This is a genomic window from Variovorax atrisoli, assembly GCF_014195185.1.
Taxonomy (GTDB): Bacteria; Pseudomonadota; Gammaproteobacteria; order Burkholderiales; family Burkholderiaceae_C; genus Variovorax; species Variovorax atrisoli.
The window spans coordinates 329,130-385,316 of record NZ_JACIBG010000002.1 but is presented as its reverse complement, the minus strand read 5'-3'; the positions used below and the strand labels follow the sequence as shown (position 1 = coordinate 385,316).

Sequence of the window (56,187 nt, the reverse complement as noted above, 5' to 3'; positions counted from 1 at the left end):
CTGTCCAGCGAGATCACGCCCCGGGAGGTCTACGAAGGCCGCCGCGACATGCTCAAGCTGATGGCCGGCGGTGCAGCGGGAGCCGCGCTGGCGGCATTCGCCTCGCGCGAAGCCCTGGCGCAGGTCGAGCGCCCCAACAAGCTCGCACCGCTGCCGGGCGCGAAATCGACGGTGCCCGGTGCCATCTCGATGGAGAAGGTCACCGACTACAAGGACGCCTCCACCTACAACAACTTCTACGAGTTCGGCACCGACAAGGCGGACCCCGCCAAGAACGCCGGCACGCTGAAGACGCGGCCCTGGACAGTGGAGGTGGAAGGGCTGGTCAAGAAACCGGGCAAGTACGGCATCGAGGACCTGCTCAAGCTCAGCGCCCAGGAGGAGCGCATCTATCGGCTGCGCTGCGTCGAGGGCTGGTCGATGGTTATCCCTTGGGTGGGTTACTCGCTCTCCGAGCTCATCAAGAAGGTCGAGCCGCAGGGCAACGCCAAGTTCGTCGAGTTCGTGACCCTGGCCGACCCCAAGACCATGCCCTTCGTGGGCTCGCGCGTGCTCGACTGGCCCTACACCGAGGGCCTGCGCATGGACGAGGCGATGCATCCGCTCACCCTGCTGGCCTTCGGCATGTACGGCGAGGTGCTGCCCAACCAGAACGGCGCGCCGGTGCGGCTGGTGGTGCCGTGGAAGTACGGCTTCAAGTCGGCCAAGTCGATCGTGAAGATCCGCTTCGTCGAGAAGGAGCCCAGCACCGCCTGGAACAAGGCCGCGGCCAACGAATACGGCTTCTATTCGAACGTGAACCCGAACGTCGACCATCCGCGCTGGAGCCAGGCCACCGAACGCCGCATCGGCGACGGCGGCGGGCTGTTCGCCAAGCGGCGCAAGACGGAGATGTTCAACGGCTACGAAGCGCAGGTCGGCCAGCTCTATGCGGGCATGGACCTCAAGAAGAACTACTGAGATGGGGCTCGCCCCCGGGCTGCGCGCACTTGGTGTCGCGCGCGCCTTCCCTCTGCCGGGGGCAACACCTGCGGGCCGGCGGAGCCGGGTCCGCGGTGTTCTCGACGGTGCGACGTCTCTTCTTTCATGGAGTGTCTTGTGAACAAGCTGCTCATGCATCCGGCGACCAAGCCGATCGTCTTCCTGCTGTGCCTGCTGCCTTTCGCGCGGCTGGCCTATGGCGCGTTCACGGACGGGCTGGGCGCCAACCCTGCGGAGTTCCTGATCCGCGCCACCGGCGACTGGACGCTGCGCTTCATCTGCATCGTGCTGGCGGTGACGCCGCTGCGCGTGATGAGCAAGTGGAACGCGCTCGCGCGCTACCGTCGCATGCTGGGCCTGTTCGCGTACTTCTACGTGGTCCTGCACCTGCTGTGCTACGCCTGGTTCGACATGGGCTTCGAGTGGGCCGACATCGCGAAGGACATCGCCAAGCGGCCGTTCATCCTGGTGGGCTTCTCGGCCTTCGTGCTGCTGACGCCGCTGGCGGCCACGTCGTTCAACCGCGCGATCAAGGCGATGGGTGCGAAGCGCTGGCAGATGCTGCACAAGCTGGTCTACCTGATCGCAGGGCTCGGCCTGCTGCACTTCTTCTGGATGCGCGCGGGCAAGAACAACTTCGCGGAAGTGTTCGTCTACGCCGCGATCATCGCGGTGCTGCTCGCGTGGCGCGTATGGAACTACTTCGCGAACAAGCGCGGGAAGGCGAAGCCGGCGTCTGCGGGTGCGGTGCGCACCGGCTGACGCCGGGAAAGGGCGATCAGCCGTCGATCTCGCTGCGCAGCTGGTCTTCCATCGTCTCGCGGCGGCGGATCAGCCTTGCGCTCGCGCCGCTCACCAGCACCTCGGCGGCACGGCCGCGCGTGTTGTAGTTGCTGGACATGCTCATGCAGTACGCGCCCGCCGACAGCACGGCCAGCAGGTCGCCCGACAGCACGTTGAGCGCGCGGTCGCGGCCGAGCCAGTCGCCGCTCTCGCAGACCGGGCCGACCACGTCGTAGGTCGTTGCGTTGCCCGCGCGCGTGCGCACCGGCACGATGCGCTGGAAGGCCTGGTACATCGCGGGGCGCGGCAGGTCGTTCATGGCTGCATCGACGATGCAGAAGTTCTTGTCCTCGCCCGGCTTGGTGTAGAGCACTTCGGTGACGCACACGCCGGCGTTGCCGACCAGCGAGCGGCCGGGTTCAATCACCAGCTTGCGCCCGCCGAAGCCGCGTGCGTCGAGCTTGGCCAGCAGTTGCTGCCAAAGCGCATCGGCCTTGGGCGGCACCTCGCCGTTGTAGTCGATGCCCAGGCCGCCGCCGAAGTCCAGGTGATGAATCGGCACGCCGGCCGCCTCGATGGCTTCCACCAGGTCGAGCACGCGGTCGCACGCGTCGAGATAGGGCGAGGCCTCGGTGATCTGCGAGCCGATGTGGCAGTCGATGCCCACCACCTCCAGCCCCGGCAGCCGCGCGGCGTGCTTGTAGGCCTCGACGGCGCGGTCGTGCGCGATGCCGAACTTGTTGCCCTTGAGGCCGGTGGAAATGTAGGGGTGCGTCTTCGGATCGACGTTCGGATTGATCCGGATGCTGATCGGCGCGCGCTTGCCTTCGGCAACAGCCACTTCGTTGAGCACGTCGAGCTCCGCTTCGCTCTCGACGTTGAAGCAGGCGATGCCGGCCGCAAGGGCTTGGCGCATCTCGGCGCGGGTCTTGCCGACGCCCGAGAAGATGATCTTCTTCGGATCGGCACCCACGGCCAGCACGCGCGACAGCTCGCCGCCGGAGACGATGTCGAAGCCGCAGCCTGCTTCGGCGAACACGCGCAGCACGCCGAGCGAGGAGTTGGCCTTCATCGCATAGCAGATGAGGGCGTCGCGGCCCTCGAAGCCGCGCTGGTAGGCCGCCAGGGCATCCAGCATCCATTGCCTGGAGTAGACGAAGAGGGGGGTGCCGTGTTCGCGGGCCAGCGCGTCGAGCGCCACGCCTTCGACGTGCAGCGTGCCGTCGCGCTCGGCGATGTGCGGCTGGCCGGGCAGGGAAGTGGTCGTGCCGGCGTTCACTTGCGTTGCTCCGTACCGGTGCTGCTGCCGTTCGTGGTCGGAGCGGCCGGTGCGCTGGCGGCGGCCGCAGGCGCGGGCGCTGCCTGGCTGGAAGACGACGATGATGACGATGAGGAGCGCAGGCTGTCCGGCGTCAATATCTCCGGCAAGGTGGCTCGCCCGGCGGCTGCCGGATCGGTCGGCAGATACAGCGCACCGCGCTGTCCGCAGGCGGCGACGAGCCCGGCGGTGCCTACGGCGAGGCAGACCATGAGCGCGGCGCGGGCGCGGGTGCTCACTAGAATTTGGCGAACGTTCAACATGGCGAAATTGTAATGACCGACACCGAGTACATGGATCGCGCCGAGGCTGCTCTTGCAGCCATCGAGCTGGGCTGCGACCGCATCAACGAAGCGACCGACGCAGACATCGACAACCAGAGGGTGGGCGGGATGATCACGATGACCTTTCGCAACGGCAGCCAGCTGATCGTGAACCTGCAGAAGCCCTTGCAGGAGATCTGGCTAGCCGCGCGTTCGGGCGGCTATCACTACCGCCATGACGGCAAGGCCTGGGTGGACACCAAGACCGGCGAGGAATTCTTCGGCAACCTGTCGCGCGAGGCGACGCTTCAGGCCGGCCAGCCGCTGGACTTCGCGGCTGGCTGAACCTTCCGCCGGCGGCGGCGCTCAGTTGCGGAACAGGTCGAGGATGCGGTTGCGTTCCTCGGGCTGCGCGGGGGCGCCGATCGGACCGCCTGCCGGGGCCTCGACCGGCGCTGCCGGTGCGGACTCCACGCCCAGGCTCGCAACGCCGCGTCCCGGCGCGTAGTCGTCGTAGTACCACTCGCCGCCGACGCTCACGATGCCCGGGGGCGGGTTGGCGGACAGCTCGGTCACCGGCACGCCCTTGATGGCCGTCTCCATGTAGGTGATCCAGATCGGCAGGCTCAGGCCGCCGCCGGTCTCCCGATCGCCCAGGTTGCGCGGCGTGTCGTAGCCGATCCACGAGATGGCCGTCATGGTGGGCTGGAAGCCGGCGAACCAGGCGTCGAGCGAGTCGTTGGTGGTGCCGGTCTTGCCGTAGAGGTCGGGGCGCTTGAGCATGGCCTGCGCCTTGGCCGCAGTGCCGCCGCGGGCCACCGAATTCAGCAGCGTGTCCATGATGAAGGCGTTGCGCTGCGGGATGACGCGCAGCGAATCGTTCAGCAGCGGCGGCTGCTTGTCGACCAGCACCTTGTCCTTGTGGTCGGTGATGCGCGTGACCAGGTACGGATTCACGCGATAGCCGCCGTTGGCGAACACCGAATAACCCACCGCCATCTGCATCGGCGTGACCGAGCCCGCGCCCAGTGCCATCGGCAGGTAGGCAGGGTGCTTTTCCTTGTCGAAGCCGAAGTTGGTGATCCACTCCTGCGCGTAGCGCGTGCCGATGGACTGCAGGATGCGGATCGAGACCAGGTTCTTCGACTTCATCAGCGCGGTGCGCATCGTCATCGGGCCGTCGTAGCCGCCGCCGTAGTTCTTCGGCTCCCAGGGCTGGCCGCCGGTGGTGCCGGCGTCGAAGAAGAGCGGGCCGTCGTTGATGACCGTGGCCGGGGTGAAGCCCTTTTCGAGCGCCGCGGAATAGATGAAGGGCTTGAAGCTCGAACCCGGCTGGCGCCAGGCCTGCGTCACGTGGTTGAACTTGTTCTTTCCGAAATCGAAGCCGCCGACCAGCGCCTTGATGGCGCCGTCGCGCGGGTCCATGGCGACGAAGGCGCCCTCGACCTCGGGCAGCTGCGTGATCTCCCAGGTGTTCTTGGGCGTCTTCACCACGCGGATGACCGCGCCGCGGCGAATCTTGATGTTCGGCGGCGCCTTGTCGGAGAGGCCCGACTGGGCGGGCTTGAGGCCCTCGCCGGTGATCTGCACCGGGTCGCCGTTGCCGCGCACCGCGTCGATCTGCTTCGGCGTGGCCTTGAGCACCACCGCCGCCATCACGTCGCCGTTGTCGGGGTGGTCGCTGAGCGCGTCGTCGACCGCTTCGTCGAGGTCCTTCGGGTCGTTCGGCAGGTCGACGAACTTCTCGGGGCCGCGATAGATCTGGCGGCGCTCGTAATCCATGATGCCCTTGCGCAGCGCCTTGTAGGCGGCGGCCTGGTCGGCTGCGACGAGCGACGTGTACACCTTGAGGCCGCGTGTGTAGGTGCTGTCGCCGTACTGCGCGTACATCAGCTGGCGCACGGTCTCGGCCACGTACTCGGCGTGCAGGCGGTTCGGGTCGGCGGCGTCGCGCAGGTGCAGCTCTTCCTTCTTGGCTTCGGCCGCCTGCTCGGCGGTGATGAAGCCGGCTTCCTGCATGCGGTCGATCACATAGAACTGGCGGCCCCGCGCGCGCTGCGGGTTGTTGACCGGGTTGTTCGCGCCTGGCGCCTTGGGCAGGCCGGCCAGCATGGCGGCCTGGGCGATCGTGAGTTCCTGCAGGGGCTTGCCGAAATAGGCTTCGGAGGCGGCAGCGAAACCGTAGGCGCGGTTGCCGAGGTAGATCTGGTTCAGGTAGATCTCGAAGATCTGGTCCTTGGTGAGCAGGTGCTCCAGCTTGAAGGTGAGCAGCACCTCGTAGATCTTGCGTGTGAGCGTCTTCTCGGAACTCAGGTAGACGTTGCGCGCCACCTGCATCGTGATGGTCGATGCGCCCTGGCTCTTCACGCGGTTCATGTTGGCCAGGCCCGCGCGGATCATGCCCTTGTAGTCGACGCCGCCATGGTCGTAGAAGCGCGCGTCCTCGGCTGCGAGCACGGCGTCCTTCACGACCTTCGGGATGGCCGAGATGGGCGTGAGGTTGCGGCGCTCCTCGCCGAACTCGCCGATCAGGATGCCTTCGGCAGAGAAAACGCGCAGCGGCAGCTTCGGCCGGTAGTCGGAGAGCTCGCTGATGTCAGGCAGGTTGGGATACGCGACCGCAAGGGCCACGGCCACCACGCACAGCACCGCGAGCACACCGGCCAGCGCAATGCCGAAGCCCCAGAGGAAAAGGCGCAGCAGCCATTTCAGCCAGGTCGGGCGGGGGGAGGGGGAATTCTTGGCTGGCCCTTTGGGGCTGGAAGTTTCTTGCATGAGGGGCCGCACAGAGTCACCCGACATTATAAAAAGCCGCCCCTTCCTCACGATCCGATCTTTGCGGGGCTTGCATTGCCCTAATTCAAAAGTTACAAAATGCGGTTTTGCCGTCAGCTTTTGACAACGCTTGAGGAATTTGCCCTGCAGCGTCGCTTGGTTGCTGCTACGCCTGCTGCTAGCATGCAACCGAATTCAATTTTTTCTATTCGTTACAAATACAGGGGAAGAGGAACCTGCCTTGGCTGCTCTTGGATCATTGTTTCGTCGTCAGAACGCTCCCCTGCTGGGGCTGGACGTGAGTTCGTCCAGCGTCAAGCTGGTCGAGCTCGGCCGTGAGGCCAGCGGCAAGCTGGTCCTGGAGCGCTGCGCCATCGAACCCCTGGAACGTGGCTGGATCACCGACGGCAACGTCGAGAAGTTCGACGAGGTGGCCGAAGCCGTCCGCCGCGTCATCCGCAAGAGCGGCACCCGCACCCGCAACGTGGCGCTCGCATTGCCGCCATCGGCCGTGATCACCAAGAAGATCATTCTTCCCGGCGGCATGAGCGAGCAGGAGCTCGAGATCCAGGTCGAGTCCGAAGCCAACCAGTACATCCCGTTCTCGCTCGACGAAGTCAGCCTCGACTTCTGCGTGACCGGCCCGAGCGCCACCTCCGCAGGCGACGTGGAAGTTCTGATCGCCGCGTCGCGCAAGGAAAAGGTCCAGGACCGCGAAGGCCTGGCCGAAGCCGCGGGCCTGAAGGCGATGATCCTCGACGTCGAATCGTATGCCTCGCGCCTGGCCACCGCCCGCCTGATCGAGCAGCTGCCCGGCAAGGGCGTCGATTCGATCGTTGCGCTCTTCGAAGTGGGCGCCTTCACCACCAGCATGCAGGTGCTGCGCAACCAGGAAGTGCTGTACGACCGCGACCAGGCGTTCGGCGGTGCTCAGCTCACCCAGCTGATCGTGCGCCAGTACGGCTTCTCCGCCGAGGAAGCCGAGGCCAAGAAGCGCAGCGGCGACCTGCCCGACGACTACGGTTCGGGCGTGCTCAGGCCCTTCGTCGAGAGCATCGCGCAGGAAATCGCGCGTGCGCTCCAGTTCTTCTTCACCAGCACACCGCACAATCGCGTCGACTACGTCCTGCTGGCCGGCGGATCGGCTTCGCTGCCGGGGCTGACGAACGCCGTCACGCGGCAGACCTCGTTCGCCTGCTCGCTGCTCAATCCCTTCGAAGGGATGGAAATCAGCTCGAACGTCCGGGAGAAGAAGGTCCGCCGCGAGGCTCCGTCCTATCTGACCTCGTGCGGGCTGGCCATGCGGAGGTTCCTGCAGTGATCCTCATCAATCTGCTCCCGCATCGCGAAGCTGCGCGCAAGCGCAGGCGCGAGGCGTTCTATGGCACCCTGGGTGCCGCGGCGATCCTGGGCGTGTTGATCGCCGGGCTGGGCTACCTCTGGTTCGAGGCGCAGATATCGGCGCAGCAGTCGAAGAACAGCTTCCTGCAGGCCGAGATCAAGAAGCTCGAGGTCGAGATCAAGGAAATCTCCACGCTGCAGGAAGAAATCGCCGCGCTGCGCGCGCGCCAGCAGGCCGTCGAAGACCTGCAGGGCGACCGCAACTTGCCCGTGCACCTGCTCAACGAGCTCGTGCGGCAGCTGCCCGATGGCGTCTACCTGACCAACATGAAGCAGGACAACCAGACGGTCACGCTGCAGGGCATGGCCCAGTCGAACGAGCGCGTGTCGGAGTTGCTGCGCAATCTCGGCAACAACAGCCCGTGGCTGGTGAAGCCCGAGCTGGTCGAGATCACCTCGGCCAATGTGAGCCTGAATCCGCGCGACCAGCGCCGCGTGGCGAACTTCACGATGCGCATCGGCCTGAAGCGGCCCACCGACGCGCAGAAAGCCGCTGCCGACAAGGCATTGGCCGCAACGGCGCAGTCCAAGGGGTAACCGATCATGGCAAGCAAGCGCCCCTTCCAGAAAATCGACGTCGCCGCAGCGCTCCAGCGCTTCGGCGACCAGTTCCGCGGACTCAATCCGAACGATCCCTCGGCGTGGCCCCCGGTGCCGCGCTATGCGCTGTGCCTCGCAGTCACGGCGCTGGTGCTGGTCGCTCTGTGGTTCGTCTGGCTGACCAATTCGAACGACGAGCTCGAAAGCGAGCGGGCCAAGGAAGTCACGCTCAAGGCCGACTACCAGAAGAAGGTGGCCCAGGCCGCCAACCTCGATCTGCTCAAGAAGCAGCGCGAGCAGGTCCAGCAGTACGTGACCCTGCTCGAGAAGCAGCTGCCCAGCAAGGCCGAAATGGATGCCCTGCTGTCGGACATCAACCAGGCGGGCCTGGGCCGCAGCCTCCAGTTCGAGCTGTTCCGCCCCGGCCAGGTGTCGGTCAAGGACTATTACGCCGAACTGCCGATCGCCGTTCGCGTGACCGGCCGCTATCACGACATGGGCGCCTTCGCGGCCGACGTGGCGGGCCTCTCGCGCATCGTGACGCTCAACAACATCTCGGTCACCCCGCAGAAGGACAAGGACGTGCTGACGATGGACGCCACCGCGCGCACCTATCGCTATCTCGACGATGAAGAGCGGGCCGCCCAGAAGCGCGCCTCCGCACCGAAGGCGAAGAAATGAAGATCGTCGCCAAAGTACTGTGGCTGACGCTGGCCGCGTCGGCATTGAGCGCCTGCGACTCGGGCCAGGAAGACCTCCAGCGCTGGATGGCCGAGCAGCGTGCCCAGGTGAAGCCTTCGATTCCGCCCATTTCCGAACCCAAGAAGTTCACTCCGCAGGCCTATACCGAGGCCTCGGCGTTCGAACCTTTCAACATCCTGAAGCTGACGCAGGCGCTGCGCCGCGAATCGAACCAGCCGAGCACCTCGGAGCTGATCGCGCCCGAGCTGGCTCGGCGCAAGGAGCCGCTCGAGGCTTTCCCGCTCGACTCGATGGCGATGGTCGGCAGCATGAACCGAAACGGCCAGCCGGTGGCGCTGCTGCGCGTGGACAAGCTGCTCTACAAGGTGCGCGTCGGCGAATACCTGGGACTCAACTACGGGCGTATCACCCGCATCAACGAAACCGAAATCGCCTTGCGTGAAATCGTGCAAGACGCCGCCGGTGAATGGATCGAACGCGTCGCGACGCTGCAGCTGCAAGAGAGTGCGAAATGAACCAAAAGAAATCAAAAATGGCACAGTGGCTGCGCGCTGCCGGCCTGGGTCTGCTGGCCTTCGGCGCATTGGCCGTGGCACATGCGCAAAACGCCATCGAAGCCGTCACCAGCTCGACCCAGTCGGGCTCGGAAGTCATCCGCATCGATCTCGCGCAGCCGCTCACCGCGGTTCCCGCCGGATTCGCCGTCCAGACCCCCGCGCGCATCGCGCTGGACTTTCCCGGTGTCACGAACGCCATCGGCCGCTCCGCCATCGAGGTGAACCAGGGCAACCTGCGCTCGGTGAACGTGGTACAGGCCGGTGAGCGCAGCCGCGTGGTGCTGAACCTGAAGCAGGCGACCGCGTACAAGGCAGAGATCCAGGGCAAGTCGCTGCTGGTGGTGCTCGAGCCCGTCGCCGGATCGGCCCTCGCAGCCCCGGTCTCCACGGCTTTCGCCGAAAACCGCAATCGCGACACGCTGCCGCTGCGCGACGTCGACTTCCGCCTGGGCGCCGACAGCACCGGCCGCGTCATCGTCGACCTTCCGAACAACCAGGTGGGCGTGGACGTCAAGCAGCAGGGCAAGAGCCTCGTGGTCGAGTTCACCAAGTCGTCCCTGCCCGAGGGGCTGCGCCGCCGCCTCGACGTGGCCGATTTCGGCACGCCGGTGCAGATGATCACCTCGCAGCAGGCCGGCGACCGCGTCCGCATGACGATCGACGCCAAGGGCGACTGGGAGCACAGCGCCTACCAGAGCGAAAACCAGTTCGTGGTCGAGGTGCGCGCCCGCAAGGTCGACCCGACCAAGCTGACCCAGGGCGTGGGCTACAACGGCGAGAAGCTGTCGCTCAATTTCCAGAACATCGAGATCCGCTCGCTGCTGCAGGTGATCGCCGACTTCACGAACTTCAACATCGTGACCTCGGATTCGGTGACGGGTGCCCTCACGCTGCGTCTGAAGGACGTGCCGTGGGACCAGGCCCTGGACATCATCATGCAGGCGAAGAACCTGGGCATGCGCAAGAACGGCAGCGTGCTGTGGATCGCGCCCAAGGATGAGATCAACGCCAAGGAAAAGCTCGAGTTCGAGGCCAAGGCCGCGATCGAGAACCTGGAGCCGCTGCGGACCCAGTCGTTCCAGCTCAACTACACCAAGGCGATCGCCATTGCGCAGGGCCTGACCGGTACTGGCGCTTCTGCTGGCGGCGGCGGCGGTGGCGGCACCACGACCCGCATCCTGAGTCCGCGCGGCAGCGTGATCGCGGAGTCGCGTACCAACCAACTATTCGTGTCTGACGTTCCCTCGCGACTGGCGCAGGTGGCGGAACTGATCCAGAAGCTCGATATCCCCGTTCGCCAGGTGCTGATCGAGGCACGCATCGTCGAGGCGTCCGATACCTTCGGCAAGTCGCTGGGCGTGCGGTTGGGCGGCGGCATCGCCGGCGAGCGTTTTGCATCTTCCGGCGGCAATCGTGCGTTCGCCAACCTTGGCGTGATGCCTGTCGTGACCCCTGGCACCAACGGTGGTCCGAGCACTGCCAACACCACCTGGACCAACTCCAACTTCATCAACCTCCCCGCAGGCGATGCTGGCGGCACCGGCAACGCGGCAGGCACCTTCGCGATCTCGCTTTTCAATTCGAGCTTCTCGCGCATGCTGAACCTCGAAATCTCGGCGCTCGAAGCCGACGGCAAGGGCAAGCTGGTCTCCAGCCCCCGTGTCATCACCGCCGACCAGACCAAGGCGCTGATCGAGCAGGGCGAGGAAATTCCGTATCAGCAGGCCACTTCCAGCGGCGCGACCTCCATCTCGTTCCGCAAGGCGGTGCTGAAGCTCGAAGTCACGCCCCAGATCACGCCGGAGGGCAACATCATCCTGACGCTGGACGTCAGCAAGGACGCCCGCGGCGTGAATACCTCGGCGGGTCCGGCGATCAACACCAAGCACGTGCAGACCGAGGTGCTGGTGGAGAACGGCGGCACGGTTGTCATCGGTGGTATCTTCGAGCTCACCGAAACCAATGACGAATCGCGCGTGCCGGTGCTGGGTGAAGTGCCCTATGTGGGTGCACTGTTCCGCAAGCGCGAACGCGTTGCCAACAAGACTGAAATGCTCGTCTTTATCACCCCGAAGATGATTACCGACCGCAACGCCGCGCGCTGACGCGCGGGCGTAGCAGCCACCGCGTGGCGGTCGCACTCGTCGGCTTGCCCGGCGCCGGAAAGTCCGCAGTGGGCCGGCGCCTGGGGATGCGGCTGGACCTTCCTTTCATCGATACCGATCATGTGATCGAGCAGCGCATCGGCTGCTCGATCCGTGACTTTTTCGAGCGCGAGGGCGAGGCTGCCTTCCGCGACCTCGAGCAGGCCGTGATCGCCGACCTGGCCTCCAACGCCCAGGGCGTGCTGGCCACGGGCGGCGGGGCGGTGCTGCGGGAGGCCAACCGCCAGCAACTGCGCGATCACTTCCATGTGATCTACCTGCGCTCCTCCCCCGAAGACCTGTTCCGGCGCCTGCGCCATGATGTCAAGCGCCCCTTGCTGCAGGTGGCCGATCCGCTGGGCCGGCTTCGGGAGCTGCACGATGCGCGCGACCCCTTCTATCGGGAAACCGCCCACGACGTGGTCGACACGGGCCGCCCGACGATCGCGATGCTGGTGAACATCATCGTGATGCAGCTGGAGCTGGCGGGCGTCGTCGAGCCGGGTGCGCACCCCGAAGAGCCCTCCGCCTGAGCCTGCTCCTGCCGCAGCGCCTAAACTCGCTGCCCATGTCCCTGCCCGTACTTTCCGCTCCGCCAGAACGTGTCGACATCCAGCTCGGCGACCGCAGCTATCCGATCCTGATCGGCGCCGGCCTGCTGGACGACCCGCGGAGCTTCGATGTCGTGCCCGCGTCGACCACGGCCCTGATCGTCAGCAACACCACGGTGGCGCCGCTCTATGCCGGGGCGCTGCAATCCGCCCTGGCGGGGCGTTTCAGGGCAGTTCACCTGCTCGAACTGCCCGACGGCGAGGCCTACAAGAACCTGCAGACGCTGAACCTGATCTTCGACGAACTCCTCGGCCGGGGCAGCGACCGCAAGACCGTCCTGTTCGCGCTGGGTGGCGGGGTGGTCGGCGACATGACCGGCTTCGCGGCTGCCAGCTACATGCGCGGCGTGCCATTCGTACAGGTGCCGACCACGCTGCTGGCGCAGGTGGATTCCTCCGTCGGCGGCAAGACGGCCATCAACCACCCGCTGGGCAAGAACATGATCGGCGCGTTCTACCAGCCGCAGCTCGTGGTCTGCGATCTCGCGACGCTGCAGACGCTGCCGCCGCGCGAGCTCAGCGCCGGGCTGGCCGAAGTCATCAAGTACGGCCCGATCCACGACATGGCCTTCTTCGACTGGATCGAGGCGAACATCGACGCCCTCGTCGCGCGGGAGCCGGCAGCGCTGGCCCACGCCGTCAGGCGCAGCTGCGAGATCAAGGCGCTGGTGGTGGGGCAGGACGAGCGCGAGACCGGCCTGCGCGCGATCCTCAATTTCGGCCACACCTTCGGCCACGCGATCGAATCGGGCCTGGGCTATGGCGAGTGGCTGCACGGCGAGGCCGTGGGCTGCGGCATGGTCATGGCAGCGCGGCTGTCCCAACGGCTCGGCGGTGTCGATGCCGCGTTCGTCGAGCGGCTCACGCGGCTGATCGAGCGGGCCGGCCTGCCGATCGTCGGCCCGGCGCTGGGCGCGGACCGCTACCTGGAGCTGATGCGCGTCGACAAGAAGTCGGAGGCCGGCGAGATCCGCTTCGTGGTGATCGACCGGCCCGGCTCCGCGGTGGTCCGCAGCGCGCCCGATGCGCTGGTGCGCGAAGTGCTCGCCCAGAGCTGCGCGCAGCAATGAGCCTCGCGGCCTACGCCTGCCTGCCCGCGCGCTCGCGCGGCCGTCGGCATGCGGAGCCGCCAGCGCCCACGCGCGATGCCTTCCAGCGCGACCGAGACCGGATCGTGCATTCCACCGCTTTCCGCCGGCTGGTCTACAAGACGCAGGTGTTCCTGAACCATGAGGGCGACCTCTTCCGTACCCGTCTCACGCATTCGCTCGAAGTCGCCCAGCTGGGCCGGTCGATCGCGCGGGCGCTGCGCATCAACGAGGACCTTGTCGAGGCCATCGCCCTCGCGCACGACCTAGGGCACACGCCCTTCGGCCACGCCGGGCAGGATGCGCTCGACGACTGCATGGCCGGGCACGGCGGCTTCGAGCACAACCTGCAGAGCCTGCGCGTGGTCGATGCGCTGGAGCATCGCTATCCGCAGTACGACGGCCTGAACCTCAGCTTCGAGACGCGCGAGGGCATCCTCAAGCATTGCTCGCGCGCGAACGCCGAGCGGCTGGAGGCTGCGGAGCCCGACGGCGTCGCCAGGCGTTTCCTCGACCGTACCCAGCCGGGGCTGGAGGCCCAGCTTTGCAACCTGGCCGACGCGATCGCCTACAACGCCCACGACATCGACGACGGCGTGCGCTCGGGGCTCATCACGGTCGAGCAGCTGTCTGAGGTGGAGCTGTTCGAGCGGCATCGCCAAGAGGCGCTCGCCGAGCACCCGCATCTGCAGGGACGCCGCGTGCTCTACGAAGCCATCCGCCGCATGCTGAGCGCACAGGTCTACGACGTGATCGATGCGACCCGGGCGTCGCTCGAGGCGCTCGCCCCGGCCGACGCCGATGCCGTGCGCAAGGCTCCGCCCGTCGTGGCGTTCAGCAGCACCATGCAGGCCCAGTCGGAAGACCTGAAGCGCTTTCTCTTCCGCAACCTCTACCGGCACCCGCAGGTCACGCAGACCACGGACCAGGCGCGGGAGGTGGTGCGTGAACTGTTCGCGGCCTATCTGGAGCGAGGCTCCGAGATGCCGGCCTCCTATGCCGAGCGGCCGGACAGGCATCGCGCCGTCGCCGACTACATCGCCGGCATGACCGACCGGTTCGCCGTGCGCGAGCACGAACGGCTGACCGGCCGCCGGGGCATCGCATGAGCGCCGCGCCGGGCCGCTCCCAGGCAAGCTCGCACGGTAGTGCGAAGAACGAAGGTGCGCCAATGGGTGGGTGGGCCGGGCGACCCCGCATTCCCGCCGCGGCGCTGGCCGTGCTGCTGGGCGGCGTCAGCGGATCCCTCCACCTGGGCAAGCTGCCGCCCGCCGTGCCGGCGCTGCAGGCATCTCTGGGCATCGATCTGGTCGAGGCGGGGTTCCTGCTCTCGCTGGTGCAGGTTGCCAGCATGACGCTGGGTCTGGTGGTGGGCCTGGCGGCCGACACCATCGGGCTGCGCCGCAGCATGCTGACGGGGCTGATCGTGCTGACTGCCGCCAGCCTGCTCGGTGGCGCGGCCGGTACGGGGCTCGGCGGCGGCGGGGCACATGCCGTGCACTGGCTTCTGGTTCTGCGCGCCGTGGAGGGCATCGGTTTCCTGCTGGCGGTGATGCCGGGGCCCGGGCTGATCCGCGCCCTGACGCCGCCGGGTGCCGACAAGGCGGCGCTGGGCCTCTGGGGCGCCTACATGCCCCTGGGCGTGGCCCTCGCGCTTCTTCTCGGTCCGGCGCTGATCGGCTGGGGCGGCTGGGTGGACTGGTGGTGGGCGCTGTCGGCCGTCTCGGCCGGCGCGGCGCTCTGGCTCTGGATCGTCGTGCCCGCCGACCGGCTCCGTCCGTCCACGGCGGGGCCGGCTTCCGGCGGATGGGCGTCGCGGCTGCGCGCCACTGCCGGCGCGCGAGCGCCCTGGCTGGTCGCGCTGACCTTCGCCGTGTACTCGTCGCAATGGATCGCGGTGATCGGCTTCCTGCCTGCCATCTACGCGGGTGCAGGCGTGCCGGCCGCTTGGAGTGCGGTGCTCACCGCGCTGGCGGCGGCGGCGAACATCATCGGCAACGTCGCGGGCGGGCGCTGGCTGCAGCGCGGCGTGGCGCCCGAGCGCCTGCTGCAGCTGGGCTTCCTGACGATGGCGCTGAGCGGCGTGGCCGCCTTCGCGCAGATGGGGCAGGGCGCCGAGGCGGCAGGTCTGCCGCCGACCGTGCGCTATATCGCCGTGTGCGCCTTCTCGCTGGGCGGCGGCATGGTACCTGCCACGCTGTTCATGCTGGGCGTGCGGCTGGCGCCGGGGCCGTCCACCGTGTCGACCACCATCGGATTGATGCAGCAGGCCTCTTCGCTGGGGCAGTTCCTGGCGCCGCTCGCGGTGGCGTGGCTGGCGCATCGCGTCGGCGGCTGGCAGTGGACCTGGACGGCCACGCTGGCCTGCTCGCTGGTCGGCATGGCGGTCGCGCGGCGCCTGGGGCGTATTCGCCCCGCTGCGGAGATGGCATGACGCTACCGGCGACAATCCCTTCCCTTCAGGCCGAAGCCGACACGCGGCGCTGGCTCGAGCGCGCGGTGATCGGCCTCAACCTGTGCCCCTTCGCCAAGGCCGTGCATGTGAAAGGACAGATCCACTACGCGGTGTACGAGCCCGCCGAGGAGGCCGACCTGATGGACGCACTGCTGGCGCAGGCCCGGGACCTCGTGGCGCTCGATGCCTCCGTGCGCGACACAACCCTTCTGATTGCACCGAACGCCTTGCCCGATTTCCTGGATTTCAACGACTTCACGGCGCGCGCCGAACGCCGGCTCGCCCGCGCGGGATTCGACGGCGTGCTGCAGCTGGCGAGCTTCCATCCGCAGTTCCAGTTCGCCGGCACCGAAGCCGACGACATCGGCAACGCGACCAACCGTGCGCCGTACCCGACGCTGCATCTGCTGCGCGAGGACAGCGTGAGCCGCGCCGTCGAGGCCTTTCCGGAGGCAGAGGCGATCTTCGAGCGCAACATCGACACGCTCGAAGCGCTGGGATCGCAGGGCTGGAGCGAACTCGACGTCGGGCCGGGGAGCGCCGAGCCATGAACACGAAGACCGCACCGAAGACGAACAAGGCCGCGAAGGCCGACGCCGAGCTGGCCGAAGTGCTGCGCCCCGGCCAGTCGGTCGAGCTGCTCAAGGAGCTGCACATCCTGACCCGCGAGGGCCGGCTCAACCAGGACTCGCGGCGCAAGCTCAAGCAGGTCTACCACCTGTTCCAGTTCATCGAGCAACTGCTGCGCGAGCTGCCGGAAGAGGGCGCGGGCGCCACGCTGGCCGACCATGGCGCGGGCAAGTCGTACCTGGGCTTCATCATCTACGACCTGTTTTTCCGCGCCCGGCCGGGTGGCGGCCATGTCTACGGCATCGAGACGCGCGGCGAGCTGGTCGAGCGCTCGCGCGAGCTCGCGAAGCGCCTGGGCTTCGAGCGCATGTCGTTCCTGAACCTCACGGTGGCCGAGTCGGCGCAATCGGGTGAGCTGCCGGCGCAGATCGACGTGGTCACCGCGCTGCATGCCTGCGACACCGCGACCGACGACGCCATCGCCTTCGGCCTGGCCAAGAAGGCGCGCTGCATGGTGCTCGTGCCCTGCTGCCAGGCCGAGGTGGCTGCCTGCCTGCGCGAGACCAAGGCGCTGGCGCTGTCGCGCACGCCGCTGGCCGAACTCTGGCGCCATCCGCTGCACACGCGCGAGATCGGCAGCCAGCTCACCAACGTGCTGCGCTGCCTGTACCTCGAAGCCAACGGTTACAGCGTCATGGTCACGGAGCTGGTCGGCTGGGAGCACAGCATGAAGAACGAGCTGATCCTCGCGCGCTACACCGGCCAGAAAAAGGCGAGCGCGGCCGCGCGGCTGCGCGAGTTGCTCGCTCAGTTCGGGCTGGACAGGCTGGGCGACACGCGCTTCCGTCTCGCCTGAGCGCGGGCGCGCCGTCCGTCGCACAGGCCGATCGCTCCCATGGCCCGTCTTCCCCGTCTCACGCTGGCAGGCATGCCGCACCACGTGATCCAGCGCGGCAACAACCGCCAGCCGATCTTCATGGACCGCGCCGACCACGAGAAGCTGCTCGCGCTGCTGACCGAGAACGCCGCGCGCTTCGAGATCTCGGTGCACGCCTACGTGCTGATGGACAACCACTTCCACCTGCTGGCCACCCCCGCCAGCGCCACCGGGCTGCCGCAATTCATGCAGTCGGTGGGACGGGCCTATGTGCGCTACTTCAACGACCGCCATGGCCGCAGCGGCACTTTGTGGGAAGGGCGCTACAGGTCGACGTTGATCCAGACCGACCGCTACCTGCTGACCTGCATGGCCTACATCGACCTCAACCCCGTGCGGGCGGGCATGGTGGCCGAGGCGCGCGACTTCCCGTGGTCCAGCCATGGCCACTACGCCGGCCTTCGGCACGACAAGCTGCTGACGCCGCATCCGCTGTACTGGGAACTCGGCAACACCCCATTCGCCCGCGAGGCTGCGTATGTCGAACTGGTGCGCGCCGGGGTGCGCGCGGCCGATCAGAAGGCCTTGACCGAAGCCACGCTGCGGGGCTGGGCGGCTGGCGACGAGGATTTTCTCGACGGCCTGCAGAAGTCCACCGACCGCCGGGTGGTCAAAGCCAAGGCTGGGCGCCCGCCTTCGACTCCCCGATCCTGAGCAGGAAAAGCCGGTCCATCCTTCGGGCGGATTGGCCTTTTTGCTCCTGTTTTTGATGTGTCCCTGATTTTATTCCTATCGAAAAACTCAAGATTTAAATGGAATCTGACCCCGATTAAAGTGTTTGGCATTCTTTGTGCAACGCAATATGCTCCGATTCCCTGCGAAAACTGAAGGAGCGCGCCATGACGACGGCTGCCGAGATCAAGCATCTCCAAGAACACGGTCTGTATTCCGCTGCCGACGAGCACGATGCCTGCGGCGTCGGCTTCGTTGCACACATCAAGGGCGAGAAGAGCCATGCCATCGTGCTGCAGGGCCTGAAGATTCTTGAAAATCTTGACCATCGCGGCGCAGTGGGCGCCGACAAGCTGATGGGCGACGGCGCCGGCATCCTGATCCAGCTGCCCGACCGTCTCTACCGTGAAGAAATGGCGAAGCAGGGCGTCACGCTGCCCCCGCCGGGCGAGTACGGCGTAGGCATGATCTTCCTGCCGAAGGAGCACGCCTCCCGCGAGGCCTGCGAGCAGGAGATGGAGCGCGCCATCAAGGCCGAGGGCCAGGTGCTGCTCGGCTGGCGCGACGTGCCGGTCAATCGCGACATGCCCATGTCGCCCACCGTGCGCGAGAAGGAACCGCTGCTGCGCCAGGTCTTCATCGGCCGCGGCAACGACGTCATCGTGCAGGACGCCCTGGAACGCAAGCTCTACGTGATCCGCAAGACCGCCAGCGCCAACATCCAGCGCCTGAAGCTCAAGCACAGCAAGGAATACTACGTTCCCAGCATGTCGAGCCGCACCGTGGTCTACAAGGGCCTGCTGCTGGCCGACCAGGTCGGCACCTACTACCTCGACCTGCAGGACAAGCGCTGCGTCTCGGCCCTGGGCCTGGTGCACCAGCGCTTCTCGACCAACACCTTCCCCGAGTGGCCGCTGGCCCACCCGTACCGCTACGTCGCCCACAACGGCGAAATCAACACGGTCAAGGGCAACTACAACTGGATGAAGGCGCGCGAAGGCGTCATGTCTTCCCCCGTGCTGGGCCCCGACCTGCAGAAGCTCTACCCGATCAGCTTCGCCGGCCAGTCCGACACCGCCACCTTCGACAACTGCCTCGAGCTGCTGACGATGGCCGGCTATCCCATCAGCCAGGCCGTGATGATGATGATTCCCGAGCCCTGGGAACAGCACGCCACCATGGACCCGCGCCGCCGCGCGTTCTACGAATACCACGCCGCCATGCTCGAGCCGTGGGACGGCCCGGCCTCCATCGTGTTCACCGACGGCCGCCAGATCGGCGCCACGCTCGACCGCAACGGCCTGCGCCCCTCGCGCTACTGCGTGACCGACGACGACCTGGTCATCATGGCTTCGGAGTCGGGCGTGCTGCCCGTGCCCGAGCAGAAGATCGTGCGCAAGTGGCGCCTGCAGCCCGGCAAGATGTTCCTCATCGACCTGGAGCAGGGCCGCCTGATCGACGACGAGGAGGTCAAGGCCAACCTCGCCAACAGCAAGCCCTACAAGCAGTGGATCGAGAACCTGCGCATCAAGCTCGACAGCGTGACCGCCGAAGCCGCCGAGGCGGTCAAGGCTCCGCTGTCGCAGGTGCCGCTGCTCGACCGCCAGCAGGCCTTCGGCTACACCCAGGAAGACATCAAGTTCCTGATGAGTCCGATGGCGCAGGCCGGCGAGGAAGGCATCGGCTCGATGGGCAACGACAGCCCGCTGGCCGTGCTCTCGAGCAAGAACAAGCCGCTTTACAACTACTTCAAGCAGCTGTTCGCGCAGGTCACGAACCCGCCGATCGACCCCATCCGCGAAGCGATCGTGATGTCGCTGGTGTCCTTCATCGGCCCCAAGCCGAACCTGCTGGACATCAACCAGGTCAACCCGCCGATGCGGCTCGAAGTGAGCCAGCCGATCCTCGACTTCGCAGACATGGCGAAGCTGCGCGACATCGGCAAGTACACGCAGGGCAAGTTCAAGAGCTACGTGCTCGACATCACCTACCCGCTCGCATGGGGCGACGAAGGTGTCGAAGCCAAGCTGGCGTCGCTGTGCGCCGAGGCCGTCGATGCCATCAAGGGCGGCAACAACATCCTGATCGTGAGCGACCGCGGCGTGAGCCCCACGCAGGTGGCCATTCCCGCCGTGCTGGCGCTGTCGGCCGTGCACCAGTACCTGGTGCGCGAGGGCCTGCGCACCACGGCCGGCCTGGTGGTCGAGACCGGTTCGGCGCGCGAGGTGCACCACTTCGCCGTGCTCGCGGGCTATGGCGCTGAAGCCGTGCACCCCTACCTCGCCATGGAAACGCTGGTGGCGATGCACGCCGACCTGCCGGGTGAGCTGAGCGCCGACAAGGCGGTCTACAACTACGTGAAGGCCATCGGCAAGGGTCTGTCGAAGATCATGTCGAAGATGGGTGTCAGCACCTACATGAGCTACTGCGGCGCGCAGCTGTTCGAAGCCATCGGCCTGAACAGCGAGACGGTGAGCAAGTACTTCACCGGCACCGCCAGCCGCGTGGAAGGCATCGGCGTGTTCGAGATCGCCGAGGAAGCCATCCGCATGCACAAGGCCGCCTTCGGCGACGACCCGGTGCTCTCCAACATGCTCGACGCCGGCGGCGAATACGCATGGCGCACGCGCGGCGAGGAGCACATGTGGACGCCCGACGCCATCGCCAAGCTGCAGCACAGCACGCGCTCCAACAACTGGAACACGTACAAGGAATACGCCCAGCTCATCAACGACCAGAACCGCCGCCACCTCACGCTGCGCGGCCTGTTCGAGTTCAGGATTGACCCGGCCAAGGCCATCCCGGTCGACGAGGTCGAGCCCGCGGCCGAGATCGTCAAGCGCTTCGCCACCGGCGCGATGTCGCTGGGTTCCATCAGCACCGAGGCGCACTCGGTGCTGGCGGTGGCCATGAACCGTATCGGCGGCAAGAGCAACACGGGCGAGGGCGGTGAAGATCCCGCGCGCTATCGCAACGAACTCAAGGGCATCCCGATCAAGCAGGGCGACACGCTGCGCAGCATCGTGGGCGCCGAGAACGTCGAAGTCGACCTGCCGCTGAAGGAAGGCGATTCGCTGCGCTCGCGCATCAAGCAGGTCGCGTCGGGCCGCTTCGGCGTCACGGCCGAGTACCTGCATTCGGCCGACCAGATCCAGATCAAGATGGCGCAGGGCGCCAAGCCGGGCGAAGGCGGCCAGCTGCCGGGCGGCAAGGTCACCGAGTACATCGGCAAGCAGCGCTATGCCGTGCCGGGCGTGGGCCTCATCAGCCCGCCGCCGCACCACGACATCTACTCGATCGAGGACTTGGCACAGCTCATCCACGACCTGAAGAACACCGCACCGCACGCCAGCATCAGCGTGAAGCTGGTGAGCGAGATCGGCGTGGGCACCATCGCCGCGGGCGTCGCCAAGTGCAAGAGCGACCACGTCGTGATCGCCGGCCATGACGGCGGCACGGGCGCCTCGCCCTGGTCGTCGATCAAGCACGCGGGCAGCCCGTGGGAAATCGGCCTGGCCGAGACGCAGCAGACGCTGGTGCTCAACCGCCTGCGCAGCCGCATCCGCGTGCAGGCCGACGGCCAGATGAAGACCGGCCGCGACGTCGCCATCGGCGCGCTGCTGGGCGCCGACGAGTTCGGCTTCGCCACCGCGCCGCTGGTGGTCGAGGGCTGCATCATGATGCGCAAGTGCCACCTGAACACCTGCCCGGTGGGCGTGGCCACGCAGGACCCGGTGCTGCGCAAGAAGTTCTCGGGCAAGCCCGAGCACGTCGTCAACTACTTCTTCTTCGTCGCCGAAGAAGTGCGCCAGATCATGGCCCAGCTCGGCATCCGCAAGTTCGACGACCTGATCGGCCGCGCCGACCTGCTCGACATGCGCAAGGGCATCGAGCACTGGAAGGCCGCCGGCCTGGACTTCAGCCGCCTGTTCGCGCTGCCGAACGTGCCGGCCGACGTGCCGCGATTCCATGTCGAGAACCAGGACCACGGCCTCGACAAGGCGCTCGACGTCAAGCTCATCGAGAAGTCGCGTCCCGCCATCGACAAGGGCGAGAAGGTGCAGTTCATCGAGGTGGCGCGCAACGTCAACCGCTCGGTGGGCGCGATGCTCTCGGGCGCGCTGACCAAGGTGCATCCGCAGGGCCTGCCCGACGACTCGATCCGCATCCAGCTCGAAGGCACGGGCGGCCAGTCGTTCGGCGCCTTCCTGGCGCGCGGCATCACGCTGTACCTGATCGGCGACGCCAACGACTACACCGGCAAGGGCCTCTCGGGCGGCCGCGTGGTGGTTCGCCCCAGCCTCGACTTCCGTGGCGAAGCAGCGCGCAACACCATCGTCGGCAACACCGCGCTGTACGGCGCGACCACCGGCGAGGCCTACCTCTGCGGCGTGGCGGGCGAGCGCTTCGCGGTGCGCCTGTCGGGCGCCACGGCAGTCGTCGAGGGCACGGGCGACCACGGCTGCGAGTACATGACCGGCGGCACGGTGGCGGTGCTCGGCAAGACCGGCCGCAACTTCGCAGCCGGCATGAGCGGCGGCGTCGCCTTCGTCTACGACGAGGACGGCCAGTTCGCGTCGCGCTGCAACCTGTCGATGGTCTCGCTGGAGAAGGTGCTGACCTCGGCCGAGCAGACCGCCAGCGTGCACCGCAAGATCTGGCACGGCGGCGAGACCGACGAGGCCCAGCTCAAGAAGCTGCTCGAGGAGCACCACCGCTGGACTGGCAGCAAGCGCGCGCGCGAACTGCTGGACAACTGGGCCGTGTCGCGCACGAAGTTCGTGAAGGTCTTCCCCAACGAATACAAGCGCGCGCTCGCCGAGCTGCACGACCGCAAGGTCGAGCTCACGAGCACCGGCAACAACGCGCACATCGGCCTCGAGCCGCATGCGCTGGCCGCCCCCGCACCGCAGTCGGCTCCCGCCGCCGCTTGAAGATCAACCAACACAACGAGCCCCCGCATCGCATGCAGCGCGTGAATCTGTCTCGATCCCTTCGGGGAACACTGCGGAACCGGCTTTGCCGGGCGGCCGGTGTTGCCCCCACGAGGGGGGAGGCGGCTACACGCAGTGAGCAAGCGACGGGGGTGTGAAAAGGAACCACGATGGGAAAGATCACCGGCTTCATGGAGCATGAGCGCATCGAGGAGGGCTACAAGCCCGTCTCCGAGCGCGTCAAGCACTACAAGGAATTCGTCGTCGGCCTGAGCAACGAGCAGGCCAAGGTGCAGGGTGCGCGCTGCATGGACTGCGGCACGCCGTTCTGCAACAGCGGCTGCCCGGTCAACAACATCATTCCGGACTTCAACGACCTCGTGTACCGCAACGACTGGCAAAACGCCTTCGCGGTGCTCGACTCGACCAACAACTTCCCCGAGTTCACCGGCCGCATCTGCCCGGCGCCCTGCGAGGCTGCCTGCGTGCTCAACGTGAACGACGACGCGGTCGGCATCAAGTCGCTGGAACACGCGATCATCGACCGCGCCTGGGACGAAGGCTGGGTGGCGCCGCGCGTCGCCAAGCACAAGACCGGCAAGAAGGTGGCGGTGGTGGGCTCGGGCCCGGCCGGCATGGCGGCAGCCCAGCAGCTGGCGCGCGCCGGCCATGACGTGACGCTCTTCGAGAAGAACGACCGCGTCGGCGGCCTGCTGCGCTACGGCATCCCCGACTTCAAGATGGAGAAGTCGCACATCGACCGCCGCGTCGAGCAGATGAAGGCCGAAGGCGTGGTGTTCCGCACCGGCGTGATCGTCGGCGCCGCGAAGGACCCGCTGGGCAAGGGCTCCAAGGTCACGAACCTGGCCAAGGAAACCGTCACGCCCGAGCAGCTGCAGAAGGATTTCGACGCCGTGCTGCTGACCGGCGGCGCGGAGCAGTCGCGCGACCTGCCGGTGCCCGGCCGCGACCTCGACGGCATCCACTTCGCGATGGAGTTCCTGCCGCAGCAGAACCGCGTCAACGCCGGCGACAAGGTCAAGGGCCAGCTGCGCGCCGACGGCAAGCACGTGATCGTGATCGGCGGCGGCGACACCGGCTCCGACTGCGTGGGCACCAGCAACCGCCACGGCGCGGTCAGCGTCACGCAGTTCGAGCTGATGCCGCAGCCGCCCGAGGAAGAGAACCGCCCGCTGACCTGGCCCTACTGGCCGATCAAGCTGCGCACCAGCTCCAGCCACGAGGAAGGCTGCGAGCGCGAGTTCTCGATCTCCACGAAGGAGTTCATCGGCGAGAAGGGCAAGGTCACCGGCCTGAAGACCGTTCGCGTCGAATGGAAGGACGGCAAGATGCAGGAAGTGGCCGGCAGCGAGCAGGTGCTCAAGGCCGACCTGGTGCTGCTCGCCATGGGCTTCGTGAGCCCCGTGGCCTCCGTGCTCGACGCCTTCGGCGTGGAGAAGGATGCGCGCGGCAACGCGCGGGCGACGGTCGACTTCGTCGGCGGCTATGCCACCAATGTTCCGAAGGTCTTTGCGGCCGGCGACATCCGCCGCGGACAGTCGCTGGTGGTGTGGGCGATCCGCGAAGGCCGCCAGGCTGCGCGTTCGGTGGACGAGTTCCTGATGGGCTTCAGCGACCTGCCTCGCTGATAAGGGGGGTTCTCCTCGGCGCGGGCCGTTGTCCACGGCTTCCTGACGAGGGTCTGACGGGCGCCGCGCTGAATTTTGTTTCAGTTTCGCGGGGCCGCTCGCCGCCCCGTTATCATCCGCGTCAAACCGCATGCCGGGATGCTTGAAAGGGCGCCCGGCTTTTTTATTGAGATGGACACCGCCAAACCGCTGCCACATCCCTTCGTAGAGTTTCGCGACGTCAGGTTCGGCTATGGCGCGCGCACCATCCTCGACGGCGTCTCGTTCGCCGTGCCGCGGGGCAAGGTGACCGCGCTGATGGGCGCCTCCGGCGGCGGCAAGACCACCGTGCTGCGGCTGATCGGCGGACAGCAGAAGGCGCAGCGCGGCGAGGTGCTCTTCGATGGCAGCGACGTCGGCAAGCTCGACGCCAACGCCCTGTACGCCGCGCGGCGGCGCATGGGCATGCTGTTCCAGTTCGGCGCGCTGTTCACCGACATGAGCGTGTTCGACAACGTGGCGTTTCCGCTGCGCGAGCACACGCAACTGTCCGAGGCGCTGGTGCGCGACGTGGTGCTCATGAAGCTCGACGCCGTCGGCCTGCGCGGCGCGCGCGACCTGATGCCCAGCGAGGTGTCCGGCGGCATGGCGCGGCGCGTGGCGCTGGCGCGCGCGATCGCGCTCGACCCCGACCTCGTGATGTACGACGAGCCCTTCGCCGGGCTCGACCCGATCTCGCTCGGCACTGCCGCACGCCTCATCCGCCAGCTCAACGACGCACTGGGGCTCACCAGCATCATCGTGTCGCACGACCTGGAGGAGACCTTCCGCATCGCCGACCACGTGATCATCCTGGCCAATGGCGGCATCGCCGCGCAGGGCACGCCGGCCGAGGTGCGCGAGAGTGCAGACCCGCTGGTCCATCAGTTCGTGAATGCGCTGCCCGACGGCCCGGTGCACTTCCACTACCCCGGCCTCAGCATCGAAGACGACTTCGGCAATGTCGAGGGAGGACGCTCATGACCTGGTGGAAGCCCGCCGACGTCGGTTTCGCCACGCGCGGCCACCTGGCCAACCTGGGCTACGGCGCGAAGCTCTTCATGCGCCTGGTCGGACCGGGTGCGCAGATCCTTCGCCGCTTCGCGCTGGTGCGCGACCAGATCCATTTCCTGGGCAACTACTCGCTGGCGATCATCGGCGTCTCGGGCCTGTTCGTGGGCTTCGTTCTCGGGCTGCAGATGTACTACGCGCTGCAGCGCTACGGATCTTCCGAAGCGCTGGGCCTGCTGGTCGCCCTGAGCCTGGTGCGCGAACTCGGGCCCGTGGTGGCGGCGCTGCTTTTCACCGGCCGCGCCGGCACCTCGCTGACGGCCGAGATCGGCCTCATGAAGGCCGACGAGCAACTGAGCGCCATGGAGATGATGGCCATCGACCCGGTGCAGCGCGTGCTCGCGCCGCGCTTCTGGGCTGGCGTCATCACCATGCCGCTGCTCGCGGCGGTGTTCAGCGCCGTTGGCATCATGGGCGGCTACGTGGTGGGCGTGCTGATGCTGGGCGTGGACCCGGGTGCGTTCTGGGCGCAGATGCAGGGCGGTGTCGACGTCTGGCGCGACGTGGGCAACGGCGTGATCAAGAGCATCGTCTTCGGCTTCACCGTGACCTTCATCGCGCTGCTGCAGGGCTACGAGGCGCAGCCCACGCCCGAGGGCGTGTCGCGCGCGACCACGCGCACGGTGGTGACGGCGTCGCTGGCGGTGCTGGGGCTCGACTTCCTGCTCACCGCCATGATGTTCAGCATATGAACCGGCAGATCCCCGGGCTTGCCCACTTCGTGCGACCGCCAACCTTCTTGCAGGGGGCAACGCCTGCGGCCCGGCAATGCCGGTTCCGCGGTGTTCCCCAAATGAGCCAAACCGCTGGAATTTAGGAAGAGTAGATATGCAACGTTCCAACAACGACATCTGGGTCGGCCTGTTCGTCCTGATCGGCGCTGCTGCGCTGCTGTTCCTGGCACTGCAGTCGGCCAACCTGCTGAGCCTGAACTTCCAGAAGACCTATTCGGTCACGGCGCGGTTCGACAACATCGGCGGCCTGAAGCCGCAGACCGCGGTGAAGAGCGCCGGCGTGGTGGTCGGCCGTGTGGAATCCATCTCCTTCAACGACAAGACCTTTCAGGCCGACGTCACACTGGCTTTGCAAAACCGTTACAGTTTTCCCAAGGACAGTTCGCTCAAGATCCTGACCAGCGGCCTGCTCGGAGAGCAGTACATCGGAATCGAGGCGGGCGCCGAGGACAAGAACCTGCAAGCCGGCGACACCATCACCGCGACCCAGTCGGCCGTGGTGCTGGAGAACCTGATCAGCCAGTTCCTGTACAGCAAGGCGGCGGAGGGAAATTCGACGCCTGGAACAGCCAATAAGAAATGAAAACACGATATTTTTTGTCTTTTGCTATGAATAACGTAGCAAATCGGATTCGCTGGGCAGGTGCCGGCGCAGTCCTCGCTCTGGCCGCCGGTTGCGCGACCGGACCTGGCGCCAACCCCGCCGACCCTTTCGAGCCGTTCAACCGCGGCGTCTCGCGCTTCAACGACGCCGTCGACGATGCCGTGCTGGTGCCCGCGGCCACGGCCTACCAGAACGCGCTGCCCTCCATGGTGCGTACCGGCGTGAACAACTTCTTCAGCAACATCGGCGACGTCTGGAACCTGGCCAACAACGTGGCCCAGCTCAAGCTGCAGAACAGTGCCGAGACCTTCATGCGGCTGAACGTCAACACCATCTTCGGCCTCGCCGGCGTGCTGGACGTGGCGACCGAGGCGGGCATTCCCCGCCACGAGGAAGACTTCGGCCAGACCCTGGGCTACTGGGGCGTGGGCTCCGGCCCGTACGTGGTGCTGCCGCTGCTGGGTTCCTCCACGCTGCGCGACACCGCTGCCAAGCCGCTCGACATTTGGGGCGACCCGCTGGGCCATGTGGAAGACATCCCGTGGCGCAATTCGCTGACGGTGCTGCGCGTCGTCGACACGCGCTCGCAGTACCTGCGCGCCAGCCGCCTGCTGGGCGATGCGGCGCTCGACAAGTATTCGTTCACGCGCGATGCCTACCTGCAGCGCCGCCGCAGCCAGGTCTACGACGGCAATCCGCCGGACGATGGTGGTGGTACCGACAAGGGCACCGACAAATAGACAGAGAAAAAGTACCGCCGGAGAGGAGAGTGCTTGCATCCGGTTGCAAGGCTTCACCTCCCGGACAGGAACCCGGTCGGCTCCATGGGGCTCGAAACCGTTCCTGTCTCAGCAGCCGGGTGTTTCCGGATGCCTGCGGATCTTCAAACTTGAATGAGGGACTCCCCATGAACAACAAGACCCTGCAACGTCGCGATATCGGCCGCCTGGCACTGGCTGGCGCACTGCTGTTCAGCGCCGCCGTCGCCTTCGTCCAGCCCGCCCGTGCCGCTGACGAGGCGCCCGATGCGCTCGTCAAGCGCCTGTCGACCGACGTGCTCGAGACGATCAAGGCCGACTCGTCCATCAAGTCGGGCGACGTCAACAAGATCATGGTGCTGGTCGACAGCAAGATCATGCCGAACGTCAACTTCCAGCGCATGACCGCTTCCGCCGTCGGCCCGGCCTGGCGTACCGCCACCCCCGAGCAGCAGAAGCGCCTGCAGGACGAGTTCAAGGCGCTGCTGGTTCGCACCTACGCCGGCGCGCTCGACCAGGTGACCGACCAGACCGTCACCGTGCGTCCGTTCCGCGGCTCTCCCGATGACAAGGACGTGCTGGTGCGCACCGAGGTCCGCGGCCGTGGCGATCCGGTCCAGCTCGACTATCGCCTCGAGAAGACCCCCGGCCAGGGCGCCGGCTGGAAGGTCTACAACCTGAACGTGCTGGGCGTGTGGCTGGTCGATACCTACCGCACCCAGTTCGCGCAGGAAATCAACAAAAGCGGCATCGACGGCCTGATCGCTGCGCTCGCCGCGCGCAACAAGGGCAACGGCAAGGGCTGAGAAGGAGCCGCACGCGATGCTGGTCCTGCCCGCCCGACTCACTCATGACGAGGCCCCCGCATGCATGCGCATGCTGCAGCAGGGGCTCAAGGGCCAGGCCGACTCGTCGTCCACCGTGGTCGACGCGACGGCGCTGACCCATTTCGACTCCTCGGCGCTGGCCGTGCTGCTCGAATGCCGGCGCGAATCGAGCGCGCTGGGGCGCGGTTTCTCCGTCAAGGGGCTCTCGCCCCGGCTGCGGGAACTGGCGGCGCTCTACGGCATTGCCGGACTGTTGCCCGCCGCGCCCTGACCCCGTTGCGTCGGCCCCGGCTGGGGCCGCATGAGGGTATCGGGAGCGTCCGAGGCGGCTTGTAGAGCGGCACCTTAAAATCGCGGGCTCCCATGCCCGCGATCTCATTCCAGTCGGTCTCCAAGACCTATCCCCCTTCCAGACAGCAGAAAGCCCAGGGCAAGTCCGGGCTCAAGGCGGTCGATGAGGTCAGCTTCCAGATCGAGGAGGGCGAGTTCTTCGGACTGCTCGGCCCCAACGGCGCGGGAAAGACCACCCTGATCAGCATGCTCGCCGGCCTTTCGCGGCCCACGGCGGGCGCCATCAGCGTCCATGGATTCGACGTGCAGCGCGAGTACGCGCAGGCGCGCCGCCAGCTCGGCATCGTGCCGCAGGAGCTGGTGTTCGACCCCTTCTTCAACGTGCGCGAGTCGCTGCGCATCCAGTCGGGCTACTTCGGCATCACCAACAACGAAGCCTGGATCGACGAGCTGCTGCAGAGCCTGGGCCTGGCCGACAAGGCCACGGCCAACATGCGCCAGCTCTCCGGCGGCATGAAGCGTCGCGTGCTGGTGGCGCAGGCGCTGGTGCACAAGCCGCCGGTGATCGTGCTCGACGAACCCACCGCCGGCGTCGACGTCGAGCTGCGCCAGACGCTCTGGCAGTTCGTCGCCAGGCTCAACAAGCAGGGCAGCACGGTGCTGCTCACCACCCACTATCTCGAAGAGGCCGAGGCGCTGTGCAGCCGCATCGCGATGCTCAAGCTGGGCAAGGTGATCGCGCTCGACCGCACCAGCGAGCTGCTGAAGTCGGCCGCGAGCAACGTGCTGCGCTTCAAGACGGACGCCATGCTGCCCTGGGCGATCGCCCAGCACGCGCGCATCACCGGGCGCATCGTCCAGCTGCCGGCGCAGAACGCACATGAAGTCGAACAACTGCTGGCCGCCATTCGCGAAGCCGGCGTCACGGTGGAAGACGTGGAGATGCGCAAGGCCGACCTGGAAGACGTGTTCATCGACCTGATGGCCGGCGAGCAGACGCCGCTGGAGGTGGCGCGATGAGCGCCGCGCCGCGCCGCCCCAAGCAAGCGAAGCTCCCCATCGGGGGGAAGCGCGGACGCGCAGTGCCGTGCAAGGGGGCCTCATGATCGCCGTGACCGGCTGGCGCGCGCTGCTCTACAAGGAGACGCTGCGCTTCTGGAAGGTCGGCTTCCAGACCGTGGGCGCGCCGGTGCTCACCGCGCTGCTGTACCTGATGGTGTTCGGCCACGTGCTCGAAGACCACGTGAAGGTCTACGGCACGGTCGGCTACACCGCGTTCCTGGTTCCCGGGCTGGTGATGATGAGCGTGCTGCAGAACGCCTTCGCCAACAGCTCGTCTTCCATCATCCAGAGCAAGATCATGGGCAACCTGGTCTTCGTGCTGCTCACGCCGCTGTCGCACTGGGGCTGGTTCTTCGCCTACGTGGGCTCGTCGATCATCCGCGGGCTGGCCGTGGGGCTGGGCGTGTTCGTGGTCAACATCTTCTTCGCGATGCCGGGCTTCCAGGCGCCGGGCTGGATCCTGGTGTTCGCGCTGCTGGGCTCGGCCATGCTGGGCACGCTGGGCCTCATCGCGGGGCTGTGGGCCGAGAAGTTCGACCAGATGGCGGTGTTCCAGAATTTCCTGATCATGCCCATGACCTTCCTGTCGGGCGTGTTCTATTCGATCGGCTCGCTGCCGCCGTTCTGGCAGAAGGTCAGCCACCTGAACCCGTTCTTCTACATGATCGACGGCTTCCGCTACGGCTTCTTCGGCGTGAGCGACGCCTCGCCCTGGCTCAGCCTGGGCATCGTCGGCACCGCGTGGCTGGTGGTGAGCGCCATCGCCATCCATCTCCTGCGCATAGGCTACAAAATCAGAGGCTAGAAGATGGCTCTCCTCCAGGCTGCGCGCACTTCGTGTCGCTTCGCCAACCCCCTTCCCGGGGGCGACACCTGCGGCCCGGCAAAGCCGGTTCCGCGGTGTTCCCCAATGAATATCTGCCTCAAATGACCGCTGCCGAACTCCAAGCCCTGATCCAGTCCCACCTGCCGTGCGAGCACATCTCGCTGGAGGGCGATGGCCGACATTGGTACGCGACCATCGTCTCGGCCGAATTCGAGGGCAAGCGCTCGATCCAGCGCCACCAGCGGGTCTACGCCACCCTGGGTGCGAAAATGCACACCGACGAGGTGCATGCGCTTTCGATGAAGACGTACACGCCGGCCGAATGGGCGGCGGTGGAAAAATAACTCCCCGGGCCCTCGCGGCCTCCTGATTTCGCTGGAACTTCGATGGACAAACTTCTGATTCGCGGCGGGCGAGAGCTCCGCGGCGAAGTACTCATTTCCGGCGCCAAGAACGCAGCGCTGCCCGAGCTGTGCGCGGCCCTGCTGACCGACCAGCCCGTGGTGCTGCACAACGTGCCGCGCCTGCAGGACGTGTCGACCATGCTCAAGCTGGTGCGCAACATGGGCGTTTCGGCCGAGCGCGACCCGAACGAGAAAGATGGCGGCACCGTCCGGCTCGACGCGGGCGACCTGAACAAGCCCGAGGCGCCGTACGAGCTCGTGAAGACGATGCGCGCGTCGGTGCTGGCCCTGGGCCCGCTGCTGGCGCGCTTCGGCCATGCCAAGGTGTCGCTGCCCGGCGGCTGCGCCATCGGTTCGCGGCCGGTCGACCAGCACATCAAGGGCCTGCAGGCGATGGGCGCCGAGATCGTGGTCGACCACGGCTACATGGTTGCGCGCCTGCCTGCCGGGCGCACGCGGCTGAAGGGCGCGCGCATCCTGACCGACATGGTCACCGTCACGGGCACCGAGAACTTCCTCATGGCCGCCGCGCTGGCCGAAGGCGAGACGCTGCTGGAGAACGCCGCGCAGGAGCCCGAGATCGTCGACCTGGCCGAGATGCTGATCCGCATGGGCGCGAAGATCGAAGGCCACGGCACCAGCCACATCCGCATCCAGGGCGTCGAGAGGCTGCACGGCTGCGAGCACACGGTGGTTGCCGACCGCATCGAGGCAGGCACCTTCATGTGCGCCGTGGCCGCCACGGGCGGCGAGGCCTTCCTGCGCAACGCGCGCGGCGACCATCTGGATGCCGTGATCGACAAGCTGCGCGACGCCGGCTGCAAGGTCACGTCCGAGAAGGACGGCGTGCGCATCGCCTCGAAGGGGCCGGCCTACGAGCACCTGAAGGCGCAAAGCTTCAGCACCACCGAGTACCCGGGCTTCCCGACCGACATGCAAGCCCAGTTCATGGCCCTTAACGTGATCGCGCGCGGCGCCTCGATGGTCACCGAGACCATCTTCGAGAACCGCTTCATGCACGTGAACGAGATGGTGCGCCTGGGCGCCCACATCCACGTCGAGGGCAAGGTGGCGATGGTCGAGGGCGTGCAGCAGCTCTCGGGCGCCACCGTGATGGCCACCGACCTGCGCGCGTCCGCCAGCCTCGTCATTGCCGGCCTCGTGGCCGAGGGCGAGACGCTGGTCGACCGCATCTACCACCTCGACCGGGGCTACGACCGCATGGAAGCCAAGCTGCGCGGCCTCGGTGCCGACATCGAACGACTGACCGGAGCGGCAGCCGCATGATCACCCTCGCATCACAGGAGTCGCAATCGTGATCACGCTTGCTCTGTCCAAAGGCCGCATCTTCGAGGAGACGATGCCCCTGCTGGCCGCCGCCGGCATCGAGGTCACCGAAGACCCCGAGAAATCGCGCAAGCTCATCCTCGGGACCACCCGCCCCGACGTGCGCGTGGTGCTGGTGCGCGCCTCCGACGTGCCCACCTACGTGCAGTACGGCGGCGCCGACCTCGGCGTGACCGGCCTCGACGTCTTGCTCGAGCACGGCAACCAGGGCCTGTACCAGCCGCTGGACCTGCGCATCGCCGCCTGCCGCCTGAGCGTGGCCGTGCGCGCCGACTACGACTACGCCTCGGCCGTGAAGCAGGGCTCGCGCCTGCGCGTGGCCACCAAGTACGTGGGCCTGGCGCGCGACTTCTTCGCCAGCAAGGGCGTGCACGTCGACCTGATCAAGCTCTACGGCAGCATGGAGCTGGCGCCGCTCACCGGCCTGGCCGACGCCATCGTCGACCTGGTCTCCACCGGCAACACGCTCAAGGCCAACCACCTCGTCGAGGTGGAGCGCATCATGGACATCAGCGCCCGCCTGGTGGTGAACCAGGCTGCGCTCAAGCTCAAGCGCGAGCCGATCCGCCACATCATCGACGCCTTCGCCACCGCAATTCCTTCCGCCTGAAATCTCCCGCCTCATGACCTCGAAAGCAGCCCCCCTCCGCCTGTCCACGACTTCAGCCAGCTTCGACGCTGAATTCAAGGCGCGGCTGCATTGGTCCGCGGATGCCGACGCGGCCATCGAGAAGGTGGTGGCGGACATCCTCGCGGATGTGCGCAAGCGCGGCGACGAGGCGGTGCTCGAGTACACCCGCCGCTTCGACGGCCTCGGCGCGAGCGCCATGTCCGAGCTCGAACTGACGCAGGCCGATTTCAAGGAAGCATTCGATTCGCTGCCCGCCGCACAGCGCGATGCGCTGCAGGCCGCGGCCGACCGCGTGCGCAGCTACCACGAGGCGCAGAAGAAGGCCAGCGGCGAGAGCTGGAGCTACCGCGACGCGGACGGCACGCTGCTGGGCCAGAAGGTCACTCCGCTCGACCGCGTGGGCATCTACGTGCCGGGCGGCAAGGCGGCCTATCCGTCGAGCCTGCTGATGAACGCGATCCCGGCCCACGTGGCGGGCGTCGGCGAAATCATCATGGTGGTCCCGACGCCCGTGAAGGGCAGCGTGGCGACGGGCGGCGCGGGCGGGCAGTCGTCCACGAAGGGCGAGCGCAATGTGCTGGTGCTCGCCGCCGCCTACGTGGCCGGCGTGACCCGCGCGTTCACCATCGGCGGCGCCCAGGCCGTGGCCGCGCTGGCCTACGGCACCGACACCATCCCTGCCGTCGACAAGATCACCGGCCCCGGCAACGCCTACGTGGCCGCCGCCAAGCGCCGGGTGTTCGGCACCGTGGGCATCGACATGATCGCCGGCCCCAGCGAGATCCTGGTGCTGGCCGACGGCACCACGCCGCCCGAGTGGGTGGCGATGGACCTGTTCAGCCAGGCCGAGCACGACGAGCTGGCCCAGAGCATCCTGCTGTGCCCCGATGCCGCCTACATCGACCGCGTGCAGGCCGAGATCGACCGCCTGCTGCCGACCATGCCGCGCGCGGAGATCATCGCCGCCTCGCTCGACGGCCGCGGCGCGCTGATCCATACCAAGAGCATGGAAGAGGCCTGTGAGATCAGCAACCGCATCGCTCCCGAGCACCTGGAGGTGAGCAGCAGCGAGCCGAACCGCTGGGAGCCGCTGCTGCGCCACGCCGGCGCGATCTTCCTGGGCGCCTTCACCAGCGAGAGCCTGGGCGACTACTGCGCGGGGCCGAACCACGTGCTGCCCACAAGCGGCACGGCGCGCTTCTCGAGCCCGCTGGGCGTGTACGACTTCCAGAAGCGCTCCAGTCTGATCGAGGTCAGCGAGGCCGGTGCCCAGGTGCTGGGCCCCATCGCCGTGACGCTGGCCGAGGGCGAGGGCCTGCAGGCGCACGCCGAGGCCGCCCGGATGCGGCTGCGTAAGATCTGAATTCCAACAACAACCCGCATGCGGGAGGAGCACGCCTGATGATCGATCGTCTCTTCGGTTTTCGTTTCTTCGGTTCTCGCCTGCTCAGGTTCGCCACCACGGCCGTCGCCGGCGCCGCGCTGCTGGCGGCCTGCAGCCAGATGCCGCAGGCGCCGAGCGGATCGGTGGCCGCCACGGCCACGCCCAGCGCCGCACCCGCGGCGCCTGCGCCGCAGCTCGGTACGCAGTGGGGCGAGGGGATCGAGTCGAGGACCCGCACGGTCGTCACCAAGCGCCTGTCCGACCAGCCCGACGACGTGGCCTCGCTGGGCTACAACGAAGCTTCCGCCGTGCGCCGCGCGGTGGGCGGCAACCCCGAGCGGCGCCTGAGCCTGATGCTGGCCGACGGCGACGTCGAATGGTCGGTGCTCGACGAGGACGGCCGTCCGCTGCCGCTGCAGCGCGCCCGCCGCGGTGCCGGTGGCGACGAGATGTTCCGCCTCGCCGGCGTCGAGGGTTCGCGCTACACGCTGCGCTTTCGCAACCTCAGCGAGCGCAGCTACGAGCTGATCGCCACCGTCGACGGCCTGGACGTGCTCAGCGGCAAGCCCGGCAGCCTGCGCAACGGCGGCTACGTGCTGCAGCCGCTGCAGTCGATCACCATCGAGGGCTTCCGCAAGAGCCAGAACGAGGTGGCGGCCTTCCGCTTCTCCGCGCCCGGCCGCGCCTATGCCGCCAACACCGAGGCCGGCGACGTGCGCAACATCGGCGTGATCGGCGCCGCGCTGTTCGAGCTCGAGGAGCGCAACGCGCCCCGCCGCCAGCGCCGCGACGCCGCGCCGCAGCAGCCCAGTGCCTTCCCGGCCGACGGTGCCTACGCGCCGCCGCCGCGCTACCGCAAGTGAGCCCGATGAAGCGTGCCGCCTTCCTGTCGCTCGTGCTCGCGGCGGCCGCGACCGGTGCGCAGGCCATGAGCATCCGCGAGCTGCGCACGCTCGAAGCCGGCGAGAAGGACGGCAAGGCCTACGCCAGCTATTACCTCGTCGGCGTGCTCGAAGGCTTGCGCGAAGGCGTCGAGGCCTCGCAGCGCAACGGGCAGAAGCCGATCTTCTGCATCGAAGGCCGCCGCCTCGAGCCCTCCATGGCGCGCTCGCTCTACCAGACGGAGCTGAGCCGCAACGCCGACAGTTACGAAGCCGACATGCCCGTGCAACTGGTCATGGCCGGCGCCCTCCGCAACAGCTACCGCTGCACCCGATGACCGCTGCTCCTTCCGAACCCGCCCGCCTTCCGCTCGACCGCATCCGCGAGGACGTGCGGTCCATGCACGCCTATGCGGTGCAGGACGCCACCGGCTTCATCAAGCTCGACGCCATGGAGAACCCCTTCGGCCTGCCGCCCGCGCTGCAGGCCGAGCTCGGCGCGCGGCTCGGCGCGCTGGCGCTGAACCGCTACCCGGGCGAGCGAGGCGCCGACCTGCGCCGCGCGCTGGCCGCGCATGCGCAGATGCCGGAAGGCTTCGAGCTGATGCTGGGCAACGGCTCGGACGAGCTGATCTCGCTGCTGGCCATCGCCTGCGACAAGCCCGGCGCCACCGTGCTGGCGCCGGTGCCCGGCTTCGTCATGTACGCCATGAGCGCGAGGCTGCAGGGACTGCGCTTCGTCGGCGTGCCGCTGACGGCCGACTTCGAACTCGACGAGGCCGCCATGCTGGCCGCCATCGAGCGCGAGAAGCCCGCCATCGTCTACCTCGCGTACCCCAACAACCCCACGGCCAACCTCTGGAACGATGCTGTGCTCGAGCGCATCGTCGAGGCCCAGGGCGCGCAGGGCGGCCTGGTCGCCATCGACGAGGCCTACCAGCCCTTCGCCGCGCGCAGCTACATCGACCGGCTCGCGAAGCACGGCCACGTGCTGCTGATGCGCACGCTCAGCAAGTTCGGCCTGGCCGGCATCCGCCTGGGCTACCTGATGGGCCCGGCCGGGCTGGTCGCCGAGATCGACAAGGTGCGCCCGCCCTACAACGTCAGCGTGCTGAACTGCGAGTGCGCGCTCTTCGCGCTGGAGCACGCCGACGTGTTCGAAGCGCAGGCCCGCCAGATCCGCGAGGAGCGCGAGCGCCTGATGATGGGGCTCGGTCGCCTGCCCGGCGTGAAGACCTGGCCGAGCGACGCCAACATGATCCTGCTGCGCGTGCCCGATGCCGCCAAGACCTTCGAAGGCATGAAGGCACACGGGGTGCTGGTGAAGAACGTTTCTAAAATGCACGATCTGCTCGCAAACTGCCTGCGCCTGACCGTCGGAACGGCCGACGAGAATGCGCGGATGCTCGCGGCACTCGAAGCCTCACTATGACCACCCCCACCACCACGGCCCTCGCGGGTGCTGCCGATCGCGTCGCGACGGTCACCCGCAACACCGCCGAGACGAAGATCACCGTCAGCGTCAACCTCGACGGCACCGGAAAGGCCAAGCTCTCGACCGGCATCGGCTTCTTCGACCACATGCTCGACCAGATCGCCCGCCACGGGCTGATCGACCTCGAGATCGACTGCCAGGGCGACCTGCACATCGACGGCCACCACACCGTGGAAGACGTCGGCATCACGCTGGGCCAGGCCGTGGCCAAGGCCGTGGGCGACAAGAAGGGCATCCGCCGCTACGGCCACGCCTACGTGCCGCTGGACGAGGCCCTGAGCCGCGTCGTCATCGACTTCTCGGGCCGCCCGGGCCTGGTGATGCACGTGCCCTTCACCAGCGGGATGATCGGCGCCTTCGACAGCCAGCTCACCTACGAGTTCTTCCAGGGCTTCGTGAACCACGCCTTCGTCACGCTGCACATCGACAACCTCAAGGGTGTCAACGCGCACCACCAGTGCGAGACGGTGTTCAAGGCCTTCGCGCGCGCCATGCGCGGCGCGCTCGAACTCGATCCGCGCTCTGCGGGGGTGATCCCGTCGACCAAGGGCTCCCTCTGAGGATGGCGGCCTGAAAGCTATGAAATCTGTAGCAGCAAACACCGTCGCGGTCGTCGACTACGGCATGGGCAACCTGCACTCCGTGTCGCAGGCCGTGCGCCACGCGGCCGACCAGGTGGGCGTGGAAGTCTTCGTCACCTCCGACCCGGACGTGGTCCGCAAGGCCACCCGCGTGGTGCTGCCGGGGCAGGGCGCCATGCCCGACTGCATGCGCGAGCTGCGCGACTCCGGCCTGCAGGAATCGGTGCTCGAGGCGGCGGCCAGCAAGCCGCTCTTCGGCGTGTGCGTCGGCATGCAGATGATGCTGTCGCGCAGCGACGAGGGCCCGACCGACGGCCTGGGCCTCATTCCCGGCGAGGTGATCAAGTTCGACCTGGCCGGACGCCTGCAGCCCGACGGCAGCCGCTTCAAGGTGCCGCAGATGGGCTGGAACCAGGTGCGGCAGGCCCAGCCGCACGCGGTGTGGGCGGGGGTGCCCGACCTCAGCTATTTCTATTTCGTGCACAGCTTCTACGCCCGTCCGGTCGACCCCAAACACAGCGTGGGCGAGGCGGAATACGGCGCGAGCTTTACCGCAGCCATCGCACGAGATAACATTTTTGCAACCCAGTTCCACCCGGAGAAGAGTGCGGACCATGGGCTGCAGCTATATCGCAATTTCCTCCACTGGAACCCCTGAACCTGTTCTTCCTGCCGGGCCCGGGCTCTGACAGCCCGGATCTCGCACACTCGCGTCACTTCCATGCTCCTCATTCCCGCCATTGATCTCAAAGACGGCCACTGCGTTCGCCTCAAGCAGGGCGACATGGATCAGTCCACCATCTTCAGCGAAGACCCCGCCGCCATGGCGCGCAAGTGGGTCGATGCCGGCGCGCGGCGGCTGCACCTGGTCGACCTGAACGGCGCCTTCGCCGGCAAGCCGCAGAACCACGCGGCGATCAAGGCGATCCTGCGCGAGGTGGGCGACGACATCCCGGTGCAGCTCGGCGGCGGCATCCGCGACCTCGACACCATCGAGCGCTACATCGACGACGGCCTGCGCTACGTGATCATCGGCACCGCCGCGGTCAAGAACCCCGGCTTCCTGAAGGACGCCTGCAGCGCCTTCGGCGGCCACATCATCGTGGGCCTGGACGCCAAGGACGGCAAGGTCGCCACCGACGGCTGGAGCAAGCTCACGGGCCACGAGGTGGCCGACCTCGGCAAGAAGTTCGAGGACTACGGCGTCGAGTCGATCATCTACACCGACATCGGCCGCGACGGCATGCTCTCGGGCATCAACATCGAGGCCACCGTCAAGCTGGCCCAGGCGCTGACCATCCCCGTGATCGCCTCGGGCGGCCTGTCGAACATGGCCGACATCGACCAGCTCTGCGCGGTCGAATCCGACGGCGTCGAGGGCGTGATCTGCGGCCGCGCCATCTATTCGGGCGACCTCGACTTCGCCGCCGCGCAGGCGCGCGCGGACGAGCTGACCGCCTGACGCTCCCACTGCGCAGCGCGTGCTCTCCGCGCTCGCCATCGCCAACTACCGATCGCTGCGGCAGCTGACCGTGCCGCTGGGGCGGCTCACGGTCGTGACCGGGCCCAATGGCAGCGGCAAGTCGAGCGTCTACCGCGCGATGCGCCTGCTGGCCGACATCGCCAACGGCGGCGTGATCCGCTCGCTGGTGCGCGAGGGTGGGCTTTCATCCACCCTGTGGGCCGGCCCCGAGCGCTTCTCGGCCGCGATGCTGCGCGGCGACGTGCCGGTGCAGGGCACCACGCGCAGCGAGCCCGTGGCGCTGAAGCTGGGCTTCGCCGGCGCCGAGGCCGACGACTTCGGCTACGCCATCGACATCGGCCTGCCGCCGCCCATTCCGTCCACCGCCTTCTCGCACGATCCGCAGATCAAGCATGAGGCCATCTGGAGCGGCCCGCTGCTGCGGCCCTCCACGCAACTGGTCGACCGCAAGGGCGCCGCGCTGCGGCTGCGCGAGGGCAAGGGCTGGCAGGCCGTCGGCCGGCCCATCCCGGCCTTCGCCAGCATAATGACCGAGCACGCCGACCCGCGCGACGCGCCCGAGATGCTCACGCTGCGCGAGCAGATGCGTTCCTGGCGCTTCTACGACCACTTCCGCTCCGACGCCGAGGCGCCCGCGCGCCAGCCGCAACTGGGCACCTACACGCCGGTGCTCGCCAACGACGGCGCCGACCTGGCCGCCGCGCTGCAGACCATCCGCGAGATCGGCGATGGCGAAGCGCTCGACCGTGCGGTGGACGATGCCTTTCCGGGCGCCGGCATCGAGATCCGCGTCAACGGCGACCGCTTCGAGACGCTGATGCACCAGCACGGCCTGCTGAGGCCGCTGACGGCCGCGGAGCTCTCCGACGGCACGCTGCGCTACCTGCTGTGGATCGCGGCGCTGCTCACGCCGCGGCCGCCCGCGCTGCTGGTGCTCAACGAACCCGAGACCAGCCTGCACCCCGACCTGCTGCCCGCGCTGGGCCGCCTCATCGCGCAGGCCGCGCGGCAGTCGCAGGTGATCGTGGTGTCGCACGCGGCACGGCTGATCTCGGCGCTGGACGACAGCGACGGCATGCAGCCTGTGGTGCTGGAAAAGCGCTTCGGCGAGACCCGCATCGCGAACCTCGACATGAGCGAGATCCCGCGATGGGAGTGGCCTGCAAGATAGCGGGCCCGACTACTCGGCCTTCACCGACATCGTCTGGATGATCGTCTCCAGCTGCGCGCTCATCGGCAGGTTGATGCTTTCCCCCGACGGCAGCTTGCGCAGAAACCAGCGCTTGTACTGGCGCTCGATCTCGCCGTCCTCCGCCAGCACCTGGAAGGCGTCGATGACCACCTTGTTGAGTTGGGCATCGCCCTTGCGGTACATGATCCCGTAGGGGTCGTAGGAGAGGAAGTCGCCGACCACCTCGTAGTCGCTCTTCGCGGCGTCCTTGGCGATCAGGCCGTAGAGCAGCACGTCGTCGGTGGCGAAGGCGTCGGCCTGGCCGCTCTTCACGAGACCGAAGGATTCGGCGTGGTCGCGCGCCACCAGCAGGTCGATGTTGAGCTTGAACTTCTGCGAGAGCTCGCGCAGCGTCTTCTCGTTGGTGGTGCCCGCGGTCACGGCCACCTTGCGATTGGCGAGGTCGCGGAAGGACTTGATCGGCGAGCCCTTCTTCACCAGTACCTTGGTGCCGGAGACGAACATCGTAGGCGAGAAGCTCACGCGCTTCTGGCGCTCGAGGTTGTTGGTGGTGGAGCCGCACTCCAGGTCGACCTGCCCGCTCACGACCGCGTCGATGCGTGAATCGGAGGTCACGGGCACCCACTTGATCGCGAGGCTCCTGTTCACCGCGTCCTCGATCGCCGTCACCAGCGCGCGGCAGAGCTCTATCGAATAGCCGATGGGCTCGTTGCGCGCATTGAGGTACGAGAAGGGCACGGACGACTCGCGGTAGCCGATGGCGATGGTGCCGCTCTCGCGCACCTTGGCCAGCGTGCCGGTGAGCTGCTCCTGCGCCCGCGCGGGCGCAGCGGGCAGGGCCGCGAGCACCACCGCCGCCAGCAGCGCGGCGAGGAAAGCGAATGGCAGCGTGCCGATGCGCTTCATGATGTGTTCTTCGCTTCGGCTCAGGCGTGCGCCGGGTGGGCGAGGGTGGCGTTGGCCTCCTCGTCGAGCGCCTTGGCGTTGACTTCGGCGTCGCTCTCGGAAAGCAGCTCGCCCTCCCACTTGGCGACCACCGCCGTCGCGATGGAGTTGCCCACCGCGTTGGTGGCCGAGCGGCCCATGTCGAGGAAGGTGTCCACACCCAGGATCAGCAGCAGGCCGGCCTCGGGAATGTCGAAGTGGTTCAGCGTGGCGGCGATCACCACCAGCGAGGCGCGCGGCACGCCGGCCATGCCCTTGGAGGTGAGCATCAGGATCAGCAGCATCGTGATCTGCGTGCTGATCGGCATGTGGATGTTGTAGGCCTGCGCGATGAAGAGCACGGCGAAGGTGCAGTACATCATCGAGCCGTCGAGGTTGAACGAGTAGCCCATCGGCATCACGAAGCTGGAGATCTTGCGCTTCACGCCGAAACGGTCGAGGGCCTGCAGGATCTTCGGATAGGCCGCCTCCGAACTGGCGGTGGCGAACGACAGCAGGAAGGCCTCCTTGATGAGCACCAGCAGCTTGAACACGCGCGGGCCGAGGAACAGGAAGCCGGCCAGGACCAGCACGCTCCAGAGCACGAAGAGGCCCAGGTAGAAGTCGCCCATGAACACCGCGAACTTCAGCAGGATGCCCAGGCCGTTGACGGCCACGGTGGCGGCCATGGCGGCCAGCACGGCCAGCGGCGCGAGCTTCATCACGTAGCCGGTGATCTTGAGCATCGCGTGCGAGAGCTCCTCGATGGCGGCGACCAGCGTCTTGGCCTTGTCGCCCAGCGAAGCCAGCGCCACGCCGAAGAACATCGAGAACACCACGATCTGCAGGATCTCGTTGTTGGCCATGGCCTCGACGAAGGACTTCGGCACCGTGTGGCTCACGAACTCCTTGAGCGTGAACTTGGCGGTGGCGAGGTTGGCCGAGGCGCCGATGTCGGGCAGCGGCAGCCCGAGGTTCTCGCCGGGCTTGAGCAGGTTGGCCATGACCAGGCCGATCACCAGCGAGATCAGCGAGGCCGTGAGGAACCAGCCGATGGCCTTGCCGAACACGCGGCCCACCGACTTGGCGTCGCCCATGTGCGCGATGCCCACCACCAGCGTGGAGAACACCAGCGGGCCGATCAGCATCTTGATGAGGCGCAGGAAGACGTCCGAGACGATGGAGACGTAGTCTGCGATTTCCTTCGCGGCCTTCTTGTCCGGAAAGCTGGTGAAGATCATGTAGCCGACGATGATGCCCAGCACCATCGCGATCAGGATCCATGCGGCCATCGGCAGCTTCTTCATTCGTATCCCCTTTTGTCGTGTGAGAGTGATTTTTTCCGGGTGCGCGGGACCGGCCTGCACCTTGTCTCCCGGTGCAGGCGGCCACAGGGTATCCAAGAAGGCCCCGGCCGCGCAATGGGCCGGGATGCCAGTTCCGTGCCACTGAACGGGCGCTGCCTACAATTCCTCACATGGAAACCAGCCTGATCGAGTTCCGCGGCCAGCCCGCCATGCGCGCAACCGGCGCCGACGGAAGCACCCTTACCGTCGCATTGCATGGTGCCCATGTGCTGTCGTGGACCACGGCCGACGCTGTGGAGAGGCTCTACCTGAGCCCGCGCGCGGTGTTCGACGGACAGGCCGCCATCCGCGGCGGCATACCCATTTGCTGCCCGCAGTTTAACCAGCGCGGCATGCTGCCCAAGCATGGCTTCATGCGCAATTTGCCTTGGGAAAACGCCCCTTCCGACGTCCCCCAGACGCTTCGCCTGACGCTGCGCGACAACGAAGCCACGCGCAGGCTCTGGCCGCACTCTTTCGAGGCACGGCTGGATGCAACGCTGAGCCCCGGCGGGCTTCGCACGGCGCTCACCCTGGTCAACACCGATGCCGCGTCCTGGTCCTTCACCGCGGCGCTGCACACCTACCTGCGCGTCGACGAAATCGCCGATGCGCGCCTGGAGGGCCTCCAGGGCGCCGATCGCTGGGATTCGCTGACCGACGAGCGCCATGCCGAAAAGGCGCAGGCGCTGCAGTTCGAGGCCGAGTTCGACAGCGTCTACGGCACGCCGGGCCGGCCGCTGCAGCTGGTGCAGCCGGGCGGCACAGTCGAAATCTCCCAGAGCCCCACCTGCACCGAGACCGTGGTCTGGAACCCCGGCGCCGTGCTAGGTGCGAAACTCGCCGACATGCCCGAAGACGGCTATCGCCACATGCTCTGCGTGGAGGCGGCCCGCATCGACGAGCCCGTGCTGCTCGCGCCCGGCGCCCAATGGCTCGGCTGGCAGCAGCTGCGCGTTATCTGACCACCCCACCGGTTCCTTACTCCACCATGCTTGCCAAACGCATCATTCCCTGCCTCGACGTCACCGGCGGCCGCGTCGTCAAGGGCGTCAACTTCGTCGAACTGCGCGACGCCGGAGATCCGGTCGAGATCGCCGCGCGCTACAACGCGCAGGGGGCCGACGAGCTCACCTTCCTCGACATCACCGCCACCAGCGACGGCCGCGACCTGATCCTGCCGATCATCGAGGCGGTGGCCTCGCAGGTCTTCATTCCGCTGACCGTGGGCGGCGGCGTGCGCACCGTGGCCGACGTGCGCCGGCTGCTCAACGCCGGCGCCGACAAGACCAGCTTCAACTCGGCCGCCATCGCCGATCCGCAGGTGATCAGCGACGCGTCGCAGAAATACGGCTCGCAGTGCATCGTGGTCGCCATCGACGCCAAGCGCCGCAGCCCCGAGGAGGCCGCCACGCGCGGCGCGGGCTGGGACGTGTACAGCCACGGCGGGCGCAAGAACACCGGCCTGGACGCCGTCGAATGGGCCGCCGAGATGGCGCGCCGCGGCGCCGGCGAGATCCTCTTGACCAGCATGGACCGCGACGGCACCAAGAGCGGCTTCGACCTGGAGCTGACCCGCGCGGTGAGCAACGCCGTGAACGTGCCGGTGATCGCCTCTGGCGGCGTGGGCAGCCTGGACGACCTGGCCGACGGCATCCAGACCGGCGGCGCCGACGCGGTGCTGGCCGCGAGCATCTTCCACTACGGCGAGCACACGGTCGGCGAGGCCAAGGCCCGCATGGCCGCGCGGGGCATTCCCGTGCGCATCGACCGCTGAATGGCCCCGCGGACAGCCTCCCGGGCAGCCTCAAAAGGCTGTCCAAGGGTCTTTTGCCATCCCCGACAATACCTTCCATGAACTGGCTCGATGAAGTGAAGTGGGACGCGAACGGCCTGGTGCCCGTGATCGCGCAGGAACAGGGCAGCAACGACGTGCTGATGTTCGCCTGGATGAACCGCGAGGCGCTCGAGAAGACCGCCGAGCTGGGCCGCGCGGTGTATTTCAGCCGCTCGCGCAACAAGCTGTGGTTCAAGGGCGAGGAGTCGGGCCACGTGCAGACCGTGCACGAGATCCGCCTCGACTGCGACAGCGATGTGGTGCTGCTCAAGGTCACCCAGCTCGGCCACGAGCCCGGCATCGCCTGCCACACCGGGCGCCACAGCTGCTTCTTCAACAAGTACGACAACGGCGGCTGGAAAGCGGTCGAGCCCGTCTTGAAAGACCCGGAATCGATCTACAAGTGACGGCCACAGTGAACAACGACAGCACCTCCGACGCGCTCGCCCGCCTGGCCGCGGTCATCGAAAGCCGCCTGCCCGCGCGCGGCGGCGACCCCGAGAAAAGCTACGTCGCGCGCCTGCTGCACAAGGGCCCCGACGCCTTCCTCAAGAAGATCGGCGAGGAGGCCACCGAAGTCGTGATGGCCGCCAAGGACGCCGACCACGGTGGCGACCGCTCGAAAATAGTGAACGAAGTGGCCGACCTGTGGTTCCACACCATGGTGGCGCTGGCGCACTACGGTTTCTCTCCGGCCGACGTCACTGCCGAACTGGAGCGCCGCGAGGGCACCAGCGGCATCGAGGAAAAGGCGCTTCGCAAGGTGAAGGCACGGGAAGCCGAAGCCCCCAACGATTGAAAGGACACCTGCCATGGCCAACGACATCGTGAACGTGGAACCCGACGACTCGCTCAAGACCTGGGGCTGGGTCAGTTACATCCTGCACCTGATCGTGGCCATCGGCGCCGTCGTGCCGGGGGCGCAGGCCTCCGTGCTGCTGCTGCTCATCGCGCTGGTGATCGACTTCGTGAAGCGCGACGACGCGGCCGGCACCTGGCAGGCCTCGCATTTCAGCTGGCGCATCCGCTCGGTGCTGTGGGCCGGGCTCCTGTACATCGTCACCTCGTGGCTCTGGCTGCTGCTCTTCGTGCCGGGCTGGATCGCCTGGAGCCTGATCTCGCTGTGGTTCCTCTACCGGATCGTGAAGGGCATGATCCGGATGAACGACGGCCGTCCCATGGAACCCAAAGATGTCATCTGATCCGAACTGCGTCTTCTGCAAAATCATCGGGGGCAAGATTCCCTCCCGCAAGGTCTACGAAGACGAGGACCTGTTCGGCTTCCACGACATCGCGCCCTGGGCGCCGGTGCATTTCATGCTTGTGCCGAAGAAGCACATTCCCTCGATGGCCCAGCTGACGCCCGAGGATTCGGCGCTCATGGGCAAGATCATGACCCTGGCGCCCAAGCTGGCGCTGGAGCAGGGTTGCAGGCCCTACCCGGAGGGCGGCTTCCGGGTCGTGGTCAATACGGGTGCGGAGGGCGGGCAGGAGGTTCACCATCTCCATGTCCATGTCATGGGCGGCCCCCGGCCATGGCTTCGCGGCTGACGGGCATTAAGCCAAACTGTCACATTACGCCCGACTAAAATCGGACACATTCTTAGGAGTTCTCCATGGGTTCTTTTTCCATCTGGCACTGGCTGATCGTGCTGCTCGTCGTGGTCATGATCTTCGGCACCAAGAAGCTGCGGAACATCGGTTCGGACCTCGGTGGTGCCGTCAAGGGTTTCAAGGACGGCATGAAGGACGGCTCCGCGTCCGACGCTTCCGCTGCACCCTCGGCTCCCGCCCAGCAGGTGACCGGCCAGCCGGCCAACGGCGACAAGTCGGCGATCGACGTCGAAGCGCGTCAGAAGTCCTGAGCACGGGCAGCAGCACGTGCTCGACCTCGGCATTGAGAAGCTGGCGCTGATCGGCGTCGTCGCGCTGATCGTCATCGGCCCGGAGAAGCTGCCGCGCGTGGCCCGTACCGTCGGCACGCTGCTGGGCAAGGCGCAGCGCTACGTGAACGACGTCAAGGCCGAAGTCAACCGCTCGATGGAGCTCGACGAGCTCCGCAAGATGAAGACCACCGTCGAGGATGCGGCGCGCGACGTCGAGCACAGCATCCACACGGGCGCGAGCGAGTTCGAGAAGCAGTTCAGCGGTTCGGGCGAAACCCTTTCGGCGCTGGCCGAACCCGAGCCGCCACCGCCGCCGGTCTACAAGCACCCCCGCAAGAACTGGCGCCTGAAGCAGGGCGCCACGCCGCAGTGGTACAAGGCGCGCAACGGCGTGCGCACCAAGGCGCTCTCGGGCGCCGCGCGCGTGGCACGCTTCCGCCCGCACAAGATCAACTAGCGGCTTTCCTCCCTTCACCGCGTTCTTCGAGCGCCGCACGCCGGCCGACGTCACGCTTTCTTCTTTTCCAATGGCCGATTCAGACAACAAGAGCAACGACAAGGAAGACGAGCTCGCGGGCACCGAACAGCCGTTCGTGGCGCACCTGATGGAGCTTCGCGACCGCCTGCTCTATTGCGTCTACGGCCTCGTGGTCGCGGGTGTGCTGCTGGCGATCTGGCCCGGCCCGGCCGGCCTGATCGACCTGATCGCGGTGCCGATCAAGGCCCACATGCCGCACGACGCGAAGCTCATCGCCATCGGCGTGTTCTCGCCGTTCTTCGTGCCCCTGAAGGTGCTGATGATGGCGGCCGTGCTGCTGGCGCTGCCCTGGCTCATGTACCAGGCGTGGATGTTCGTCGCGCCGGGCCTCTACAGCCATGAGAAACGCTTCGCGCTGCCCCTGATCTGCTTCGGCAGCCTGCTGGCCTATGCGGGCATCGCCTTCGTGCAGCTCTTCGTGCTGGACAAGATGTTCGGCTTCATCCAGCACTTCGCGCCCGCCGCAGTGCAGGCGACGCCCGACATCTCCTCCTACGTGGAGGCGATCCTGTCGCTTTACATCGCCTTCGGCGTGGCGTTCCAGGTGCCGATCGTGGTGATGCTGCTGGTGCGCTTCGACATGGTGACCATCGAGAAGCTCAAGTCCTTCCGCGGCTACTTCATCGTGGTCGCCTTCGTCGTGGCCGCAGTGCTCACGCCGCCCGACGTGGTCTCGCAGCTGGCCCTGGCGGTGCCGATGTGCCTGCTGTACGAAGTGGGCATCCTCGGCGCCAAGTACTTCGCCAGCAGCACCAAGAAGTCCGAAGAAGAACAGAGCAGCGCCGACTCGGCCTCCAGCTAGCCAGCCCTCCAGCAGGCCCTGCGACAGGGCCCGCTGCGCCCGTCAGGCCCGCAGCCAGTAGCCAAAACTACCCCGAAAATTCCAGAAACACCGCGGAACCGGCTTCGCCGGGCCGCCGGTGTTGCCCCCGGAAGGGGGTTGGCGAAGCGACACGAAGTGCGCGAAGCCTGGGGGAGAGCTTTTTACTCCTGCTGATTCGGCACCTGCCGCACCGGGCTCTTCGGCCTCAGGCCCGGCGTCACGTCCAGTTCCATCTTGTCGCTGCCTCGCTGCAGCGCGAAGCGCGAGGTCGTGCCGGGCTTGAGGCCGGCCACGGCGGTCAGCAGGGCCTGCACGTTGTCCGTCTTCTTCTCACCCACCGAGGTGATCACGTCGCCCGGCCGGATGCCGGCCTTGGCGGCGGGGCCGTTCTGCAGGACGCCGGTGATGATCACGCCGGAGTCGGCCTTCACGCCGAAGGTCTCGGCCAGCTCGGGCGACAGGTCGCTCGGCTCCACGCCGATCCAGCCGCGGCGCACCTGGCCTTCCTTGACGATGCCCTCGAGCACGATCTTGGCCATCGACACAGGGATGGCGAAGCCGATGCCCATGCTGCCGCCCGAGCGGGAGTAGATCGCGGTGTTGATGCCCTGCAGGTTGCCGTTCACGTCGATCAGCGCGCCGCCCGAGTTGCCGGGGTTGATGGCCGCGTCGGTCTGGATGAAGTTCTCGAAGTTGTTGATGCCGAGCTGGTTGCGGCCCAGCGCGGACACGATGCCGCTGGTCACGGTCTGGCCCACGCCGAAGGGGTTGCCGATGGCCAGTACCTGGTCGCCGACCTGAAGGCCGTCGGAGTCGCCCAGCACGATCACCGGCAGCTTGTCGAGCTCGATCTTCAGCACGGCCAGGTCGGTGTCTGGATCGGTGCCGATCACCTTGCCGCGCGCGTGGCGGCTGTCGTTGAGGGTCACCTCGATCTCGTCGGCGCCTTCCACCACGTGGTTGTTGGTGAGGATGTAGCCGTCGGGGCTCACGATCACGCCGCTGCCCAGGCCCACCTGGGGCTGGTCGTCCTGGTCGCCGAAGAAGAAGCGGAACCAGGGGTCGTTGCTGCGCGGGTGGCGTTGGGCGGCCTTGCTGGTGTTGATGCTGACCACCGCTGGCGAAGCCTTCTTGGCAGGCGCGCTCAGGCTGCCGGGGGCCGTGACGCCCGGGTTGCTGGCCGGGGCCTCGACGATCGAGACCACGCCGCCCAACGAGGTCGCGCGCTTGTTGATCCACTCGGGCTTGAGCGTCGCGACGACGAAGTAAGCCGCCAGCAGGACGGTCACGGCTTGGGCAAATAGCAGCCAGGTGCGTTTCATGAAAGATTGGTGAAAAAGACGTTGGAAAGCCGCAAGCAGCGCGGCAATGTTGTCAATTGTCCCTCAACCGGGCAGTCCGGAGACCGCCCGGGCCGGTCGAGATTAGGAGGGTGCCGGGGCGTGAATTCGGGTTAACACTTAGTATCACGGGTCGGCCCCACCCGGTCCGTCTGTTTTTCGGCCCCCGTGCCGCCCATCCGGCGGGTGCGGCGAGGCCTTCCGTCAGCGCGCCATTCTTTCCGTTTCTCACCCGGTTTCGCGGGTTGGCGCGCGGCCAAGATCTTCCTGCCTGCCATGACTTCAGAAGCTACCACCCCGCACGGCGCACGGCCGGTGCCGGCGCGCACGCTCGCCTCGAGCGACTACAAGACCCTCGGCCTGTCCGCCCTCGGCGGCACGCTGGAGTTCTACGATTTCGTCATCTACGTGTTCTTCGCCACCGTGCTGGGAGCGCTGTTCTTCCCGGCCGACATGCCCGACTGGCTGCGCCAGCTGCAGACCTTCGGCATCTTCGCGGCCGGCTATCTGGCGCGCCCGGTGGGCGGCATCGTCATCGCGCATTTCGGCGACATCTTCGGCCGCAAGCGCATGTTCACGCTGTCGATCTTCCTGATGGCGGCGCCCACGCTGGTGATCGGCCTGCTGCCCACCTACGCCAGCATCGGCGTGGCGGCCCCGCTGCTGCTGCTGGCGATGCGCGTGCTGCAGGGCGCGGCCATCGGCGGCGAGATGCCCGGCGCCTGGGTGTTCGTGGGCGAGCACGTGCCGGAAAAGCGCTACGGCCTGGGCATCGGCGTGCTGACTTCGGGCATCACCGGCGGCATCCTGCTGGGCTCGCTGATCGCGGTGGCCATCAACCGCCACTATTCGCCCGAGCAGGTGAGCGACTTCGCCTGGCGCATTCCGTTCATCCTGGGCGGCGTGTTCGGGCTGGTGTCGGTGTACCTGCGGCGCTTCCTGCATGAGACGCCGGTGTTCAAGGAGCTGGCCGGCCGCCGCAACGCGGCGCGCGAGCTGCCGCTTCGCACCGTGCTGCGCGAGCATCGCCTGGCCTGTGTGTACGTCGCGCTGCTGACCTGGGTGCTGTCGGCCGCCATCGTGGTCGTGGTGCTCTACACGCCCACCTACCTGCAGAAGGTGCACCACATTCCTGCCGCCATGGCGCTGGAGGCCAACGCCCTGGCCACGCTGACGCTCACGCTGGGCTGCGTGCTGGCCGGCTGGGCGAGCGACCGCATAGGCACCCGGGCCGTCATGCTGATCGGCTGGGGCGGCCTGTTCGCCACGGCCTACCTTTTCTACAGCGGCCTGCCCGGTACGCCGGCGACGCTCTTCTGGCACTACGGCCTGGTGGGCCTGTTCGTGGGCTCCATCGCCACCGTGCCGATCGCGGGCGTGCGCGCCTTCCCGGCGCCGGTGCGCTTCACCGGGCTTTCCTTCGCCTACAACATGTCGTACGCGGTCTTCGGCGGGCTCACGCCGGTGATCCTGACGCTCTGGCTGCAGCACGACACGATGGCGCCCGCGCACTACGTCGCGGTGCTGGCCGCGCTCGGCTTCCTGCTGGCGCTGCTGCCCCTGGCCGCGCGCGGCCATGCGATGCGCGACGGTGGCGTGGCGCCCGCGCGGGGCGCGACAATGGCGCGATGAGCACAACCCGCCACGAACTGCTTCACGCATTCGACCTGCTGCTGGCCCCCGGGCGCTTCAAGGACTACGGACCCAACGGCCTGCAGGTCGAAGGGCGCACCGTGGTGCGAAAGATCGTCTCGGGCGTGACCGCCAGCCGCGCGCTGATCGAGGCCGCTATCGAGTCCGACGCCGATGCCATCTTCGTCCACCACGGCCTCTTCTGGCGCGGCCAGGACGGCCGCGTCACCGGCTGGATGAAGCAGCGCCTCGGCCTGCTGCTGGGCCGCGACATCAATCTCTTCGCCTACCACCTGCCGCTCGACGCGCACCCCGAACTCGGCAACAACGCCCAGCTGGGCCTGAAGCTGGGGCTCGTGGCGCATACCGGTCCGGGCGGCCGCTTCGGGGAGCAGGAACTGGGCTTCATCGGCACGCAGGAAGGCGGCGGGAGCTTCGACAGCGCCAGGACGCTCGCCACCCACGTCGAGAGCGTGCTGAAAAGGCCGGTGACGCTGGTCGACGCGGCCCAGCGCCCCATCAGGAACATCGCCTGGTGCACCGGAGGCGCGCAGGGCTACTTCGAGGCCGCCATCGCGGCCGGCGCCGATGCCTTCATCACCGGCGAGATCTCGGAGCCGCAGGCCCACTACGCGCGGGAGATGGGCGTGGCCTTCCTCGCCTGCGGGCATCACGCCACCGAGCGCTACGGCGCCCCCGCGGTGGCGGGGCACGTGGCTGCGCAACTCGGGCTGACGCACGAGTTCATCGACATCGACAACCCGGCATGAGCGCGGCGCGGAGCACGGAGGTGTATTTCCAATGAGCGGCTCCATCGCCATCACGCTGGGCGACCCCGCCGGCATCGGCCCTGAAATCATCGTCAAGGCCTTCCGCGATGCGCCCGAAGCGACGCGTGGCGCCTTCGTCGCCGGCGACGTGGGCACGCTGCGCAAGGCATCGCAGGTCCTGGCCGCCGACGGCCGCCCCGGCTGGCCGGTGCTGGAGATCGAATCGGTCGCCGAGGCGGCCAGTGTCCCGCCAGGCTGCATCCCGGTACTGCAGGTGATCGCGCCGCCCTCTGGCATCGAAACGGGCCGCATCAGCGCCGAGGCCGGTCGGGTGGCGGGCGAATGCGTGGTGTGGGCCGCGCGGGCCGCGCTGCGCGGCGAGATCGGCGCCATCGTGACCGCGCCCCTGCACAAGGAGGCGCTGTCGGCCGCCGGCTTTCCGTACCCCGGCCACACCGAGCTGCTGCAGGCCGAGGCGGCCGCGCACCTGGGCCGCACCGTGGCCGACGTGCCGGTGCGCATGATGCTGGCCAACGACGAGCTGCGCACCGTGCTCGTCAGCATCCACATGTCGCTGCGCAAGGCCATCGAGGCGGTGCGCTTCGAGGGCGTGCTGGAGACGCTGCGCATCACGCACCGTGCGCTCACGCACGCGCTGGGCCGCGCGCCGCGCATCGGCGTGGCGGGGCTCAATCCGCATGCGGGCGAGGGCGGGCTCTTCGGCTCGGAGGAGCGGGAGATCATTGCGCCGGCCGTCGAGGCGGCGCGTGCCGAGGGCATCGATGCCAGCGGGCCTCACGCGCCCGACACGGTCTTCATGCGCGCACGCGCCAAGAACGGCGTGCCGTCCAGCGGCGAGTTCGACGTGGTGATTGCGATGTACCACGACCAGGGACTGATCCCGGTCAAGTACCTGGGCGTGGAGAAGGGCGTGAACGTGACGCTGGGCCTGCCGCTGGTGCGCACCAGTCCCGATCACGGCACCGCGTTCGACATTGCCGGAACGGGGCGGGCCGATGCGTCCAGCCTCGTGGAGGCGCTGCGCATGGCTCGCACGCTGAGCTGAACCGACTTCTCCAGAAACACCGCGGAACCGGCTTTGCCGGGCCGTGGGTGTTGCCCGGCAGGGTCAAGGCGTGCGCGACACGAAGTGCGCGCAGCCTGGGGCGGGCAACAGGTTCAGCGCTGCTTGAGGCTGTCGCGGATCTCGCGCAGCAGCACCACGTCTTCGGGTGTCGCGGGGGCTGCGGCGGGCGCCGGCTCCTCGGTGCGCTTCAGGCGGTTGATCTGCTTGACCATCATGAAGATGATGAAGGCGAGGATCACGAAGTTGACGGCGATGGTGATGAAGTTGCCGTACGCCAGCACCGGGACGCCTGCCTTCTTCAGGTCCGCCAGCGTGTTCGCGACGCCCGGCGGCACCGTACCCAGCACCACGTAGAGATTCGAGAAATCGAGCTTGCCGAACACCACGCCCACCAGCGGCATGATGATGTCGGCCACGAGCGAGTCGACGATCTTGCCGAAGGCCGCGCCAATGATCACGCCGACCGCGAGGTCGATGACGTTGCCCTTGACGGCAAATTCCTTGAATTCACTGAGGATGCTCATGATTCAAAAGGCTGCTGGAGCTCTGCTGTTGAAGGAGAGCCGAGTATGCCCGCGATTGCTCACTTCTCCAGCGGGCGCGGTGCCACATCGACGTGCGCAGCCGGCAACCCTTCACGACTGCGCGAGGCAATCTGCCTGTAGCCGTCTTCCAGGTGGCGCACGAAGCGTGGCGTGTCGAAATAGCCGCTGCGCGCTTCCTTGGCCTTCGCGAGGCGCGAGCGCAGCGCCGCCAGCTCTTCCCGGTGCGTGGCGTAGTGGATGGCCTTTTGGACATACTCCGCGTGGTTCGTGGCCACCAGCTCCGGCAGTCCGATGGCGCGCAGCAGGCTGCCCGCCATGCGCGACACCATTGTCGTGCCGGTGAGCGCCAGCAGCGGCACGCTCGACCACAGCACGTCGTTCGCGGTCGCGCCGCTGCTGTAGGGGAAGGTGTCGATGAACAGGTCGGCCAGGCCGATGCGCGCCAGGTGCTGGTCGACCGGCATGCGCGGCGACACGATCAGGCGCTCGGCCGGCAGGCCCGCCTTCTCCCATTGCGCGCGCAGGTTCTGCTCGAAGCCGTTCGGGCCCTGGGCCAGCCACAGCACCGAGTTCGGAATGCCCTGCACGATGCGCACCCAGGCCTCGAAGGTCTCGGGCTGGATCTTGAAGGACTGCGAGAAGTTGCACAGCACGAAGGCGTCTTCGGGCAGGCCGTGCTCGGCGCGCGTGGGCCTGTGCGGATTGACCGGGCGCTGGGTGTCGATGACCTGGAAAGTCTCCGGCAGCCGCAGCAGCTTCTCGGAGTAGCAGTCTTCCGTGCCCGGCGGCGAGAGGAAGTTGTCGGACACCAGGTAGTCGTAGTTGGGCGTGCCGCTGGTGCCCATGTAGCCCAGCCACATGAGCTGCGCCGGCGCCGCGTGGTAGGCCATCACCTGCGGCTTGGCGCCGCGCGTGTCGCCCGAGAGGTCGACCAGGATGTCGATCTCGTCGTCGCGGATGCGCTCGGCCATCTGCTGGATCGACAGGCCCTGCAGGTCGACGAAATGTTCCGCGGTGGCGGCGATGCGCGCCCGTGCGGGGTGGCCGTCGTCGGGGCCGTAGGAGTAGATGAAGACTTCGAACTCCTTGCGGTCGTGCCGGCCATAGAGCTCTGCCGTCAGGTGCGCCACCGGATGATTGCGGAAGTCGAAGGAGTAGTAGCCCACGCGGATGCGCGGCGAGGTGCGGCGCGCGCCTGCATCGGCAAAGGGCCTGATGGCCGTGTTGCGGTCGGCCAGCAGGGCGGAGCGCTGCGTCCAGTTCATGAGGCGGCGCGCGTCGTCGTAGTTCGACATCAGGATGAAGGACGACACCGTCTGGTCGTTGCTCGGGTTGTCGAGCAGCGCCGCGATGCGCTCGCGCAGTTCGGGCACGCCGTTCCAGTCGGCGATGTGCGCCTTCTCGCCCAGCATCCACACCATGGCGGGCATGAAGTCGGGATCGTCGCGCAGGCACTGCTCGAATTCGGCGATGGCCTCCTTCGACTGGCCTGCCATCACGTAGGTCACGCCCAGGTTGCATCGCGCGAGCACCTGGCGCGGGTGCACCTCGAGCGCCTTCTTCAGCACCTCGATGGCAGTGTCGAAGCGGCCGAGCCGGAAGTTCACCGTGCCCAGGTTGTTCAGCAGCAGCTCGTGCTCGGGCAGGCTTTCGAGCGCGAGCCTGTAGAGCTCGGCCGACTCCGCGAAGCGCATCGACACGCCCTCGAGCGCTCCGCACACGCCGTAGAGCGCAGCCACGCCCTCGGGGTCGGACAGCGCCTTGTGGCGCTCCTCGGCCGGCCAGTTGCGCATGGCGCGCTGCATCGGTTCGATCGCCTCCTCGATGCGTCCGCAGGCCTGCAGCGCCCTGGAGAGCATGAACGCGGCCTCGCAGTCCATCGGGTCGGCGGCGGCCTTTTCATACGCGCCGAGCGCGGCGGCCCAGTCCTTCTGGTGCGCGCGGATCTTGCCGATGTTCTTGTGCGCGGCGGCGTAGCCGGGGTCCAGCGCCAGCGCGCGGCCGAACTGCGTGATCGCCTCGTCGAAGCGGTCCTGCTCCATGTCGATGGCGCCGGCGTTGTTCCATGCGGCGGGTGCCTGCGGCGCGAGCCGCGTGGCCTCGGCGGCGGCTTCGCGCGCCTGGCGGAATTTCTTCTGCTGGCGATAGACCGCCGACAGGTTCACGTAGGCCTCGGGGTAGTTGGGCTGGGCCTTGATCGCGCGGCGAAGGTCCTGCTGCGCTTCGTTCGGCAGGCCCATGTGCATGAAGATCGTCGCGCGGGTGTTGAAGTAGAAGTGGTGCGGCGACCGTGCGATCGCCCGGTTCACGTAGTTCAGCGCCAGCTTGGGACGGCCTTGCCGGTACAGCGCCTCGCCGCTGAGGTGCAGCGCGTCGGCATGCTCGGGGAAGCGCGACAGCAGCGCCTCGTAGACCTGCAGGGCCTCCGCAAAGCGGCCCACCCGGTGCAGCGCCAGACCCTGCTCCAGGAGTTGCCCGGCGTCCGCGGCCGGCGTGGAGGGAGCGGGAGCGAGAGAAGGTGAGTTCATGAATCCGCGTGAAGAGTGTCGAGTCTGGGGCGAGACTGGGTCGGGACAGTGATTGCGGCCGCTTCGGTGCCGGCCTTCCGCACAAGTGAAAAGGCCGGTCACCCAGTATAGGGGCCGGCCTTTCGATTGCATCCGCTGGCATTCCCGCGGCGCGCTCGCTGGCGCCGCGGAAGTGCCGGGCGGATTACCAGGACCAGGAGGCGCCGATGCCGCCGCCGACCTTGCCGTTGTTGCCGCTGCCGATGTTCAGCTTGATCTGCGCGCCTTCGCCGATGCGGAAGCTGGCCGCTGCAGCGATGGCCGACCGGCCGTCGTACGAGCCCACGCCCACGCCGATGCCGAAGTTCTTGCCCGCCTCGAGCGCTGGCACCGAGGCCGCGGCCAGCGCGATGGCCGCGCCGGTGCTGCTGGTCCTGCGCATGTCCTGCACCTCGCTGCGGACCTGGTTCAACTGCGACATGTTCGCGGCATCCGTCGGCAGCACGCCCGGGGCCACGTTCTGCACGCGCCCGTTGGCGATCACGCCGTTGCCCGCGGTGATGGTGCCGCCCGCATTCACGTTGCCGGTGACGTTGACCGTGCCCGCATTCAGCGTCGTGACGTTGCCGGTCACGGCGTTGATCGTGGTGATGTTGCCGGTCTGCGTGTTCAGCACCGTGATGTTGCCGTTGGCCGCGGTGATCGTCTGGAAGTTGCCGGTGGTGGCATTCACCGTGCTGGCGTTCACCGTCGTGGCGGCGACCGTGCCGGCGGTCAGTGCATTGACCGTGGCGCTGGCGGCAGACAGGTTGGTCGTGCTGACGTTCGTCGCGCTCAGCGTGTTGATCGTGCCGCGGCTGGCCGACAGGTTGGTGGTGCTGACGTTGGTTGCGCTCAGCGTGTTGATCGTGCCGGCGTTGGCCGTCAGATTTGTGGTGCTGACGTTGGTGGCGCTCAGCGTGTTGATCGTGCCATTGCTGGCC

The 56,187-nt window shown here is 67.4% G+C and carries 57 protein-coding genes (1 of these 57 cut by a window edge); 48 read left to right on the top strand and 9 right to left on the bottom strand.

The window, feature by feature from the left end; translation table 11 throughout:
• Together msrP and FHY06_RS08760 are read left to right on the top strand one after the other, a co-directional pair.
• On the top strand, positions 1–960 hold the 3' portion of the coding sequence (gene msrP / locus FHY06_RS08765) for a protein-methionine-sulfoxide reductase catalytic subunit MsrP (protein ID WP_184604503.1). Its footprint begins 69 nt before the window's first position; the window shows 960 of its 1,029 coding nt (coding positions 70–1,029); its start codon lies beyond the left edge, outside the window; it ends in the stop codon at positions 958–960.
• Between the two features lie 138 nt (positions 961–1,098).
• Positions 1,099–1,743 (top strand): protein-methionine-sulfoxide reductase heme-binding subunit MsrQ, encoded by a 645-nt coding sequence (locus FHY06_RS08760; protein WP_019654439.1) that lies wholly within the window; start codon positions 1,099–1,101, stop codon positions 1,741–1,743.
• Between the two features lie 16 nt (positions 1,744–1,759).
• Here the strand turns inward: FHY06_RS08760 and lysA are convergent, their stop codons facing one another.
• Both lysA and lptM read right to left on the bottom strand, forming a co-directional pair.
• Complete coding sequence (gene lysA / locus FHY06_RS08755; RefSeq protein WP_019654438.1) at positions 1,760–3,043, bottom strand: diaminopimelate decarboxylase; 1,284 nt, start codon at positions 3,041–3,043, stop codon at positions 1,760–1,762.
• Positions 3,040–3,345, bottom strand: a complete 306-nt coding sequence (lptM, locus tag FHY06_RS08750; protein ID WP_019654437.1) for an LPS translocon maturation chaperone LptM — start codon at positions 3,343–3,345, stop codon at positions 3,040–3,042. The genes lysA and lptM overlap by 4 nt, the downstream gene beginning before the upstream one ends.
• Before the next feature lie 12 nt (positions 3,346–3,357).
• Between lptM and cyaY the strand changes: the two genes are divergently transcribed.
• A complete protein-coding gene (gene cyaY, locus FHY06_RS08745) occupies positions 3,358–3,690 on the top strand; it encodes an iron donor protein CyaY (RefSeq protein WP_019654436.1) in 333 nt (110 codons plus the stop codon).
• 21 nt (positions 3,691–3,711) lie between these two features.
• On the opposite strand, the gene FHY06_RS08740 is transcribed toward cyaY, so the two are convergent.
• A complete protein-coding gene (locus FHY06_RS08740; RefSeq protein ID WP_019654435.1) occupies positions 3,712–6,120 on the bottom strand; it encodes a penicillin-binding protein 1A in 2,409 nt (802 codons plus the stop codon).
• A 241-nt stretch (positions 6,121–6,361) separates the two neighbouring features.
• Here FHY06_RS08740 and FHY06_RS08735 point away from each other — a divergent pair, with 241 nt between their 5' ends.
• The 33 genes from FHY06_RS08735 (at position 6,362) to FHY06_RS08575 (ending at position 39,948) form a co-directional block, all read left to right on the top strand.
• Entirely contained in the window at positions 6,362–7,441 is a 1,080-nt protein-coding gene (locus FHY06_RS08735; RefSeq protein ID WP_019654434.1) for a pilus assembly protein PilM, read from the top strand.
• Positions 7,438–8,058: a PilN domain-containing protein gene (locus tag FHY06_RS08730; RefSeq protein WP_019654433.1), complete on the top strand. Its 621-nt coding sequence runs from the start codon at positions 7,438–7,440 to the stop codon at positions 8,056–8,058. Before FHY06_RS08735 ends, FHY06_RS08730 begins: the two co-directional genes overlap by 4 nt.
• 6 nt (positions 8,059–8,064) lie before the next feature.
• Positions 8,065–8,742, top strand: a complete 678-nt coding sequence (locus tag FHY06_RS08725; protein ID WP_184604501.1) for a type IV pilus inner membrane component PilO — start codon at positions 8,065–8,067, stop codon at positions 8,740–8,742.
• Positions 8,739–9,278, top strand: coding sequence for a pilus assembly protein PilP (locus FHY06_RS08720; RefSeq protein ID WP_019654431.1), 540 nt, complete (start codon positions 8,739–8,741; stop codon positions 9,276–9,278). Before FHY06_RS08725 ends, FHY06_RS08720 begins: the two co-directional genes overlap by 4 nt.
• Complete coding sequence (pilQ, locus tag FHY06_RS08715; RefSeq protein ID WP_132752347.1) at positions 9,275–11,425, top strand: type IV pilus secretin PilQ; 2,151 nt, start codon at positions 9,275–9,277, stop codon at positions 11,423–11,425. The genes FHY06_RS08720 and pilQ overlap by 4 nt, the downstream gene beginning before the upstream one ends.
• A 23-nt stretch (positions 11,426–11,448) precedes the next feature.
• On the top strand, positions 11,449–11,997 hold the full coding sequence (locus FHY06_RS08710; protein WP_019654429.1) for a shikimate kinase: 549 nt from the start codon (positions 11,449–11,451) through the stop codon (positions 11,995–11,997).
• A 35-nt stretch (positions 11,998–12,032) separates the two neighbouring features.
• Positions 12,033–13,145: a 3-dehydroquinate synthase gene (aroB, locus tag FHY06_RS08705; protein ID WP_184604499.1), complete on the top strand. Its 1,113-nt coding sequence runs from the start codon at positions 12,033–12,035 to the stop codon at positions 13,143–13,145.
• Positions 13,142–14,272, top strand: a complete 1,131-nt coding sequence (locus FHY06_RS08700) for a deoxyguanosinetriphosphate triphosphohydrolase (RefSeq protein ID WP_126182667.1) — start codon at positions 13,142–13,144, stop codon at positions 14,270–14,272. The genes aroB and FHY06_RS08700 overlap by 4 nt, the downstream gene beginning before the upstream one ends.
• 62 nt (positions 14,273–14,334) lie before the next feature.
• Positions 14,335–15,597 carry an MFS transporter gene (locus FHY06_RS08695; protein ID WP_184604497.1) on the top strand — a complete coding sequence of 421 codons (1,263 nt, stop codon included), beginning with the start codon at positions 14,335–14,337 and terminating at the stop codon, positions 15,595–15,597.
• Entirely contained in the window at positions 15,594–16,169 is a 576-nt protein-coding gene (locus FHY06_RS08690) for a DUF1415 domain-containing protein (protein ID WP_184604495.1), read from the top strand. Before FHY06_RS08695 ends, FHY06_RS08690 begins: the two co-directional genes overlap by 4 nt.
• Entirely contained in the window at positions 16,166–17,044 is an 879-nt protein-coding gene (locus FHY06_RS08685; protein ID WP_184604493.1) for a class I SAM-dependent methyltransferase, read from the top strand. Before FHY06_RS08690 ends, FHY06_RS08685 begins: the two co-directional genes overlap by 4 nt.
• 39 nt (positions 17,045–17,083) lie before the next feature.
• On the top strand, positions 17,084–17,779 hold the full coding sequence (locus FHY06_RS08680; RefSeq protein WP_184604491.1) for a transposase: 696 nt from the start codon (positions 17,084–17,086) through the stop codon (positions 17,777–17,779).
• Positions 17,780–17,964: 185 nt separating this feature from the next.
• Positions 17,965–22,731 carry a glutamate synthase-related protein gene (locus FHY06_RS08675; protein ID WP_019654422.1) on the top strand — a complete coding sequence of 1,589 codons (4,767 nt, stop codon included), beginning with the start codon at positions 17,965–17,967 and terminating at the stop codon, positions 22,729–22,731.
• Positions 22,732–22,901: 170 nt separating this feature from the next.
• Entirely contained in the window at positions 22,902–24,380 is a 1,479-nt protein-coding gene (locus FHY06_RS08670) for a glutamate synthase subunit beta (protein WP_019654421.1), read from the top strand.
• 138 nt (positions 24,381–24,518) lie between these two features.
• On the top strand, positions 24,519–25,382 hold the full coding sequence (locus FHY06_RS08665; protein ID WP_019654420.1) for an ABC transporter ATP-binding protein: 864 nt from the start codon (positions 24,519–24,521) through the stop codon (positions 25,380–25,382).
• A complete protein-coding gene (mlaE, locus tag FHY06_RS08660) occupies positions 25,379–26,161 on the top strand; it encodes a lipid asymmetry maintenance ABC transporter permease subunit MlaE (protein ID WP_019654419.1) in 783 nt (260 codons plus the stop codon). Before FHY06_RS08665 ends, mlaE begins: the two co-directional genes overlap by 4 nt.
• 136 nt (positions 26,162–26,297) lie before the next feature.
• Positions 26,298–26,786 carry an outer membrane lipid asymmetry maintenance protein MlaD gene (gene mlaD, locus FHY06_RS08655; protein WP_019654418.1) on the top strand — a complete coding sequence of 163 codons (489 nt, stop codon included), beginning with the start codon at positions 26,298–26,300 and terminating at the stop codon, positions 26,784–26,786.
• 26 nt (positions 26,787–26,812) lie between these two features.
• Entirely contained in the window at positions 26,813–27,547 is a 735-nt protein-coding gene (locus FHY06_RS08650; protein ID WP_019654417.1) for an MlaA family lipoprotein, read from the top strand.
• A 167-nt stretch (positions 27,548–27,714) separates the two neighbouring features.
• Complete coding sequence (locus tag FHY06_RS08645) at positions 27,715–28,371, top strand: MlaC/ttg2D family ABC transporter substrate-binding protein (RefSeq protein ID WP_019654416.1); 657 nt, start codon at positions 27,715–27,717, stop codon at positions 28,369–28,371.
• A 16-nt stretch (positions 28,372–28,387) separates the two neighbouring features.
• Complete coding sequence (locus FHY06_RS08640) at positions 28,388–28,663, top strand: STAS domain-containing protein (RefSeq protein WP_126182675.1); 276 nt, start codon at positions 28,388–28,390, stop codon at positions 28,661–28,663.
• 92 nt (positions 28,664–28,755) lie between these two features.
• On the top strand, positions 28,756–29,703 hold the full coding sequence (locus FHY06_RS08635; protein ID WP_019654414.1) for an ABC transporter ATP-binding protein: 948 nt from the start codon (positions 28,756–28,758) through the stop codon (positions 29,701–29,703).
• 91 nt (positions 29,704–29,794) lie between these two features.
• Positions 29,795–30,550, top strand: a complete 756-nt coding sequence (locus tag FHY06_RS08630; protein WP_184605005.1) for an ABC transporter permease — start codon at positions 29,795–29,797, stop codon at positions 30,548–30,550.
• A gap of 122 nt (positions 30,551–30,672) precedes the next feature.
• Entirely contained in the window at positions 30,673–30,915 is a 243-nt protein-coding gene (locus tag FHY06_RS08625; protein ID WP_126182676.1) for a BolA family protein, read from the top strand.
• 42 nt (positions 30,916–30,957) lie between these two features.
• Positions 30,958–32,262: a UDP-N-acetylglucosamine 1-carboxyvinyltransferase gene (murA, locus tag FHY06_RS08620; RefSeq protein ID WP_132752352.1), complete on the top strand. Its 1,305-nt coding sequence runs from the start codon at positions 30,958–30,960 to the stop codon at positions 32,260–32,262.
• Between the two features lie 28 nt (positions 32,263–32,290).
• Positions 32,291–32,932, top strand: a complete 642-nt coding sequence (hisG, locus tag FHY06_RS08615; RefSeq protein WP_019654410.1) for an ATP phosphoribosyltransferase — start codon at positions 32,291–32,293, stop codon at positions 32,930–32,932.
• Between the two features lie 13 nt (positions 32,933–32,945).
• A complete protein-coding gene (hisD, locus tag FHY06_RS08610; protein ID WP_184604489.1) occupies positions 32,946–34,316 on the top strand; it encodes a histidinol dehydrogenase in 1,371 nt (456 codons plus the stop codon).
• 38 nt (positions 34,317–34,354) lie between these two features.
• A complete protein-coding gene (locus FHY06_RS08605) occupies positions 34,355–35,200 on the top strand; it encodes a hypothetical protein (protein ID WP_132752354.1) in 846 nt (281 codons plus the stop codon).
• A 5-nt stretch (positions 35,201–35,205) separates the two neighbouring features.
• Complete coding sequence (locus FHY06_RS08600; RefSeq protein WP_019654407.1) at positions 35,206–35,556, top strand: hypothetical protein; 351 nt, start codon at positions 35,206–35,208, stop codon at positions 35,554–35,556.
• Positions 35,553–36,650 carry a histidinol-phosphate transaminase gene (gene hisC / locus FHY06_RS08595; protein ID WP_184604486.1) on the top strand — a complete coding sequence of 366 codons (1,098 nt, stop codon included), beginning with the start codon at positions 35,553–35,555 and terminating at the stop codon, positions 36,648–36,650. The genes FHY06_RS08600 and hisC overlap by 4 nt, the downstream gene beginning before the upstream one ends.
• Positions 36,647–37,273, top strand: a complete 627-nt coding sequence (gene hisB, locus FHY06_RS08590) for an imidazoleglycerol-phosphate dehydratase HisB (protein ID WP_019654405.1) — start codon at positions 36,647–36,649, stop codon at positions 37,271–37,273. The genes hisC and hisB overlap by 4 nt, the downstream gene beginning before the upstream one ends.
• Positions 37,274–37,292: 19 nt before the next feature.
• Entirely contained in the window at positions 37,293–37,952 is a 660-nt protein-coding gene (hisH, locus tag FHY06_RS08585; protein ID WP_184604484.1) for an imidazole glycerol phosphate synthase subunit HisH, read from the top strand.
• Positions 37,953–38,015: 63 nt separating this feature from the next.
• Positions 38,016–38,756: a 1-(5-phosphoribosyl)-5-[(5-phosphoribosylamino)methylideneamino]imidazole-4-carboxamide isomerase gene (hisA, locus tag FHY06_RS08580; protein ID WP_184604482.1), complete on the top strand. Its 741-nt coding sequence runs from the start codon at positions 38,016–38,018 to the stop codon at positions 38,754–38,756.
• 19 nt (positions 38,757–38,775) lie between these two features.
• On the top strand, positions 38,776–39,948 hold the full coding sequence (locus FHY06_RS08575; protein WP_184604480.1) for an AAA family ATPase: 1,173 nt from the start codon (positions 38,776–38,778) through the stop codon (positions 39,946–39,948).
• Between the two features lie 9 nt (positions 39,949–39,957).
• On the opposite strand, the gene FHY06_RS08570 is transcribed toward FHY06_RS08575, so the two are convergent.
• Together FHY06_RS08570 and FHY06_RS08565 are read right to left on the bottom strand one after the other, a co-directional pair.
• Positions 39,958–40,875, bottom strand: a complete 918-nt coding sequence (locus tag FHY06_RS08570) for an amino acid ABC transporter substrate-binding protein (RefSeq protein ID WP_184604478.1) — start codon at positions 40,873–40,875, stop codon at positions 39,958–39,960.
• Positions 40,876–40,895: 20 nt separating this feature from the next.
• Entirely contained in the window at positions 40,896–42,200 is a 1,305-nt protein-coding gene (locus FHY06_RS08565; protein WP_019654400.1) for a dicarboxylate/amino acid:cation symporter, read from the bottom strand.
• A 170-nt stretch (positions 42,201–42,370) separates the two neighbouring features.
• Here FHY06_RS08565 and FHY06_RS08560 point away from each other — a divergent pair, with 170 nt between their 5' ends.
• From FHY06_RS08560 to tatC, 9 genes are all read left to right on the top strand, one after another.
• Positions 42,371–43,204 (top strand): D-hexose-6-phosphate mutarotase, encoded by an 834-nt coding sequence (locus FHY06_RS08560; RefSeq protein WP_184604476.1) that lies wholly within the window; start codon positions 42,371–42,373, stop codon positions 43,202–43,204.
• A gap of 26 nt (positions 43,205–43,230) precedes the next feature.
• Positions 43,231–44,016 carry an imidazole glycerol phosphate synthase subunit HisF gene (hisF, locus tag FHY06_RS08555; protein ID WP_019654398.1) on the top strand — a complete coding sequence of 262 codons (786 nt, stop codon included), beginning with the start codon at positions 43,231–43,233 and terminating at the stop codon, positions 44,014–44,016.
• Positions 44,017–44,084: 68 nt separating this feature from the next.
• Entirely contained in the window at positions 44,085–44,483 is a 399-nt protein-coding gene (gene hisI, locus FHY06_RS08550) for a phosphoribosyl-AMP cyclohydrolase (RefSeq protein ID WP_184605003.1), read from the top strand.
• The gene (locus tag FHY06_RS08545) at positions 44,480–44,875 is read left to right on the top strand and encodes a phosphoribosyl-ATP diphosphatase (protein WP_126182687.1); all 396 of its coding nucleotides are present in this window, start codon (positions 44,480–44,482) and stop codon (positions 44,873–44,875) included. The genes hisI and FHY06_RS08545 overlap by 4 nt, the downstream gene beginning before the upstream one ends.
• Before the next feature lie 13 nt (positions 44,876–44,888).
• Positions 44,889–45,278, top strand: a complete 390-nt coding sequence (locus FHY06_RS08540) for a DUF4870 family protein (RefSeq protein ID WP_126182688.1) — start codon at positions 44,889–44,891, stop codon at positions 45,276–45,278.
• A complete protein-coding gene (locus FHY06_RS08535) occupies positions 45,268–45,627 on the top strand; it encodes a histidine triad nucleotide-binding protein (RefSeq protein ID WP_184604474.1) in 360 nt (119 codons plus the stop codon). The genes FHY06_RS08540 and FHY06_RS08535 overlap by 11 nt, the downstream gene beginning before the upstream one ends.
• 65 nt (positions 45,628–45,692) lie before the next feature.
• Positions 45,693–45,941, top strand: coding sequence for a Sec-independent protein translocase subunit TatA (tatA, locus tag FHY06_RS08530; protein ID WP_019654393.1), 249 nt, complete (start codon positions 45,693–45,695; stop codon positions 45,939–45,941).
• Positions 45,942–45,957: 16 nt separating this feature from the next.
• A complete protein-coding gene (tatB, locus tag FHY06_RS08525) occupies positions 45,958–46,419 on the top strand; it encodes a Sec-independent protein translocase protein TatB (protein WP_019654392.1) in 462 nt (153 codons plus the stop codon).
• A 70-nt stretch (positions 46,420–46,489) separates the two neighbouring features.
• Positions 46,490–47,302, top strand: a complete 813-nt coding sequence (gene tatC / locus FHY06_RS08520; protein ID WP_019654391.1) for a twin-arginine translocase subunit TatC — start codon at positions 46,490–46,492, stop codon at positions 47,300–47,302.
• A gap of 182 nt (positions 47,303–47,484) precedes the next feature.
• Here the strand turns inward: tatC and FHY06_RS08515 are convergent, their stop codons facing one another.
• Positions 47,485–48,645, bottom strand: coding sequence for a trypsin-like peptidase domain-containing protein (locus FHY06_RS08515; protein ID WP_019654390.1), 1,161 nt, complete (start codon positions 48,643–48,645; stop codon positions 47,485–47,487).
• A 294-nt stretch (positions 48,646–48,939) separates the two neighbouring features.
• Here FHY06_RS08515 and FHY06_RS08510 point away from each other — a divergent pair, with 294 nt between their 5' ends.
• From FHY06_RS08510 to pdxA, 3 genes are read left to right on the top strand one after another with little or no spacing between them, the layout of a single operon-like run.
• Positions 48,940–50,295, top strand: a complete 1,356-nt coding sequence (locus FHY06_RS08510; RefSeq protein WP_019654389.1) for an MFS transporter — start codon at positions 48,940–48,942, stop codon at positions 50,293–50,295.
• Complete coding sequence (locus FHY06_RS08505; protein WP_019654388.1) at positions 50,292–51,065, top strand: Nif3-like dinuclear metal center hexameric protein; 774 nt, start codon at positions 50,292–50,294, stop codon at positions 51,063–51,065. The genes FHY06_RS08510 and FHY06_RS08505 overlap by 4 nt, the downstream gene beginning before the upstream one ends.
• Positions 51,066–51,096: 31 nt before the next feature.
• A complete protein-coding gene (gene pdxA, locus FHY06_RS08500; protein ID WP_145761265.1) occupies positions 51,097–52,131 on the top strand; it encodes a 4-hydroxythreonine-4-phosphate dehydrogenase PdxA in 1,035 nt (344 codons plus the stop codon).
• A 113-nt stretch (positions 52,132–52,244) separates the two neighbouring features.
• On the opposite strand, the gene mscL is transcribed toward pdxA, so the two are convergent.
• The 3 genes from mscL to FHY06_RS08485 all read right to left on the bottom strand — a co-directional run.
• A complete protein-coding gene (mscL, locus tag FHY06_RS08495; RefSeq protein WP_019654386.1) occupies positions 52,245–52,676 on the bottom strand; it encodes a large conductance mechanosensitive channel protein MscL in 432 nt (143 codons plus the stop codon).
• Positions 52,677–52,735: 59 nt separating this feature from the next.
• Positions 52,736–55,225 carry a tetratricopeptide repeat protein gene (locus FHY06_RS08490; protein ID WP_132752360.1) on the bottom strand — a complete coding sequence of 830 codons (2,490 nt, stop codon included), beginning with the start codon at positions 55,223–55,225 and terminating at the stop codon, positions 52,736–52,738.
• A gap of 184 nt (positions 55,226–55,409) precedes the next feature.
• On the bottom strand, positions 55,410–56,187 hold a 778-nt coding region (locus FHY06_RS08485), incomplete at its 5' end, for a YadA-like family protein (RefSeq protein ID WP_184604472.1).

Excerpts from the sequence above, each read along its gene's own strand:
- lptM (WP_019654437.1), bottom strand. The coding sequence starts at position 3,345 with ATGTTGAACGTTCGCCAAATTCTAGTGAGCACCCGCGCCCGCGCCGCG.
- cyaY (WP_019654436.1), top strand. The coding sequence starts at position 3,358 with ATGACCGACACCGAGTACATGGATCGCGCCGAGGCTGCTCTTGCAGCC.
- FHY06_RS08740 (WP_019654435.1), bottom strand. The coding sequence starts at position 6,120 with ATGCAAGAAACTTCCAGCCCCAAAGGGCCAGCCAAGAATTCCCCCTCC.
- FHY06_RS08725 (WP_184604501.1), top strand. The coding sequence starts at position 8,065 with ATGGCAAGCAAGCGCCCCTTCCAGAAAATCGACGTCGCCGCAGCGCTC.
- FHY06_RS08720 (WP_019654431.1), top strand. The coding sequence starts at position 8,739 with ATGAAGATCGTCGCCAAAGTACTGTGGCTGACGCTGGCCGCGTCGGCA.
- pilQ (WP_132752347.1), top strand. The coding sequence starts at position 9,275 with ATGAACCAAAAGAAATCAAAAATGGCACAGTGGCTGCGCGCTGCCGGC.
- aroB (WP_184604499.1), top strand. The coding sequence starts at position 12,033 with ATGTCCCTGCCCGTACTTTCCGCTCCGCCAGAACGTGTCGACATCCAG.
- FHY06_RS08700 (WP_126182667.1), top strand. The coding sequence starts at position 13,142 with ATGAGCCTCGCGGCCTACGCCTGCCTGCCCGCGCGCTCGCGCGGCCGT.
- FHY06_RS08695 (WP_184604497.1), top strand. The coding sequence starts at position 14,335 with ATGGGTGGGTGGGCCGGGCGACCCCGCATTCCCGCCGCGGCGCTGGCC.
- FHY06_RS08690 (WP_184604495.1), top strand. The coding sequence starts at position 15,594 with ATGACGCTACCGGCGACAATCCCTTCCCTTCAGGCCGAAGCCGACACG.
- FHY06_RS08685 (WP_184604493.1), top strand. The coding sequence starts at position 16,166 with ATGAACACGAAGACCGCACCGAAGACGAACAAGGCCGCGAAGGCCGAC.
- FHY06_RS08680 (WP_184604491.1), top strand. The coding sequence starts at position 17,084 with ATGGCCCGTCTTCCCCGTCTCACGCTGGCAGGCATGCCGCACCACGTG.
- FHY06_RS08675 (WP_019654422.1), top strand. The coding sequence starts at position 17,965 with ATGACGACGGCTGCCGAGATCAAGCATCTCCAAGAACACGGTCTGTAT.
- FHY06_RS08670 (WP_019654421.1), top strand. The coding sequence starts at position 22,902 with ATGGGAAAGATCACCGGCTTCATGGAGCATGAGCGCATCGAGGAGGGC.
- FHY06_RS08665 (WP_019654420.1), top strand. The coding sequence starts at position 24,519 with ATGCTTGAAAGGGCGCCCGGCTTTTTTATTGAGATGGACACCGCCAAA.
- mlaE (WP_019654419.1), top strand. The coding sequence starts at position 25,379 with ATGACCTGGTGGAAGCCCGCCGACGTCGGTTTCGCCACGCGCGGCCAC.
- mlaD (WP_019654418.1), top strand. The coding sequence starts at position 26,298 with ATGCAACGTTCCAACAACGACATCTGGGTCGGCCTGTTCGTCCTGATC.
- FHY06_RS08650 (WP_019654417.1), top strand. The coding sequence starts at position 26,813 with ATGAATAACGTAGCAAATCGGATTCGCTGGGCAGGTGCCGGCGCAGTC.
- FHY06_RS08645 (WP_019654416.1), top strand. The coding sequence starts at position 27,715 with ATGAACAACAAGACCCTGCAACGTCGCGATATCGGCCGCCTGGCACTG.
- FHY06_RS08640 (WP_126182675.1), top strand. The coding sequence starts at position 28,388 with ATGCTGGTCCTGCCCGCCCGACTCACTCATGACGAGGCCCCCGCATGC.
- FHY06_RS08635 (WP_019654414.1), top strand. The coding sequence starts at position 28,756 with ATGCCCGCGATCTCATTCCAGTCGGTCTCCAAGACCTATCCCCCTTCC.
- FHY06_RS08625 (WP_126182676.1), top strand. The coding sequence starts at position 30,673 with ATGACCGCTGCCGAACTCCAAGCCCTGATCCAGTCCCACCTGCCGTGC.
- murA (WP_132752352.1), top strand. The coding sequence starts at position 30,958 with ATGGACAAACTTCTGATTCGCGGCGGGCGAGAGCTCCGCGGCGAAGTA.
- hisD (WP_184604489.1), top strand. The coding sequence starts at position 32,946 with ATGACCTCGAAAGCAGCCCCCCTCCGCCTGTCCACGACTTCAGCCAGC.
- FHY06_RS08605 (WP_132752354.1), top strand. The coding sequence starts at position 34,355 with ATGATCGATCGTCTCTTCGGTTTTCGTTTCTTCGGTTCTCGCCTGCTC.
- FHY06_RS08600 (WP_019654407.1), top strand. The coding sequence starts at position 35,206 with ATGAAGCGTGCCGCCTTCCTGTCGCTCGTGCTCGCGGCGGCCGCGACC.
- hisC (WP_184604486.1), top strand. The coding sequence starts at position 35,553 with ATGACCGCTGCTCCTTCCGAACCCGCCCGCCTTCCGCTCGACCGCATC.
- hisB (WP_019654405.1), top strand. The coding sequence starts at position 36,647 with ATGACCACCCCCACCACCACGGCCCTCGCGGGTGCTGCCGATCGCGTC.
- hisH (WP_184604484.1), top strand. The coding sequence starts at position 37,293 with ATGAAATCTGTAGCAGCAAACACCGTCGCGGTCGTCGACTACGGCATG.
- hisA (WP_184604482.1), top strand. The coding sequence starts at position 38,016 with ATGCTCCTCATTCCCGCCATTGATCTCAAAGACGGCCACTGCGTTCGC.
- FHY06_RS08570 (WP_184604478.1), bottom strand. The coding sequence starts at position 40,875 with ATGAAGCGCATCGGCACGCTGCCATTCGCTTTCCTCGCCGCGCTGCTG.
- FHY06_RS08565 (WP_019654400.1), bottom strand. The coding sequence starts at position 42,200 with ATGAAGAAGCTGCCGATGGCCGCATGGATCCTGATCGCGATGGTGCTG.
- FHY06_RS08560 (WP_184604476.1), top strand. The coding sequence starts at position 42,371 with ATGGAAACCAGCCTGATCGAGTTCCGCGGCCAGCCCGCCATGCGCGCA.
- hisF (WP_019654398.1), top strand. The coding sequence starts at position 43,231 with ATGCTTGCCAAACGCATCATTCCCTGCCTCGACGTCACCGGCGGCCGC.
- FHY06_RS08540 (WP_126182688.1), top strand. The coding sequence starts at position 44,889 with ATGGCCAACGACATCGTGAACGTGGAACCCGACGACTCGCTCAAGACC.
- FHY06_RS08535 (WP_184604474.1), top strand. The coding sequence starts at position 45,268 with ATGTCATCTGATCCGAACTGCGTCTTCTGCAAAATCATCGGGGGCAAG.
- tatA (WP_019654393.1), top strand. The coding sequence starts at position 45,693 with ATGGGTTCTTTTTCCATCTGGCACTGGCTGATCGTGCTGCTCGTCGTG.
- tatC (WP_019654391.1), top strand. The coding sequence starts at position 46,490 with ATGGCCGATTCAGACAACAAGAGCAACGACAAGGAAGACGAGCTCGCG.
- FHY06_RS08515 (WP_019654390.1), bottom strand. The coding sequence starts at position 48,645 with ATGAAACGCACCTGGCTGCTATTTGCCCAAGCCGTGACCGTCCTGCTG.
- FHY06_RS08510 (WP_019654389.1), top strand. The coding sequence starts at position 48,940 with ATGACTTCAGAAGCTACCACCCCGCACGGCGCACGGCCGGTGCCGGCG.
- FHY06_RS08505 (WP_019654388.1), top strand. The coding sequence starts at position 50,292 with ATGAGCACAACCCGCCACGAACTGCTTCACGCATTCGACCTGCTGCTG.
- pdxA (WP_145761265.1), top strand. The coding sequence starts at position 51,097 with ATGAGCGGCTCCATCGCCATCACGCTGGGCGACCCCGCCGGCATCGGC.
- mscL (WP_019654386.1), bottom strand. The coding sequence starts at position 52,676 with ATGAGCATCCTCAGTGAATTCAAGGAATTTGCCGTCAAGGGCAACGTC.
- FHY06_RS08490 (WP_132752360.1), bottom strand. The coding sequence starts at position 55,225 with ATGAACTCACCTTCTCTCGCTCCCGCTCCCTCCACGCCGGCCGCGGAC.